Genomic DNA, 57,301 nt, shown 5'->3' with positions numbered 1-57,301 from the left:
TTTAACCCGGAAGGCGATCAAATGGCATCTGCAGGACAGGACGGATCGATACGTATCTGGGGCGAAAAAACTCCCGGTTTCTCATTTGCCCAGCTGGAGTTGGCGCTCGACTCATCACTGCCTGCGGCGGGCCGCGGCAACATAACAGCTATTGCCATAAGTCCCAATGGCGAGCTGATCGCTGCTGGTGATCAAAACGGCAACGTTTATCTCTGGCAGCGGCCGGCGATAAGCCCCCTGCCCGTATCTCTGCCACCGCTTTCGATTTGGCCTGCCCATACAGGAGCAGTCCACGGTCTGGCTTATGTCCAGGCCGGGAATCGGCCGATTCTCGTTTCGGGTGGCGACGATGGTGTGGTCAAGCGCTGGGATACAACTTATAACGCCATCGATATGAAAGACAATGCGGGCCCCATTCGCTCAATCGCAGTGTCACCCGATGGTAAAACGCTTGTAGCGGGCAGCAAGGATGGCACGGTACGCCTTTGGGATGCTGCGACTGGAGAACGTCAAGGAAAATTCGATGCGCCATCGGAGAACGAGCTGTATGCGGTCGGCTTCAGTAATGATGGAAAATATATTGCGGTTGGGGATTTTTCTATAGGTATACGCATACTGGATATTGAAACACCTGGTTCTGAATGGATATTGACGGGACACTCAGACTCGGTCATGTCTCTTTCCCGAAGCGAATCGCAATGGCTGCTTTCAGCCGGACGGGATGGAAGCGTACTTGAATGGGAGTCCTCAGCCCTGGCAAAGTCTCGAAGCTCCGCCCTGAAGAAGTGGGATGATTTTAATCTTCGCCTGGGGTTCATGAATTCCGTGAAACTGACTTCCATAGGCACCAGCAGGGATGGCAAGTTAATCCTCACGGGTGGAAGCGATGGACAAGTTCAATTATGGGATGGCGTCGAATACGTCAGGATTGGTGAACGCTTTTCTGGCCATGAAAACAGGAAAATTAGCGCGGTGGCGCTTGCACCCGACGGGAGCTTCTTCGTAACTGCCGATGCTCCGAACATAACTGCCGATGCTCCGAACATAACTGCCGATACTTCGAATATTCTGGTCTGGCCTGGGCCAGCCCGCTGGGCCGAAATCCTCTGTTCGAAAATTGTGCGGAACATGAGTGATAACCAATGGCGCGAGCGGATGCCACAGCAGATTGATTATGTGGAGCAATGCCCAAATTTGCCGAGCAAATCACAGTAAGTTTGCACTACTTGAGGAAGCGCTGAATAAATCTCTGCTGGCGCGGCGGCGGCTTTGCGGGATGGGATGCGCGAAAGGCGACGACGCGAATGGTGCGACCGCGCAGGGCGGAGCAGTGTCTTCCGAAAGGAAGATGCGACCCCGTAGCGGGATGCTGGCGCCCCATATGTACATTGGCGCACTCTAAGCCCGCTGCCCGATCCCCGCTTCGCGGGGGCCCCTCGGGCCACGCTCCGGGGAGCCATGGCGCAGCACTCGTTGGCATCGTAGTCCCGGCTACGACCTGCGTCGCGCGCCTTATGATCATCCCGATTTTACCAGCAACGCGCTCAGTGAGAATTTGTTCAGCGCTTCCTTAATATCCTCTTCTCCCACCTGGAAGCGTTGATGGATTTTCCTGTCCCGGAGATCGCCCGGATGCATTGGAACCTGCCATACCGGGCGGTCCCTTTTTACTTGGGGAAACTGCCCCGCCTGGCGCGCTAGCGGCGCCGCCCAATCCGGGCATACCGCTCGACATGCCGCCGCCTTCGTTACCACCGCGCGATCGCTCTCCCGTAGCTGCACCAGCGGCTACACCAGCTCCGGCAGCTCCACCACCAGCGATGGTTCCGCCAATAGCAGCCCCGCCGGAAGCAACACCAGCATCAGCAGCGCGAGGGGTTCCACCGGCACCGGTGGCTGCTTGCGAGTAAGCAAAAACAACCAATCCGCATATCAAACCTGCGAGTAATGTCATCCTGGGTATTCCATCCGAGATAGCCTGATCACTCATGGTTTCCTCCAATATATTTAATCTGATAAGCTCGCATCACCACAGCGCTTTCTCCTTGACATGGTATCGCTTCCTTAACGAAAAGCCCGGTGCGGCATACACCGAGCTAAAAGGCACTCTGTACGGTAAGGCACCTTGTATAGGGTTAAGTTGTATTAGCTCAGCAATTCTAATATCTGCTTTTGAATCTGTCACACAGGCGACATGTCACTGTGGCAGTATGATTGTGCCCTGTACCCTTGCAGGGCCAGGTATCCGATTTTAATCCCTTTCGGATACTGATGCTCCCGCTGATATTCATACCAACGGGAACTCCTCCTTCAACCCGCTTCGGCGGGTTTTCTTTCTTTCCCCTCTCCCTCATTCGAGGGTATTTTGATCCATAAAAAATGTAGTGTGGTGAGATAATAAAGATTCCGGGTTGCCGCTCGTGGTGACGGGTTGACCGGGCGTGAACCGCTATGACCAGCATAACAACGGGAAGCATTTATTGATGCCGGCTTGACGATTTTTTGTGAGTAACAAGAAAATACGTAAAAACGATGAACCTAATTAAGGGAGACGATGGGCATCTGGCCAATGATGATATAGATGAGTGGGCAAAAGAAAAGCATATGTACTTGTTGCGATACCTTGAAATCTCGCAAGCGGCCAGAAGGCAATTTATCGGAGAACACCAAGGTGGGGCGGCTTATTTCGACCTCTTCTGCGCAACAGGAAAATCACGAATAAAAACAACAGGAGAGTGGATAGATGGCAGTGCTATAGCAGCTTGGAAAGCTAGCGTGCAAAGCAAAGCGCCTTTCTCTGGCGTGTATATATCGGATGTTGATGAAGAAAGTCTCGCTGCCTGCACTGCCCGGCTGAAAAAACTCGGTGCGCCAGTTTTCCCCATTCACGCTTCCGCGACCGTAGCTGCGAAAAAGATGGCGTCAGCTGTAAATCCTTGTGGCCTTCATCTCGCATTTGTTGATCCATACAATCTCATATCGCTCGATTTTCGACTGATCAAAGCGCTATCCGCACTGCGTCACATTGACCTTTTAATTCATTGCAGCGCCATGGATTTTCAACGAAATCTCGATATGAATCTCATATCGGAAAATTCTGATTTTGATGCCTTAGCTCCTGGATGGCGAGAAAATGTCGACACAACGGGTTCACGCGGTAAAATCCGCGAAAACATATACGAATATTGGAAGCAAAAAGTAGCGGACTTGGGATTTTTTACTTCGACAGATCAGAAACTTGTTACCGGAATAAAGAACCAGCCGCTTTATCGCTTGCTGGTCGCCAGTCGGTATCCATTGGCAAATAAGTTTTGGTCAGTTGCGGTAAATCCTCAGGGGCAGGGTGAACTAGGATTCTAAGGAAGCGCTGAATAAATCTCCGCTGGCGCGGCGGTGGTTTTGCGGGATGGGATGCGCGAAAGGCGACGACGCGAATGGTTGATTCCCTTCGCCAGGAGCCTGACAAGGCAGACCGCTCGCAAAGCCCCGCCCCATAAGGGTTGCAGTAAAATCGGGTAACTGTCAGATGAAGTCGCGACTACTACAAATCATTGGATTGCGGGCTGCTTTGGTGCGCGCACATCAACCCGCTTCGCTATTTCCTGTTGTGTCTTTTTGTCTTTCTTTAAATACCTGGGACCACGCCGCATTCTCTTTCGACATTGCGGATTCGGCTGTCGCTACCAGCAGGTGAAATGCATTGTCTCCATCATAAGGGGCACTCTGGGTAAGATATAAATATTTTTCATGTTTCAAGGTTTCGGCTGTCGCCCGGTATTCAACCCAGTTTTCCTGAAATTTATACAGTGTGACCAGACCCGCAATTAGCGCTATGGCAACGGCCATTACTCCCGTGAGAAGCTTGAGCATGTCACTGTCCCCGGCGATATGGCTGACCAGAAACGGCAGGGTGACTGAAAAAAGAATCTCGAGAGCGCGTAGCCTTTTGTACCACATCTGATTCCATGAACTTTTGTCGTCATACCATTTGATCTGGTCATCGAGCCGTTCCTGAAGATATTCCTCTGAAGTCATCGCATATTGCTCCATTGTTTTTCTTGAATTTTCTGCTGTGCCACGCGGTATTTCATGAAACCTAAAGTATCGGAATATCCTCCGCCACGCCTTCGAGATTGACTACCTCATAGGCAAGCTCCGCTCCGGATGGATGGATTACCCGCCCCCTGCTTCGTATTTTTATCCCTATGGTTTGAAACGCCTGCCGCGCCTGGCCGCGGAGATGAACGGGTGGCAGGAGCAGCGCGAAATCGAGGCCGCCAGCATCGGCGTTGGGTTGTAGCACCACGGAAACAAGCAAACCGAGAATATTCTGTTCCTGGCCAATCTCTTCCCCGCGAAATACAAAATGCCCTTCCGGGCCCTGGTACTCGAGACGGGCATTCGCTGCTGCTTCCACCTCTTCTTCCCCCAGAGAATCGAACGTGCACGGATAATATTCGATCCGGGTAGCGCCGCCGTAATCGTCCAGGATAAAACGATTGGGCTGGCGGTCGGGCCTGTCCAGATCCAGCTGCGCCGTCTTCGCATTTTGGGACGCGCGAACACGCACACCCTTCACCCCTTCGGGCAGCTCTTCCCAGGTGTAGATGGCCTGAATGGAAGAGACGATCTGAGGTGCTGGACCCGTGGGAGGATCGGCAACGAAATCGAAATCGTGGATTCCGTCTGGCGGCGGCTGGATAAAGACATGAGGCTGGAGCTTCGGATCGGTCCAGCCCCCGGTCGAGACGGTTCCCACGGCGGTGATGCGCAATTTCGGTGGGAAGCTTTCCAGGAGTGCAAGATGGACTTCGGTTATTTCGCGAATTTTCTCCATGGCTTTCTCCCACTGTTATTGGCTGCTATTGGCTGTTATTTACCGCTTGCACCGTGCCGTTCCGTTCAAAATCCGGATTCCGCATTGCGGAGGAGATTTCTCTTCCTCCCGGAGCAAATATCAGGAAATGCGTACCAACGCTGCGCTTGACTCCGCTATCCTTGACCCGCATCCATCTGATTTATAGTTCAGCGAATCGAAAAAGCAAATGGAAGCGGAGAGATGATGCAGGCTTCCGGTTTCGCCGTTATCTGCCACATGGCATTGATGCATTACTAAAGAAGGCGATGGCGAAACAGCCAGGCCGCCAGCGGCAGGGTGATCGCCGAAATGATCAGCAGGGGAATCAGGTCGTGGATGACCGTAAGCAGCCCCACTCCCTCCAGATAGACGCGCTGCACCAGGTCGATGGCAAAGCGCAGCGGATTGATCAGGGTGGCGATCTGCAGGAATTCCGGCATGTTGCGAACCGGGGTGGCCAGTCCGGAAAGCAGGATCAGTGGCATGATCAGCATGAAAGTGTACAGCATGGCCTGCTGCATGTTTGCCGAAACCGCCGAGATCGACAGCCCCAGCCCCACGCTGGCCACGGTAAACAGGGTCAGCCCGGTATAGAGCGTGACGAGCGACCCTGCCATGGGTATCCTGAACCAGAATAGCGCGACCATCATGACGATGGTCGATTGCGTCAGGCCGATCATGATGGAGGGGATGGCTTTGCCTATCATCACTTCCATCGGGGAAAACGGCGTCACCAGCAGTTGATCGAAAGTGCCGTTTTCACGTTCGCGCGCGACCGACAAGGCAGACAGCATCAGCGTCTGAATCATGCTGAGCGAGGCGATCAACCCGGGCAGCAGGTTCCAGCGGGTTTCGAGGTTGGGATTGTACCAGGCGCGCGATTCGACGGTGATCTGCGGCAGGGGCGGCGCCGCGCCGCTCTGCAGCGTGGCGTTATACCCTTCGATGATGCCGCCGATATAGGCCGCGGCAGATCCCGCGGTATTGGAGTTGCGCGCATCCAGGATCAATTGTACCGGCGCCATCCCGCCTTCATTCAATTGCTGCTCGAATCGCTGCCCGATCTGGACCACGACCAGGGCCTTTCCCGCATCGATCACATCCGCAATCTCCTTCTGGGTCCGCAGGGTGGCGGCGCGATGGAACACCCCGCTTCCATCCAGGCGGGCTACGAGCTCGGCCGCATGGATTCCCCCGCTCTGGTCCAGCAGGGCATAGGGCACGTTCGTCAGGTCGTAAGTCGCGGCATAACCGAACAGGAAGCTTTCGACCAGGGAGGGAACGATGAGGATTACCCGATTGGCCGGATCCTTGAAGATGGCGAGCAGTTCTTTACGGCACAGGCTGGCAATGCGGCGCAGGAAATCGAGCACGGCGTCAATCCAGTCTCTTGCGCGTGACCAGGCGCGCCAGCGCAAGCAACGATATGGCGTACGTGGCAAGAATGGCGCAATTCTTGAAGATGAGCGGCCAGACGTTGCCTGCCAGATACAGTGTCCTGATCAATTCCATGAAATAAGTCGCGGGGAGCGCCTTGCCGATCCACTGGATGACCACCGGGACGTTGCGCAGATCGAACATGAATCCGGATAGCATCAGCGCAGGCATGAAGCTGGACAGCAGTGCGACCTGGCTTGCGAGGAACTGGTTGCGGGTCACTGACGAAATCAGCAAGCCTATTCCCAGCGCCACCAGCAGGTAAAGCATCGAACTGCCCAGCAGAATCAGAAGCGACCCGTACATCGGCACCTCAAACAGGAACTGCGCAGCCACCAGACACATCCCCAGACCGAGCATCCCCATCAGAAAGTACGGAATGATCTTCGCCAGCAGAATTTCATTGGGCCGCACCGGCGAAACGAACAAGGCTTCCAGCGTGCCGCGCTCCCACTCGCGCGCCATGACCATCGCTGTCAGGAAGGCGCCCACCAGCGTCATGATCAGCACGATCAGCCCCGGCACGAGGTACCAGGTGCTGGTGTTGGCCGCATTGAACCACATGCGCTCCACCGGCACTACCATCCCGGTGCGGGAAGCCGCCGCTGCGGCCGGCTCCGCCATTCGTCCCCTTTCGGCCTGGCGCTGCGTCCATTGGCTTAGCGCGAGGTTGAGATAACTGCGGATGATGAGCGCCCGGCTGGCCTCGGTTCCATGCACCAGCACCTGGAGGCGCGCATCGCCAGCAGCCAGGTCGCGGGAAAAATCGCTCGGCACACGCACGATGGCGTCCACTTTGCGTTCCAGCATCAGGCGCTCGGCATCGTGCATGGAAATCACCACCACTGGCGAGATATAAGGGGAAAGCTCAATACCCGCGATGACGTCCACTGCCATGGGCGAGGGATCTTCCAGCACAACCGCTACCGGCGCGTTCCTGACATCGAGGGAGAGGCCGAAGCCAAAAATAAGGATCAGCACGAGAGGCAGGCCGATGCCAATAGCAAGGCTGCCGGGATCGCGCAGCAACTGGCGGATCTCCTTGCGGGTGAGTGAAGCCAGGCGCGGCCAGAATCCCGACAATCCTCCCGGCCTTCCTGTCCCTCGCGATCCTCCCTCCCCTCCCTCCCGTTTCCGGCTCGCCGATTCCGGCGGGTTGCCGGGCGGCTTTGGCAAAGACAACGCTCCATTGGACTTGCCATAGGACTTGCTACCGGGCCTGCCATCGAGTTTGCTATCGGACTTGTTCACCGGGCCGCTTCCCTTCGGGGAGTTTCGGCAGGGGTGCGCCGTGCCCGCTCGACAATGCCGATAAAAGCTTCTTCCATGTCCAGATGGTTGCCTTCTCCTCCCGCCTGCACCCTGACTTCTCGCGGCGTACCCAGCGCCAGCAGCTTCCCCGCATCCTGGATGACGATGCGGTCGCAATACTCGGCTTCTTCCATGAAATGGGTCGTGATGACGATCGTCGTGCCCACTTCCGACAGCGCCGTGATGCGCCGCCAGAATTCCCGGCGCTTCATCGGGTCGGTGCCGCTGGTGGGCTCGTCGAGGAAAAGGATCTCGGGTTCGTGCAGCAGGCCCACAGCCATTGCCAGCCGCTGCTTAAAGCCGCCGGGCAACTGCCCGCTCGGGGATTTTTCTCTGCCCTGGAGATCGAATTGCTGCATCACGATGGCGATGCGTTCGCGCAGCCGCGAGCCATGCAACCCGTAGGCGCTGCCGAAGAACTCCAGATTTTCCATCACGGAGAGATCGCTGTAGAGGGAAAACCTTTGCGAAACATAACCTATCTTGCGCCGTGCTGCGGCCCGCGCGCGCAGCAGATTGACGCCGGCCACCTGGAGAAAGCCGCCGCTTGCCGGCAGCAAGCCGCAAAGCATGCGGAATGTGGTGGTCTTGCCCGCTCCGTTTGGCCCCAGCAGGCCGAAGATTTCCCCCCGCCGCACCGAGAAGGAGACGTGGTCGACCGCGGTAAAATTTCCGAACCTGCGCACCAGGTCACGCACTTCTATGACGACTTCATCCACTTTTTCCCTGCCCTCGGGTTCATCTTCCGCGGCCATCCGCTCCGGCCCTGCCACTACTTGCGTCCCTTCCACCCTTTCCATTTTTTCCATTCTTTCCCCGGTTCCGGATTCCGCGTGCGCACCAAGCCGGTCCATGTCCTGCTGCTTGCGCAGCAACACCATGAATCCATCTTCCAGCCGCGCTTCCACCTCCGTTACCGGCGTGCTTTCCAGCAAAGCATCCAGATGCCGCTGATCCGCCGCGGGCTGCCGCACAAAATGGACCACCCCTCCATGCGGCACCGCATCGATAATGCTTCTGGCATCATCGAACAGGCGCGATTGCAGGATGCGCGGCGGCTGGCCCGGCGGGGGCGCCGCATCGAAGCACAGGCCCCGTGCGCGCTGGCGAATTTCCTCCGGCGTGCCTTCCGCCAGCACCTTGCCCTCGTTCAGCACAAAGACGTGGGCGCAATGCTCTGCTTCTCCCAGGAAAGCAGTCGTAACCAGAACGGTCAAATGCTCCTCGTCGATCATTTGCTGGACGATATCCCACAACTCGCGGCGCGATAACGGATCGACCCCCACTGTGGGCTCATCCAGCAGCAACAGTTCCGGCGAGCGCACCAGGGTGCAGGCCAGCCCCAGCTTCTGCTTCATGCCGCCGGACAATTTGCCCGTGAGGCGGCCGGTAAAGGAGGCCAGGCCCGTCATCTGGAGCAACCGGGCGTAACGCGCAGCACGCGCGCTGGCAGGCACGCCATGCAGATCGGCATAAAGATCGAGGTTCTCCTGGACGCTGAGATCTTCATAGAGGCCGAAGCGTTGCGGCATGTATCCGATCCTGTCCTGGATGGTTTGCGGGTCGAGCGCGACATTGATGCCCAGGACCTCGAGCTGGCCTTCATCGACTTTCAGCAATCCGGCTATCATTCGCAGCAATGTCGTCTTTCCCGCGCCATCCGGGCCCACCAGGGCGGTTAGCGTGCCGGAAGACAAGCGCAGCGAGACATCCGTTACCGCATGGATGATTTTCCCGGTTTCCTTCGCCAAAAAACGCTTGTGAACAGCGCTGGCGACGAGCGCCGCCGCTTTGCTCATCGTTTCACCCATCGCCCGGAGGCTGCCGTGAACCGGCGTTATCCTTCAGGGAAATATACACGGTGGCGGGCATGCCCAGGCGAAGCCGGTTGGCCGCGTCCTCGACGAAGATGCGGACTTCATAAACCAGGCTGGTGCGCAGCTCCTCGGTCTGCACGGTTTTGGGGGTGAATTCGGCCATGGAGGAAATAAATCCCACCCACCCCGCTATGGATTCGCCTGGGTGGCTGTCAGTCGTGACGCGCGCGCTCATGCCCGGCTTGATGCGCCCCAGATCGACCTCGGACACGTAAGCGCGCACCCATTTTGGGTCCGTTATCGCCAGGGCGTAGACCGCCCGTTGCGGGGAAGCCATATCTCCGGGTTCGAGCAGGCGCGAGCGCACCACGGCATCGATCGGCGCCTGCAACTCGTAAAGGCTGAGCTGGTGCCTGAGGAGGGCAAGATCCGACTGGGACACCAGCAACTGCGCCTCGGCCTGGGCGATGTCCTCCTGGCGGGGGCCGATGAGCGCCAGTTGCAGCGCTTTTTTCTGGTTCTCCAGTTGCGCCAGGGCTGCCCGCTTCCGCGAGCGGGCGTTATCCAGATCCTGCCGGCTGACCGCCTCGCCCGATTCCTGCTCGATATTCTGCAGACGCTCGAACTGTTGCGAAGCAAAATCCGCATCCGCCTGCGCGGCAGCCACTTGAGCCCGTGCCTGGGCCACCTCTTCCGGCCGCGTACCGTTCTTCAGCCGCAGCAAGGCCTGCTCCTGCACCTCGATTTGCGCCACCGCCTGGGCAATCTGCAGTGTCAAAGTGCGGGTGTCCAGGGTTGCCAGCACCTGCCCGGCCTTTACCCGGTCGCCTTCCTGGACACGCATTTCCGCTACCCGCTCGCTGCCGTTGAAAGCCAGCGAAACCTGGCGGATATCGACATTGCCATACAGCACCAGCGTATCCGCGTCTTTCCGCTCCTGGGTGAAATACCACCCTGCCAGCAGGGCGGCCGCGATTGCGAATCCCGCAGCGGCCAGGATAAGCCGTTTATTCCGGAGCGGCTGAACCGTCGCGTCGGGTGAAGCGGTATCCTTGTCCGCCGGCATCATCGGGCAGCGTCGAAACGATTAGTCATCCATCAGTCATCCGAACCGGCGGAAGAGAAGATTGCCGCCACCGCATCCTCCAGCGATACCACCGCAACCGGAAGCGCGGCGACATTGCCGGACGTGATCGCCCCGGCGAAGAGAATCAGTGCGGATGCCAGATCCAGCGCCTGCTTGAAAACGGCGATACGTCCGATCGCCGTTTTTGCGTGTTTCACGCTGGATTGGAGGCGTGCCAGGGCAGGCTCGCTATCGGCCAGGACCACGCCTATCGCCGCGGTATACATGGCGGATGCGCTGTTCAGAAGCGCGATTTCCCGCTCATCCAGTTCATCCCATTCACGCCGTGTAAGGCTTCCCTGATGCCCTACGCGCCATTCTCCCAATGCCACCGCGGTATCGCGAAGCAGGTTGCCCAGCTCGAAAGCCTCATCCGCACTCAGAGGTTCCATGATACTTTTCCTCCTTTTCCTTTTTACCGGGAAACATCGAGCAGGGTTTTATAAGCAGTTCGAAGCGTATTTATGCGGGACTTGAACTGCAGTCCGGTTTCGCCGTGATCAATGGCGCCGATAGCCTTCCTGTGGTCGTACAGGTACTGGTGCCCAGCGGCAATGCCCGACAAGACATTATCATAAGCCCGGGCACTCCGGATACGGCCATCGGCACGGCTCAATGCTTCCGCCCGAACCTCCTTCGCCAACGCCATCGCAACCGGCTCCGGGGGATTGTCCGGGGCGAGCATTATGTTGTCATAATAACGCGCGATCAGGGCCGATTCCACCTGCAGGTCAGCCACGATGCCGTTTTCCACGATTCTGCGTGCTGCCCTGATCACATCCTGAAGCGGCTCATTGCTTCTGCCGATCAACTTCTTCATCTCGTGCTCCCGGTACCAGACGGTGGCGGAACGGGCAAACAGGGTGGAGAGCGCACCCACGGCCTGTTTTTCATTCGCGTCGAGCATCGACGCCTTGTTGAGGCTGGCGCTGACATCGACGAGCGATTTGTCGAAAACTCTCATGTCGCCTGAAGCCAGCGCATCGAGGCCATGCATGTAATCCGCCAGGGTTTGCTGAAGTAAATCCAGGCTGGCGTGCTGTGCCTCGCGGCGCGCCTTCATCGATTCCAGGTCGGGGTAAAATTTCGCAGGCTGGTATTGCTTGCGCCGCTCGGGCGCTTCGACATAATCTCTCGTGATTCCATCGAAGCCTGCGGCATTCCCCGAAAGCGAAGCGAATTTCCTCACCTCGGTGAAGCTGGCGCATCCCGATATTGCGGTAGCAAGGAGCAGATGCGCCAGAAAGCGCGCCCACCAGCGAAACCTTCTCGCATTATTTGTACTGTAACTCATCTGAAATAAACTGTTCATGCGATGAAGCCGGGCAGGAAGACGGGAGGTCCCCAAAGCCGCCAAAACACGTATAGTAACCCCCCCGGCTGAGCAATATTGCAGTATCAGGAATAAATAGACTCGCTCATAATTACCCTATGAAGACAATCACTGCCGCCGCCCTCGCCCTCGCCATTGCGGCTGCCGGCTTTCATGCTCCCGCTTCCGCTTCGGAACATATCGTCCTCAATTATATCGGCCAGCAAATCGTGCCGAACAAAACGCGCTTCAACGGCACGCTCATCGGCGGCTTGTCTTCGCTCGACTATAATCCGGCAACTGATCGTTACCTTGCAATCAGCGACGACCGGAACAATGCGCGCTTTTACGAATTGTCGCTTGATCTTGCCCTGTTCCAGCGTTCCGCCACGCCCGGGATGGATGGGGTGAAATTCCATTCGGTAACCCTGTTACGGGGACCGGACGGAAACAGCTTCGAAAAAAACGGACTTGACCCCGAAGCGCTGCGATTCGATCGCGCCAGCAACCGCATATACTGGAGCAGCGAAGGCCGGCGCGGCATTTTTGGCTTCGCCAACCCTGCCGTGCGCGTGATGAATCCGGACGGCAGCTACGTGAGCGATTTCCCTGTACCCTCCCGCTACTTCCCCGACGGATCCAATATGGGAATATTTCCGGGAGACAAAGGGATATACAACAACCTCGCCTTCGAAAGCCTGGCAATCTCGCTGGAGGGGCGCACGCTCTACACCGCGACGGAAAATGGCCTGGTACAGGATTCGCCGCCTTCGAGCGTCGTCACCGGTTCGCGCGCGCGCATTCTTTCCTTCGACATTGCCAGCAGCAGGCCTGCCGAGGAGTATATCTACCCTGTGGGGCCGGTGGTATTCGCACCCTCCTCCCTTGGCGGATTCGCCACCAACGGCCTGACCGATTTTATTGCCATCGGCGACCGGCAATTCATCACCATCGAGCGCTCATTCACGCTTGGCGCCCTCACACCAGGGAGTATCGCCACCGGATTTACCGTCCGGCTGTTTTATGCGGACGCACGCCACGCTACCGATGTATCAGGCATGGATTCCATCGCAGGGAGGAATATTCAGCTGGTCAGCAAGACGTTGCTTCTGGATCTTTCCAAGCTAAAAAATATCGATGGTTCGGCGCTCGCAGCGGGTAATATCGAAGGCATTACGTTTGGCCCGATATTCAATGGCAAGCGGACGATCATCCTGGTAGCCGACAACAATTTCGCGCCAGCCCAGCTTACCCAGTTCATCGCGCTGGAAATCAGTTCGGGCCTGCCGCCCAATCCCTGAACCGTAACCGCATCCGTATCATTCGGCGCAGCTTCGCGGCAAATGAACCAGGCGGGAATCGGTCAAAGAACAACCGTGCCGGAAAATGCTGTTGCTATTGATCCAGCCGGAAAATACCATGAACCTCGTTATTCCGGGCCTGACCCGGAATCCAGCGCCAAGCCAGCAACAAGGTCTGCAAACCTGTGGTTCGCGGAGTGCATGCAGCAAAAACAAGGAAGGAAGTGAATGCAACAAATGAGGATCTGGGAATGATAAGGCCGCCCGGTCAGCACGGCTTCGGTCCATGAAGAAGCTTTGTTCCGCCGCCAACCTGATGGAGGCGCATATCCTGCTCGACCTTCTCGCACATGCGAACATCGAAGCGCGGCTATTCAACGAGCACGCTCAGGGTGGCGTGGGCGACATCCCTTTCACGCATGCGTATCCGGAAGTCTGGATTGCTCGCGAGGATGATCTGCCGCGGGCGCAGGCCGTGGTACGTGCCTATGAAAAAGCGCCTGTAGAGACAGGCGTGGTATTTTGCCGCACATGCTCCGAGGAAAACCCGGCTAATTTTCAGCTATGCTGGCGGTGCGGAAGCGGACTCGAAAGCGCTTCCAGGTAAACGGATAAAAAGGTAAACGCTATCTTGGGGCGATCCCGGCACCGGCCTGCATCCTGCGGATCCAGAGAAAATCTTCTGCGGGTAAAGAAAACCATCTGCCTGCCCGGCTTATCTGCTGGTGTCGGGACGATTTCTGGATTTGCGAAAAATGGGTATGACCTTGCTTCTGCCATCGCTGTCCTTATAAACATCATCCATGAACAGCCGTTCTTTTTTATTGCGTTTGAAGATTTTTCTTGAGCTTCTCTCGGCCCAATCTTCAAACTGCGCGAAAGTCAAGCCAAACGCATCCTTATCCATTGATTTTTTCATTTCATCGCTCCAGAAATTCAACAGAACAACTGCTTTCGCAGGCTATGGAAAGGGGCTCGCCAAGGCTGATAGCCTTTGAAGACCGCGTGCCGGGTATACACTCTCGTAGATGCGCTATTCAGTATGCGGAAAAAACATGAAAGGCAATCCCGCGTGCAAGTGTCCGGTGTTGGTACGGCGCGATCTGTGCGGTAACACACCCGGAAAGCCCTCAACCTCAATTCGCTCTGCAGCGATTCACCATACAGGTGAACGGAACGCCGGGTACCGCGGAAAGTCTTCGTGGATCAAGACTCTAAGCTGGAATTGACCGGTCAGCTGCCGGATTCAGGTTCAGTAAGGCTACCCCAGCGCAACGGTGGTTTGCAGGATGGGAAAATGTGTTTACCAGCGACAGATATTTATGAGCAGCAATTGACAGCCTTATTTCTGCTTCGCGCCGGCATCGGCCGTACCGGGAGAATGGCTTTCCGGCGCCTCCGATTCAATGGAGGTGTCCACCTTTTCTCCTGCGCTCCGTTTATCCGGCTGAGGCAATGATTCCCCGGAAGAATCACTGGGGGTTTTCTTGTTCTTATCCCCGTTCCTGTCCTTATTGTCCCGAATAGGTTCTGGGGGAAAATCTTCGGCCGGCGTGTACCTTTGACCGTACGTTACATTGCCCTGGTCAGATGGAAACTCTCCCGCGGGCGCACCTCCTTGTCCCATGCCGCCAACCTGGCCGGGTCCGGGAATCTGCGCACCCGTGGAACTCATCAGCCCGCATGCCGTAAGAGCAAACAAACCCGATCGAAGAACGGAAAACACCGAGACAGGTTTCATCCCATATCCCCTATTTTTGATAATGGTCATGTGGCAGATAATTGCGCTGACCGCTATAGGAGTCTGTACGCTGGGACACCCATGAATCATTTCTGGATTACTTTTTCCGGTCAAACAGGGCGGCATTGCGTTCTGTTCCGCACATTCACAATTCCGCTGCTACAAGAGGGAATAGAAGGAGGGAATGAAAAGGGACTAAACACCGGCCATCCTGCTTCCTTAATCCACTCCCATTATGCCCAGTCCGGCAGCAAGCACAAGGATATATGTACCCCAGAAAACCAGTCCGCTGTTCATGTTTCATCTCCTTGTCGGTAATGTATCGATACTCCCATCGGTAGACGAATTACATTGCTGAACTCTCATGCTTCCTCATGTTTCCATTTAAGCATGAGGCCAGCCTGGACTAGTTTCCTCCATCATTGTTACACCCGTGCGTTTCTGGGTTCAAGAATTTACGGGACGGGTCAAGGCGAAAATGACAGCACTAATCAAGCCTTGGAGATCATTCACGTTTCCGTTTCCCTTCGTCAAATTGCCGGTTTGATCTTTCCATATTACCGCAGCATATACTGGCATATGCTTTGGAGGCATGGGATTGCTTCTCGAATGCAAAAAAAAACCCGCCAAAGTGGCGGGTTTGATGGCTCGCAGGGTGAGGATTTCTCACCGCTGAACCGCTATCCTTCTGCGTGGCTGTTTAATCCACTACGTTCAAGGAACCGGGCAAATGAATATTCTTGGGATGGAGCTGGCACCAGATGGTGAAGGCGCCGGCCTTGTCAGCCTTGAAACTGATGGTCTTGGTCTCTCCTTTCTTGACTACTTCCTTGATTCCATAAGCGTCGATGGAAAAACCCTCGCTGATGGGGGATTTGTTCTCAATGGTAATCTTCACGTCAGTCCCCTTCTTGACCGTCAGGGTTTCCGGCTCATTGAGCACATTGAAAGCACGGATGTTCTTGACTGTCACGCCTTCGACGTTGAGTTCGGGAATATTGGTGTCGTAAGCATTAATCACCACCGTGAATTTTTGTTCGCCTGCCTGGGCAGCCCCTACCAGCAGCAATCCTGATGCAAGACCCGCTAACAGTGTTTTGGTTATTTTCATCATTACTCTCCTCTCAAGTTATTGACAATTTAATTAAATGGCATTCAGGGACCATTACTCTAGATGGGATGATCGCAGATGTCAATCACACGTTTCCATCAAATTCCCGACTGAGCCAGAGCTCGGTGATTCGATGAAACCAGGCTTGATTATATCGGACATATCGGGCAATTCATCGGTCCGCATTCCCACGGATTCTTCTTTTTCATGTGCCGCGCACCGGAATGCGCGCGCCATCCACCTTCCTGATGTCATTGGTTATCGAGCGGGACTGGTTTTAAGAATCCGTGCAGGTAATGCGAAGACAGCAGAAATAGTACCAAGGTCCACTTTTCAATAATGCCAAAACCCGTACGATGAGCATGCGGGCAGATATGACAGAGACCTGCGAGCGGGAAGCGGAACCGCACAATCTAGCCGGATAGATGCGGCAACACCGGATCAATTCAAAGAAAGGCTCCGGAAAAAAGGAAAAGGGGAATAGATCGATGAACAAGGATAACGCTTCATTCGCTGCCGGGTTGCTTCTTGCCCTGGCACTGGAAATGGCTGCGGCCGGGCCGCCTATTCTGATCGACCGCCAGACCGGAAAATATCTCGGCAACCTGAGCAGCAACCCCCATGACCCGGACAGCACCAGCAACCCTTACGGGAGGTATGGCAGCAAATACTCGCCAGACAGCATCAACAACCCCTACGGCCGCTATGGCTCAAAATATTCCCCGGATAGCCCCAACAATCCTTATGCTGCCAATCCGCCTGCCATCGTGACCTCGCCTCCGTCAGGAGCCGAAATGCAACCGCCGCAGTGAATTTTGACTGCGATAGTGTCTCGCCCGCGCGTAACCTGAGGGGTCCGCGAAGCGGAATTGGAGGCCCGGCAATGGCGGCATCCGGCTATCCCGCCGTATACCGCGTACCGGAGCCAAGGCATTCATGCATCTCAATCGCCATCCCCACATCGGTTTGCGGGAAAAGGGATTCATGACATGGAAACATGACTGATACACTTCCAAGCTGCCTGACAAGAATCTACATAATTCCGAGAAGAGGTTAAAATGATCAATGCCAGGCGTAGATGGCTCTTGTCAGCAGCATCGGGCCTTGTGCTTGCCACGGCAGCGAGACAACTGCGCGCAACGGACGCAACAATCCCGGGAGATGCGATGGCCGATCATAAACGACTGCTGCACGAGGCGGTGCGCCTTGCTCAGGACAACCACAAGCAGGGCGGCCGCCCTTTCGGTGCGGTACTGGCTATCGGCGGCAAAGTGGTTGCCACTGGCGTCAATAACATCATACAGACTCACGACGTCAGCGCGCATGCCGAAATGGAGGCATTGCGAGCGGCTTGCCGTCAGTTGGGACGACCGGATTTAAAGGGCAGCGTGGTGTATGCCAGCGGCCATCCGTGTCCGATGTGCCTGGCCGCGATGATCATGGCAAAGGTGGATAAAGCTTATTACGCTTTCAGCAACGAGGAAGCAGCACCCTACGGTTTTTCCAATGCCCCCGTTTACGAAGCCCTGCATCTCCCGCTGCCAACATCCTTGCCGCTGACGCAACTGGATATCGGGATGGCGCCGGGACAGCTGTATGGTTCACAGATGTAAGCATTGGCAAGTGTTAGCACGACTTGATACCAGGTAAATAAATGTAATTTCTTCCCTTTTTATTATTACCCCATTACCGCCCCCGTTCTTGGCCCCGGCACCCATATCCCCTGCGCTTCGAGCCGGCTCTATGGGGATATCTGGCAGCAAACCAAAAAGAGCTTGCTCCTGATCGTGCCCAGCGTTGTTTGACAGCAACGGGAGTAAAGCCTTTCGCAATTGCCAGGAAGTTTCATAGTAAACTTCTTTAAGCTGATGCCAAGTATCTCTCTGATTCCCTCATTTGAGCTTCGAGAAAATCAAAAATAGCTATGCCATTACAATCCTCATAGATTTTCCAAATGCCAGATTCTTGTTTTAACCACGTTGCTGTCCTCATCCCCTGCTATAACGAAGAAACGACCATAGGAAAGGTGGTCGGGGATTTTTGTCATTCCCTTCCAGGCGCGAAAGTCTACGTATTCGATAATAATTCATCCGATAAAACCATGGAAGTAGCACGTAACGCTGGCGCCATTGTGCGCGAAGTGCAATTCCAAGGCAAAGGCAGCGTCATTCGAAGAATGTTTGCTGATATAGAAGCAGATATCTATGTACTTGTTGATGGAGATGATACTTATGATGCGGCGCAAGCGCCTGAACTAATCTCCAGCCTGACTGCGGCCGGTTTAGACATGGTAGTAGGGATGCGACAAACAGAAGAACAGGCGGCCTATCGTACTGGACATAGATTCGGCAACGTCCTTTTGACAAGATGTGTGGGCGTCATTTTTGGCCGATCATTAAAGGATATGCTATCGGGTTATAGAATATTTTCGCGCCGATATGTCAAATCTTTTCCAGCGCATTCAACGGGATTCGAAACCGAAACGGAATTAACGGTGCATGCCCTCGAACTATCCATGCCCATTCTAGAAGTTCGGAGTTCTTACGGATCCAGACCTGAAGGTTCCACTAGCAAACTCAGTACGTACCGCGATGGGATACGCATTCTCTGGACAATAATTTCTCTCTTCAAATCAGAAAGACCGTTACTTGCATTCTCTATCGGGTTTATCGCGTGTGCACTTACCTCTGTTGCGCTAGCGATTCCTTTGTTTGAAACATACTTCAGTACCGGATTGGTACCGCGCCTTCCCACCGCCCTTCTGTGTGTTGCATTGATGTTGCTCGGTGCAATACTGCTGGTTTGCGGCATCGTGCTTGATACTGTTACGCTTGGCCGAATCGAGGCAAAGCGCTTCGCTTATCTATCTATTCCGGGTCCCGCCAGAAGAACCCTGGATCGTTCATGTCAAGACGTCAGTTGACAAGCTTTGCAACGGCTGGGATCGTTGGTTTCCTTATAGACGCAGGGGTTCTTTACCTCCTCATTCAGTTCGGAATCGGGCTTTACCTTGGCCGATTAGTTTCATTTCTTTGCGCCATATTCGTTACATGGCAAATGAACCGGCGCTTTACATTTTTAAACGCACAGCCACGGTCTCCGTGGGTGGAATGGTGGCGTTATCTTTCGGCGATGACATTTGGCTGGCTAATCAATTTTATTACCTACGCAGCAATATTGCGCATCGGCCCTGATACCCAATGGAAACCACTCATAGGCGTGATGGTTGGCTCCTGCATTGCGATGTTCGTTAATTTTGCAGTTTCCAAATGGTGGGTTTTTAATCAAGCGTCATGAGTGCCATTTCCACAACTAGCAACAGACGATCTACCGCCGCAAACTTCCTTTTCCGCAGTTTTACCGTTGGACTCAACAGTGCTGCGGCCTATCGTAACGCGATCATATTGACGCCATTGGCTTTTGGTGTATGGTCAGTTTTGCTGGGCGCGGATGCCAACTGGGATCTTCTCAACTACCATCTATACAACCCTTTCGCTCTTTTTAACGACAAACTTGCCACAGACTTTGCACCGGGGGGGTTTCAAAACTACTTCAATCCACTTCTGGATGTGCCGTACTACTTCGGCACGATGCATCTGCCCCCTCCTCTGCTTGGTTTTCTGATGGGCACAGCGCATGGTTTAAATTTTGTGTTTCTGGTCGAGATATGCCGCAGAGTTTTGCCATCGCTACCCCAAACAGACAAGTATCGGATACTTTTGCTACTGGCCTTTTCAGGATGCCTGACGGCCAATTTTCTCTCAGAGCTTGGAAATACGATGGGAGACAATATGACTTCGGTCTTCTGTCTTTCATCCATTCTGATAATTCTGCATGCTTGGGAGAGATATAGAACGGAGCGCGTTCTCTCCATATTAACGTTGTTTGCAGCAGGCATACTGATGGGCATGGGTACGGGTCTAAAATTGACCAATGCGATCTATGCTATCGCGCTTTGCGCGGGCTTGTTTGCCTTCCCCCTATCACTTATAGCACGTGTCAAAATTGCCTTCGTTTTTGGTGTCGGCACTTTGGTCGGTTTCTCGTGTACCGCCGGATACTGGTTCTATATCATGTGGCAGACGTTCGGCAACCCGCTCTTTCCCCAGTTTGGGAGTATCTTCCCCAATGATCTGGCGGCACGAATAAGTGTTGCAGATACCTCCTGGCTCCCCAAAGGGATATGGCAGGAAATACTCTGGCCATTCATCATTTCTATTGATTCGCGGAAAGTGGGCCAAATTGACGTTCGGCAGATTATCTGGGCAATTGTCTACGCATTACTGATTGCCCTAATTATTGCGACGCTGCTACGCCGCCAGAGCAAATCACACGCGTTGCAAATGGACCCATCTGCGAGATATATCCTAGTCGTGATCGTGATCAGCTTTGTGCTATGGATGAAGCTTTTCAGTATCTACCGATATCTGGTCCCGATGGAATTACTCGCTCCGCTAGCGATCTTCATCCTATGTAATAAGCTATTGCCGTATGACAAAGCTCGGCGCGTGTCTTTCTGGGCGATCATGATTGCCACCCTTGTAGTTTTTGCAGGGGGCATTCCCACTTGGGGGCACACGCCATGGAGTGATAAACCTTTTTATGTCGACGTTCCCGAGCTATCGGAGCCCTCTCACACTACCGTTTTAATAACCGAAGGCGATCCGCCATGGTCGTGGCTTGCCTTGGCCTTCCCCTCAAAAGTTGCTTTTACACAAATCAGTGGAAATTTTCCGCAGGGAGAAGGCTTTTTGCCTCATATTAAACAGATGGCGAATCAACGTGGCGGACCGGTTTTCGCGCTATTTCAAGGTCATCGTGATTCAACTGCAGATCGAGCTAATAGGAAACGAAAAATGGCCGATAGCCTTGGTTTGACAAGCAGCCAATACAGTTGTGAGGCTGTGCGCTGGATAACGGAAAAATTTAACCTTCGCGTGGTCGTGAATCCTGCTGATGGAGTCACGGTAGGAGCTTCGTGCCGCTTGGATTTCATACCTAAAAGGAAAAAGGTCGTACCCGATATCGAATCTATGAATCGCATCGAAAGAGAAAAAGCACAGCAGATATTGACCGCATATGGTTTTAATCTCTTGCCGCAGCGCTGTTCATCGCATCGCGCGGGTATTGGCGATTCGGTGCAGATTTATCAGTGGTGTGAAGTTGAATAGCCGTCTTGGCGGAGTTGAGCGGGGGCAGAGAAACATTGTCCTGCTCGATATTTGCCAACTGGTTAATGCGCTGAATATTTCAGCTTCAGAATTAATGGATTTCCAAAACGAGCGGTGGTTTCCTCCCCGCAGCGTTGGAGTTATTAAGGAAACCCTTTAATACCCTTGATCTAGCTTCATAGAAATCAGTCACTTATAGCTAAATTGGCCGTCGCTATTTTTGGGCCGGATTAATGGTTCAGTTTCAGAGATGGTTATTCAGATACGCTGGGACAGGTATTTGCCGGCATATCGAGAATACCGGTTAACCGCTTATTGTTTACAGACTCTCTTCCGCGCATCGAGAGTGCGTTATTAACCCGGCCCTTAAATACCATGGGCTGCATAAGCAGCGGCAGGATGTCTGAAGTAAGCCATGACGTGGTTTGGCAAGCTTTCGATGCGCTTCATGAAAGACAGGGCCTTCTCCAGTAGTTCATCGGTGTTGCGGCTGATCGGGCCGGTGCGCAGCGCAGTCTTGAAATCGCGGTTGAGATATTCATCCGGGTTCGACTCCGGAGCGTAAGGCGGCAGAAAGACCAGTTCGATCTGCGCTTCCTTCCCGCAAAGCCATTCCCTGACTTTGCTGGCATGATGTACGCGCAAGTTGTCGACGACAAGGAAGATCTTGTGCTTGTTCGCGGCATCCTGAATCAACGCCTCCAGAAACTCAATGAAACGCTCGGTATTGATCGTGCCTTCCATGATTCTGAAGGCCATTTCGCCACGCGCCGAAATGGCCGAAATCATGGAGAGCTTCTGCCAGCGAGCCGGTGTCTTCAAAACAGGCGTCTGGCCTCGTGGCGCGTAACCACGAACCCAGTTGGCGTCTTCCTTCACCGCCGTCTCATCGCCCCAGAGGACGATCGCGCCTTGTGCCCTGGCACGCGCCAGGAGATTGGGATAGGTCTGTTTCAACCAGATATCGACCTTGGCCGGGTCTTGCTCCAGGGCACGTTTGACTGGGCGCTGCGGCGTGAATCCCCAGCGTTTCAGGTATTTCCCCACCAATCTGTCCTGCATCTGCACTCCAAATCTCTCCTGAATCAGCGTCTTGATCGCAGGTCGGGTCCACAGCGCAAAAGGCAATTGCATTTGCAGCGGCGTCTGCCCAATGATCTGCTCGCGTAACCAGACCTCATCGGCCATCTTCAGTTTGCGGCAGGCCCCAACAGGCCGCCCGCGCACCTTCTCCCCAAAACTGGCTTCGCCTTCTCGGCGTGCTCGCAAAAGCCAGTCTTCCACCGTCCGGTAATGAACGCCAGCTATCTCGGCCAATTCCTTCACAGGCATTCCAGACTGCTTGCGCAACCGGACAACCATCCTCCTCAATACTTCCCGACCAGATACTGTCAACTTCCGTGCATCGATCTTTTCCATCCCTTAATATTACCATAACCAGCTTATTTAAGGGCCGGATTAATAAACCAAATCCATATTGCCCGTCACCTGGAGATTAGCATCCTGCCGATATTGTTCGGTTTATGCGCCTTGAGCAGGAATACGGTTAACCTATCGCTGTACTCCCTAACGATACCGCATTCCATACCCTGATGGAATACCATTTTCTCGTTGCTCTCGAACGCGTGGCGAGCCGCCACCATTTCCCCCCTGCAGGGGTAACTATTAGGAAGTGGGCGCGTTCATCAAACAATTTGGCAGACTTTGGGCCAGGCTTGGCATTACGAATTACAGTGTCAATGAAGAGGCAGGGTAACTCTATTAACAATTTCGGGTTACCCCAAAAAGTTACCCCTATCTAAAGCTGGATGTTATTAGGGAAACGCTGATTTAATGCATTTTGACGAACGGAGGCAGTGGATGACATGCGAGAATTGGTGCATTGAAAACAGATAGGCACTTGGCGATGCAAGGGAGTTTTTCTGACCTGGAATACGCGGCGAAGAAGAAGGTGACGCGACGCGACCGATTTCTCGGCCAGATCAATGCTGTGACACCGTGGTTGGCACTGGTGGCCGAGATTGAGCCATTCTACCCCAAGGGCACAGGCCGTGGTCGTCCACCGATTGGCGTGGAACGCATGCTGCGCATGTACATCGCCCAGCAATGCTTTGGTCTTTCGGATGAAGGCATTGAAGATGCCATTTACGACAGTCAGGCTCTCCGGTCCTTTGTCGGGATTGACCTGTTGCGTGAGTCGGCACCGGATGCCACCACCCTGCTCAAGTTCCGTCGCCTGCTTGAAGACAACAAGCTGACCGAGCGCATCTTTGCCGCCATCAATACCTTGCTGGCCGTGAAGGGGTTGATTCTCAAGGAGGGCACCGTCGTCGATGCGACGATCATCGCAGCCCCGTCCTCGACCAAAAACCAGAGTGGCGGGCGTGATCCAGAGATGCACCAAGCCAGGAAAGGCAACCAGTGGCACTTTGGCATGAAGGCCCACATTGGCGTCGATGTCGAGTCTGGCATTACCCATACGCTGGTTACCACGCCAGCCAATACCCATGACGTTACCCAAGCCCATGCGCTGTTGCATGGGAATGAGAAGGTTGTCTTTGGCGACGCTGGCTATCAGGGTGTCGAGAAACGGGAAGAGAACCTGAATACCGAAGTTCAATGGGAAGTAGCGATGCGCCCCGGCAAGCGCAAGACGTTGCCGGATACTCCAATTGGCCGCCTGAAGGAGCAGATCGAGCAGATCAAGGCGAGTGTGCGGGCCAAGGTCGAGCATCCCTTCCACATCGTCAAGAACCTCTTCGGCATGAAGAAGGTGCGCTATCGCGGACTGGCCAAAAACACGGCACAGCTTTATACCCTCTTCGGATTGGCGAATCTGCTGATCGCCAAGCGGCGACGGTTTGCACTCGACGCCCAAGGTGCGTCCTGAAATAGGCGAAACGATGAAATTCGCGGGAAAACAGGGCAAATGCCGCCCAAAAACAGGAGCAGAGCAGGCATTTCTTGCCCGCGTCGATGTAAATGATGAATGAGTGCCGCCTGCTCGTGCCATCTTCGATCAAATGATGATTTGTTCAGCGCTTCCTTAGGTAATAGCACCTCTAGTTTGACGAAAAGTGCAATAAAAACCCGCACTTATGCGGATTTTAGGATCTTACTATATTTCACTAGAAGATTTTATGGAGGCGGGGGTCGGAATCGAACCGGCGTAGACGGCTTTGCAGGCCGCTGCATGACCACTCTGCCACCCCGCCATTCTTGCGCAACCCGAATGGTTCGCGCGTCGATGCGCCGAGCTATAGGCGCAAACTAAAAAGGGAAAACGGATTGGCGTGAGGCGATAATCGGGGTATGCCTCATGCGGAAAATCCATTTTCCCACGATACTGGAGCGGGAAACGAGGCTCGAACTCGCGACCCCAACCTTGGCAAGGTTGTGCTCTACCACTGAGCTATTCCCGCAAATACAATGGCGGCATTATAAGGACGGCGCCATGTTTGGTCAAGAAAGGCCAGATTCGGGTGGGTACTTTGGCATTTCCCGATCAGCCGTGCTTCAATGCCTGGGGGATGGCCACCTTCAGGTAATAACCCATCGACCACAGCGTCAATACCGCCGCAAGGTAGATCAGCCAGGTTCCGACGGCATGGGCATTGAAATCCTCGCCGATCTTGTCATGATAAAGCAGCAATGGAATGGCCACCATCTGCGATGTGGTTTTCAGCTTGCCGAGGAAAGACACGGCCATGCTCTTGCCTCTTCCGATCTGCGCCATCCACTCGCGCAGGGCCGATATGGTGATTTCCCTGCCAATGATGATGAATGCTATCAGCGCATCCAGCCGGCTCAGGTAAACCAGCACGATAAGCGCCGCCGCGACCATCAGCTTGTCCGCCACGGGGTCGAGAAATGCGCCGAAAGCGGAGGTCTGTTGAAGGACCCGCGCGAGGTAGCCATCCAGCCAGTCGGTAATTGCCGCCACGGTAAAAATGACGGTAGCAATCAGATTCTGGTCGGATTGGGACAGCCAGCTGGGCGGAAAGTAGAAAATTCCCACGAACAGCGGAATTGCCACGATGCGCATCCACGTCAGTACGTTAGGGAGATTGAAGGGCATGAGGTCGCCTGCGCCATTGGAATAGCAGTTCGGTAAATTCATTGTCGCAAATGAGTTTCACGTCAGGCTGCCCATCCTGCGCTCGGGATTGTTCCCGGGTTTCATGGCTTCCCGAAAATATCCGGGACGCGTGAATTCTTCGCAGCCAGGCCCGGCATCGGCCGAAATGATCCTGGAACATCCCAAACGGCACAGCCGGCCGCTGGGCATGGCCAATCCCGTTTTATGCGCTTCATGGGCTAAAGCCTCAGGCGAATTCAATGGCGAATTCAGTGCAGTTCCCTATAAATCTTCTCCGCCAGCGCACGGCTGATACCCTCGGTCTGCTGCAATTCTTCCACGCTCGCGGTGAGTACGCCTTTCAGCCCGCCGAACCGGGAAAGGAGGCTCTGACGGCGCCTGGCGCCGACACCTCCGATTTTTTCCAGGCTGGACCGGGTGCGCGCCTTGCCCAGCTTGGCACGATGTCCATAAATTGCAAAACGGTGCGCCTCGTCCCTGATCTGCTGTATCAGGTGCAATCCGGGGTGGTCCGTGGATAATTGTAACGGCTTTTCAACCTCCGGGAAAATCAATTGTTCCAGTCCGGGCTTGCGTTCTTCGCCTTTTGCCACGCCCAGCAGGCAGGCATCGTTCAGCCCAAGTTCGACCAATACCTCCTGCGCGGCGCTGACCTGGCCTCGGCCGCCGTCGATCAGGATGAGATCGGGAAGGCTGCCTTCGCCCTCGGCAATCTTATGATAGCGCCTTAAAAATACATTCCGCATGGCGGCATAGTCGTCTCCCGGCGTGATCCCGGCGATGTTGTAGCGGCGGTACTCGCTGTTGCGCATGGCGAAATTGTCGTACACCACGCAGGATGCGATGGTCGCTTCGCCTTGCGTGTGGCTGACGTCGAAACATTCGATCCGCCCGATTCCAGGCATGTTCAGGGCCTGTTGCAGGGCTTGCAGGCGCTCCTCCTGGCTGGCCTGGCGGCCCAGCATCTGCTCCAGTGCGAGCCGCGCGTTTTCCATTGCCATCCCCAGCCATACGCGCCGTTCCCCGATGGGATTGCAACTGATCAGAACCTTGCGCCCCGATTGCTCGCCGAGCAGGTTTTGCAGGGCTTCCCGCTGGATCTTTTCGCCCACGACAATGACATGCGGCACACTGCGATTGAGATAATGCTGCGCCAGAAAAGCCTCCACCGCGGCGGATGGCTCGTAGCCTTCCGCATTCTGTGGAAAAAAACTTTTATCGCCAAGGTGGCGCCCGCCCCTGACCATGGCAAGGTTGACGCAGAGCCGGCCCCTGCCGCCACTTTCGGCGACACAGGCTACTACGTCGGCATCCAGCGCCCTGCCGTTATCGACAAACTGTTTTTCCCGGATTTTCCTCAGCGCCTGGATCTGGTCGCGAAACAGCGCGGCCTGCTCATACTCCTGTAATTGCGCCGCCTCCTGCATCTTTCTGGAGAGGCTTTGCAGCACTTCGGTCTGCTTGCCTTCCAGGAAAAGCCTGGCGTCCCGCGCATCGTCCCGGTAAGCGTATTCCTCGACAAGATCGACGCAAGGCCCGCTGCAGCGCTTGATCTGGTAAAGCAGGCACGGCCTGGTACGGTTGCTGAATACGCTGTCTTCGCAGGTACGGATGCGAAACACCTTTTGCAGCAACTGCATGCTCTCCCGCACCATGCCCGCGTTGGGGAAAGGTCCGAAATAATGATTTTTTTTGTCCAGCGGGCCGCGATGGAAGCCCAGGCGGGGAAAACGGTGTGCGCTCAGCATTAGGTAGGGATAGGATTTATCATCCCTGAACAGGATGTTATAGCGAGGTCCCAGGCTCTTTATGAGATTGTTTTCGAGCAGCAGCGCCTCGGCCTCGGATCGGGTGACGGTCGTTTCGACCCCGGCGATTTGCGATACCATCAACTGCGTGCGAGGCCCCAGCCCGTTTTTCTGAAAATACGAAGAAACGCGCTTTTTCAGGTCGATCGCCTTGCCGACATAGATCACCTCCCCCGCGGCATTGAGCATGCGGTAGACCCCCGGCTGGGAAGGCAGGCTGGAGCAGAATTCCTTGCTGTCGAAAGCGGATGCTGCCGGCAATGAAGTTATTCCTCCTCGCCTAGCAGATTGCCGGCAATCGCCCAGTTTTCGTCCGGCAGTTCGTCGAAAGCAATGTAGGTATAGGATTTGGGCTTGTGGGCGACTCTCTCGAGAGTATCGGTAATCTCCGTGGCGATCTGCTTCTTCTGGTCGCGGCTGAGCGTGCCAGCAATACGAATGTTCACATAAGGCATGGTTGATCCTCCCTTTTTCTTTATGTTTCCATCGTTTCCATCTCGATCTTCAATCCCTGCCCCGCCTTTGCCTTCTTACCTCGCCTACCCTACCTCGCAGCCAGATCCGCGCAAATCTTCACGAACACCTGCTCGAACATTTCCGGCGTCAGGCGGCGGGTCTGGGTATTGTAGCGGCTGCAATGGTAGCTGTCATATAACCGCATTTCGCGCTCGGAATCGGGCGAGCCCGGGCTGCCGGCAACCGGACTCGAAGCCTCGCCAGCCACCTTGTACACCGCGCCGTGCTCGAAGAGATAATCCTTCAATTTGAGGTCGAGTGCGCGCAGTACCGCCTGATGGGCTATTGCCCCGAGAGCCAGGATCGCGGCACCACCCTCTTTCCGGAACCCGGTGATCTCGGCGGCGAGAAAAGAATTGCAACTGCGTATTTCCGAAGGCTCCGGTTTGTTTTGCGGAGGCAGGCACTTGACGGCGTTGGTGATGCGGCAATCCATGAGCCGCAGATTGTCGTCAGGGGAATCGGAACCCGCATGGCTCGCAAATCCAAACTTGTGCAGGGTCCGGTATAGCAATATGCCGGCGAAATCTCCGGTGAAGGGCCTGCCGGTCCGGTTCGCTCCATGCATGCCCGGCGCCAGCCCGACGATGAGAAGCCGGGCGGCGGCATCGCCAAAGGGGGCGACCGGGCGGGCATGATAAGACGGGTAGCGCGCCTTTACTTCGTCCAGGTGGCCCGCAAGGCGCGGGCATTGGCGGCAGTCCGCCGAGAATGAGGATTGCATGAGATGGCAGCCGGCCTTTTAGTGTAGAATGCGCGCTTTTTGACCCACTGGAACTGGAAAAACAATGGCTAAAGTGCTCGCAACAGAAATCCGCGTCGGCAACTTGATCGAGTGGGACAAGCGCATCTGGCGCGTGCTCAAATGTTACCACGTTCACGTGGGCGGTCGGGGTGGCGCCTTTATGCAGGTGGAAATGAAGGACATCGAGGCGGGCACCAAGACCAACCAGCGCATACGCACCGAAGACAAGGTGGAGCGCGCGTTCGTCGAACCACGGGACATGACCTTCCTCTACCAGGACGGCAGCAACTTCGTTTTCATGGATAAGGAAAACTACGAGCAGCTCAACCTGTCGCAGGAATTTCTCGAAGGGCAATACGAATACCTGCTGCCCAACACCGATATCCAGGTCAACTTCCATAACGACCGTGCGATCGGGGTGCAGCTTCCCGCGAGTGTGGTATTGACCATTACCGATACCGAGCCCAACCTCAAGGGCGCCACCGCCACCAGCTCCTACAAGCCGGCCACGCTGGAGACAGGGCTGGTCGTCATGGTTCCGCCATTCGTGCTGCAAGGCGAGAAGATCAAGATCAATACCGATAGCGGCGAATACATCGAGCGCATGTAGGAGGCGGATAACACGCTATCCCGATGCTCCGCCGGTCCCGGCCGGTCTTAAAAACTTAACTGCGTGCGGAAGGAGATCACGGAAGGCGTGTCGGTACGGTTTGGCGTGCCCGGCCCGGCATTTCCGATAGCGTTTTCGGTAAGGTAATAGTTGAGCATGAGCCGCACACCTTCCCGCACATACCAGTTGAGGCCCAGTGTCAGTACCTGGGTCCGGCATTTGGACGTGCCGGTGCCGCAAGGGTCCGCGACCAGGCTTTGATCCTTGTTTTCGACCGCATCGTAGCGCGCGGCCAATTCGACTGCTCCCCATTTCCTTGAGGGCTTGGGCTTTCCGAAAGCGCCACGCTCCTTCCGGTAAATGGCTCTTTCCCCGGTTACAAACCAACTGGCCTGCACGTAATAGGCCTGCACGTGGGAATCCTTCTGCGCACCCGCCAGCAGGTGAGTGTTGTCAAGCTTCACCACCGCATATTCCCCCTGAAATGTGACCGGCCCCAGCGAATAGGCGGCTTCAAACGCGAGGGTGGATTGGGTGCGGTCGTGGGATGGCCCCATGGCTGCGCCGGCGGACCCGAAGGATTGGGTATATCCCCGGCGTCCGCCATAGATATCGACCACCTTGGCGGCGAGTGACTCGCTGGAAGACGTATCCATACTGTAGGCGAAGCCAAAATGAAGCGTATCGCCCTCCCGCGAGCGCGGCAGCCAGACCAACCGCCCCCCATAGCTCGATCCCCTGATAGGCATGCCGGCGTGGGCGAGGCTCATGGCGTGCACGCCGTAACCCAGATAGTCCGTGATCATGCCCTTGTAACCCACTCCCATCAGCCATTGCCGTCCGCCGTAAATGCCTGTGGACGAGGTCGAGGGGCGCTCCATCATGGTAATCTCATTCGAACTGGTCAACTCTTCCATGCCGCGATAAGCCTTGAACTGGCCGATTGTCAGCTGGCCCGGCCCGATCTTCGCGCCCACCCAGGCTTCACGCAAACTGCCGGGAAAAGTTCCTGCCGCAAAATCGTTCTGGAATTTGAAGCTCAGGTCATGGAATCTGGCTGTTACATCAGTATACCCCCGCCGGAAGTTGAAGCCGCTATGCGGGTTGCCATCGGGCCGTTGGCTTCCAAAAGCCGGATAGGCAGGATTTGCGTTATCGTTATCGAAGGAATGCACGTCGAGATGGGCGCGGGCACCAAAAACCATTTCGAAATTGCCATCATCACTCCTGATTTTTGGGCTGCCCTTGGTTTCAAAGGTGAATGCGTGCAGCGGACCGATACTCGCACTCATGAACAGGATCAAAAGAACAGTTTCGAGATATCCACATGCCCGCCCGAGCGGCAAATTGATAACGTTGCCAGGTCTCATTCTATTTTGTTGAGTTCCCCGCCGGCCTGAATGAAGCGCCGCGCCATCGAGGCGGACCGGAAAACGATCCCCATCTCATCCGTGTGCTAGCGCACTGAACAGCCGGAAAGAGCGAAGTATTATCGTTGCCACAGCGGATGTCGCTGGGCGGATAAAAAGGGGTAATCGTGAAATTTTCTCCAATAGTATCAGTAAAATCATTAATGTTAGCCAGCGTGCTTACTTTCGGCGTCGCGGGAATGGCGCATGCGCAGGGTTACGGCCAGGGAGACTCCATGCAGCAGCCCAGCGGTTCCACGTCATCGGGCACTTCAGGAGGGGGGTCCGATTATGGTTATGGCACAAGGAGCTCGGCTGGTTCGGGCCAGTCCAGCCGGTATGACGGCAGCCGGACGAGCGGAAGCGGATACGGAGATTCGTCCAAGAGCTCGGGCACCTATCAGGATATGCAGTTGTACGGCGACGACGGCAGCGGCGGAACCGGTCCAAAGCTCAAGGGCCGGTACTAAACCTTGTGTTCGGGGGTTCCAGGCGCGCACCTGGGACCCCCTTACCTCCTCTCTCCTCCTTCGCCTTTTTTTCCACACCTTCCTTTCCATTTCCTGATCAGGCCAGGTCTTCCTCTGGTTACTTTCAAACGCCGAGCTCGGATTACAGCATCTCCTCTTCTGCCGCTCCATATAAACCGGGTGTCCCCTGCGCCCGGCTCCCGTTTTTAAGTGTCATATCGCCAAACACCGGATTGGTGTGATACCGCACTGAAGAGGTAGCTGCGGCTGCGTATTCTTTTGATCCAGCAATATTGCTGGATCAAAAAAGGAACAGTCATGAAATTCTCATCTGCTTCAACCGTACGCTCATCGGCATCTGCGCTGATCCTTGCCGGTACCGTTCTCCTGGGGATTTCCGGCATTGCGAATGCTCAATACGGCGGTGCCTCCGGGCAGACCAAGGAAAATCCCGCCGGCTACAGCGGCAGCGACAAGGGCAAGGAAACCGGTTCCAAAAAAGGAGGCCAGAAAGAAAAATATTATGGCATGCAAAAAGACAAGGAGGAGATGGATACCGGATATGTAGATCAGAAGAAGCGGGTTGACCGGAGCAAGGATGCCGTGTCGCCACCGGATTTTCCCCGGGATAAAGAGGGGAAACCCATAAAGGATCTGAAGGACGAGCAAGGCGGTTCCATCGGCCCAAACTGATCCCTCAGTACCGGAGCCAGAGGAATTTGCTGCAGAGATTCGGAAAGCAATCTGAAAGCAACCTTCCGGATCTCCATCGCGTTCAGGTCAGCCCGGAATAATTTGGGGTGGATCCTGTTTTGAATGAGAGCAGCCTCAAAAAATGAGATTGTTGTTTTATCGTGCTTATGGTGCTATTGATGGCCTACTTTCCGTGCTGCCCTTGACTCACACTTTCCCGGCGAGATGCCTGAGCCGGATTTTGCTGCTTGGCGGGTTATTTTTCGCCAGCATACCTGTTCCAGCCCAGGACCAGGGCTACGCCCAGGCAGCAGGGCAGGCCGTGAATATCGCCATTGGCAGCCACAGCGGCACGCCGGACAAAAGCTTGCTGCGTTCGGTGCGGAAGCTGATAGGTGACGCTATCAGCAGCAATGCCATCGATACGTTCTATACCTATATTCCCAGGGCGGGGAGTCCTGCCTCGATGGAATTCGGCTTGTCAGCCTGCGCGGAAGCCGGATTCATGGCGGCCGAAGGGAAGTTTGACGACCTGGTCATGCAGCTTCGGCTCCTTCAGGCAAGGCCGGGCACTTCCATCCGGGTGGAATTGTCCGACCGGTGTGTGCCGCCCGAACCGGTCGAACCGGTGGAGTGCGGCGGAATACTGGGTATCCTATGCCCAGGCGGGCAGTATTGCGAAAAGAACACAGGCCAGTGCAAGGCACCCGATGCGAAAGGAGCTTGCAAGCCTATACCGGCTGCCTGCGAAAAGAAACTCGCACCCGTTTGCGGTTGTGACGGCCAAACCTATGACAATCCATGCGAGGCAAGGCGCGCAGGCATCTCGCTCGACCACTATGGCAAATGCAAACCCCCGGAAGAGCTGGCGAGATGATCATGCCGTTGCCCGTTTTATCTTTCGGGTACGCGGTTTATGAGTAGCCAGTAAAAACCTGCATTTGAAGCCACTTCCAGAAATTGCTCGAATTCGACCGGTTTGACGAGATAACTGTTCACCCTCAGCTTGTAGCTTTCAACGATATCCTGGTCCTCATTAGATGAAGTCATCACCACCACGGGGACGGATTTCAGGTTATCATCTTCTTTGACGCGGCGCAGCACCTCCATGCCGTCCACTTTCGGCATCTTAAGATCGAGCAGGATCAGCTTGGGTTGAGCCTGGGGCCGATTCGCATGCGGGCCCGTGCAAAATAGAAATTCAAGCGCCTCTGCCCCATCTTTCAACCAGATCAGGTGGTTGGCCAGGTTGTTTTTCTTCAGCGCCCGGATCGTCAGTTCGGCATCGCTGGGATTGTCTTCCACCAGGACAATCTCCACTAATTCATTTTGATTCATCGTTTAACCCTGTTGTTTATCGGTTTATTCGCACGCTCACTCACTCTCGCCCGTCGCCGCGCGGGAGCTCAAAAAAGAAAGTTGCTCCCTGATCCACCATGCCTTCAGCCCACACCCGCCCATTGTGCCGTATGACGATGCGTTGGACGGTGGCAAGACCCACGCCGGTTCCTGGAAACTCGTCATCGCGGTGCAGCCGGTGAAAAATGCCGAACAGTTTGTCGTAGTAGCCCATGTCGAAGCCGGCGCCGTTGTCCTTGACATAGTAAACATGGTTAGCGCTGCCCTGCTGCTCCGCATTGCCGATAGCGCCTACTTCGATGCAGGCGGAGGCGGCATGCCCCGTAAACTTTATCGCGTTGGCAAGCAGGTTGATCCATACCTGCCGTATAAGGACCGGATCTCCCAGTGCTGGCGGCAATGGGTGGATGATGATCTGCATGGATCGATCCTTCGATTCGTTTTGCAGATCCTCCTTGACGGCCTCGGCCAAGGCAGTCATATCGATCCTTGCCGCGGCGACAGGTTTGCGGCCCAATCGGGAAAATGCGAGCAGATCGTCGATAAGCGAGCCCATCCTGTTGCTGTTATCCCTTATCACCTTGAGCAGGCGGCGGCCTTCATCATCCAGCTTATCCGCATAATCTTCATTGAGGATGCGCGAAAACCCGTTTATTGCCCGCAGGGGCGCACGCAAATCATGCGATACGGTATAGCTGAAGCTCTCCAGTTCCTTGTTTGCGGCCTGTTCCGCCTCGGCAACCAGCCGGAAATGACGCTCGCTCTCGGCAAGGGCCTCCTGGGCGGCTCTGCGCTGTCTCACCTCCTTATTTAAAAAATAGAAGACCAAGGTTAGCATGACAAAACTGGCAAAGCTGCCAGCAATGAGAGTCCTGGCAAGCCGATCCGTGCTGTTCTTGAATTTCTGCGAGCGCTCGGCAAGCAGTTTTTTCTCGGCATCCTGAACTACTTCTGTAATGTACTTGAATTTTTCCCAATTCAGGCCGGGAGCAAAAGGCACGGCCGGATCGACATATTGCCCGCTCTTTTTTTGCGCCATGTAGCCTCTTATCAAGGAGATATCCTGCTTCAACAGAAGCGATACGGCCTTGATCCTTTCGTTTTGCTGCATGTTGTCCTTGGTCAATGATTCCAGGGAGGCAATTTTGGACGGTATCGCCTTTATTGATTCCTCATAAATACGCAAATCGATTTCATTTCCCGCCGTCAGATAATTTCGCCACGCCGTACGCGTGCTCAAATACAACGTGGTCAGTTCTTCAATTTCAAGATTGACCTGCTGCGCATGTTCCACCCAGAGCCAGTTATCGTACGCCCGCGTATGTGCCTTGTAGGAAATGAAAGTAAGAAAGGACAGGAAGCCGATCGCGATCCAGAAAATGGCCGAAACGCCATGTTTTTTCAGTCTGCTGATGATTGTCATGAGGTTGCAAGGCAGGGCCGGTGGGATGTCATCCTAAATCCGGCAGCTGGACGGGATGGAGTGTGTGATTTTTGGCGTGCAGGGCAACGCGCAACGATGCGGAATGGCTATTCCATTCCAAGGAGTTGCAACGCAGCCGTGTGCCGCAAAAATCGCGCAATCCGTCCTGTAGCGAACTCACCATGGCGATGAACATCAAGTACCGCGAATAGTTTTTATGGATCATGGCTCTAAACTGGAAATGAGCGGTCAACTGCCGGATTTAGGATCATGATTATAAGGGCAAATCAAAAAGTGATTAGACATGATGGACAATTCCGCGGAAAGCTGTCGAAAGTTACAGGTGGGCATTCCCGGATAAATCCAACTGGAACCTTTCCCGGGCAATGCGATGGCGGCTCCGCCCCGGTCGCCGTTTATCCGGTGAAATCATTTTCGACCTCGTGGATGACACGCGGTTCGCGCAGACGCGCGGCGGTAATTCCTGCCAGCACAATCAGACTCATGCCAAATAGTGCCAGTGCCGTAACGGGGTCATCGAGCAGCAGCACGCCATACAGGAATGCCCAGACGATGCCGAGATACTGCAAGCTGGCGTTGACAAGCATGTTGCCGGTGCGATAAGCCCGGGTCAACAGGAATTGCGCCAGGGTCGCGAGTATGCCGACAGCAAGCAGCACTCCCACTCCATGCAGCGTATGGGTATGCCATCCGCCTGACAGTGTAGCTGCCAGTCCCCCGCCTGCGATACTGCCCATGGAAAAATAAAATACCACGCGGCCATCAGGCTCCCCTGCCCGGCCAAGTGCGGAGACCTGCAAATAAGCCATGGCGGCGAACAACCCCGATATCAACCCCATCAGGCCTCCCCATAGCTGATCCCCGGCCATGACCGGCTGGAGCACGCATACCACCCCGGCAAAGCCGACCAGCACGGTTACCAGCAGCCAGCCGTTGACGCGGCTCGTGCCCAGCAGGAAAGCGCCGCCGAGAAGCAGCAGCGCCATCCAGATCGGCGACATGTAGTTCAGCGTCACCGCCGTGGCGAGCGGCAATTCCGCTATGGCGTAAAACCAGAGGCCGAGCGAACTGACCCCGGTCAAACTGCGCCAGAAATGCAATGCCGGCACATTCGTATGAAGGGTTCCGCCTTTCTTGTGCGCCAGGAATGCCATCATCAGTGCGCCCACGACACCTCGGTAAAACACCATTTCACCAGTGCTGTATTGGATGGAGGCCAGCTTGACGCAAAGAGTCATGGTCGCGAAAAGCAGGGTCGCGCCAACCATCGATGTGGTGGCGCTCATATTTGTTTCATGCTGTTTTATGCTCTTTCATGTTCTTCCGTGCCTGTTCATGCCGGACTGGAATCCTATCCACTCTTTACGACAAACAAATCGCTTTATATTCCTTTTCAAATAGTTTCCCGTGCCGGCAACTGAAATCAACCGAGTGCGCCACCTGAACCTGGAGCCGCTGTCTATGGAGGTTACTTGTCTGCCGGAGGAGATAAGCAAACGCCTGCGCAATATCCATCTCCCCAAGCGCGACATTTCCTGGTGCCGGAAAATGACTATGGTATTACCCTCGAACATGCGAATCTGCAGATCGACGCTCTGCTGGCCGGCCACAATCTGGCGGACCTGCTGAAGATGGGAGAAGGTATGGATTGGATGCCGAAGCCGCCGAAATTTCCGTCAGCCGATCAGGGGATGGAACAAGGCTACGGTCAGGTGGTTGCGAGCGTCAGATGCCCGATCGGCTCGGACGCCGGCCGCACCGTAATTTCGATGTCATAGCCGAGGCGATTCAGGCAATCCATCAACTTGCGCTCGGACAGGTTGGTGAAGTCGCCGCGCATCATGCCCGACACCTTCGGTTGTGGAATGCCCATGCGCTTGGCCGCTGCTTGTTGAGTGAGCCCGAGAGCACGCATCGCCTTCCTGATTTCGACCACCAGACCGGTCTTGATCTTGAGCTTCTCGGCATCTGGCAGCCCAAGATCGGCGAAGACGTTGCTTGAACTGCGTTGAACCTCAGCGCTTTCAATGATTCGTTTTTGCATTTCGTAACTCCTGTGCCAATACCTCGGCCACCTTCAATCTTGCTCTTCTTCTGAAAGCAATGCAGGACAAACACTGCTTCCGAGCGGTTTTTTTGTCAGCCATGGCGACAGTTTATACCTGTTCAGGTAATTACACAAGTGCGGCACGGGCCCCTTTACCGAGAGTTTGTTCACCATTCGGCGGCTGGATGATGAGATATGGATGCCCGCCATGTTCAGCAAGAATCGTGAGCAGCTGATCAAGCATAATGCAGTGATCGAATTCTTCAATGAAGTGCTGTCCATTGCGCAGAAGAAGGGTTGGGCCGCTGGCGATATCGTGAAAACATCCAGCCGGGACCTGCTCATCCTACAATACAAGATCGCCTTCTGAAACTGCGATTCCACTCTCTCCATAAAGTGGTTTCGGCTGCAAGACCATCCGTATAGAATTGCCGCCATGGATACGGCCGCACCCCATATCAATTTTCATGCCCCTTCATTCGAAGTGGCGCAGTCGCTGATAGGAACAACCTTGCTGATGAATGGGGTCGGCGGACGTATCGTCGAAGTCGAGGCATACGACCATGAAGACCCGGCTTCGCACAGCTTTGGAGGCCCGACCCGACGGAACCAGGTGATGTTCGGCCCGCCGTGCCACGCCTATGTCTACCGCTCCTACGGGATTCACTGGTGCCTCAACTTCGTGTGCCGCCCGCATGGACACGGCGCGGGCGTCCTCATCCGGGCGATTGAGCCGCTGGCGGGGCTGGAAATCATGCGGACCAGGCGTGGCCTTGCCAACGAGCGCCTGCTCTGTTCCGGCCCCGGGCGAGTCTGCCAAGCCCTCGGCATCACGGGGGAGCACAATGGCTTGCCGATCGACTCACTCCCATTTCAACTCCTGCCTCGCCCAGCCAGCCAGCAACTCCAGGTGGTGACGGGCCCGCGCATCGGCATTTCAAAGGCCAAGGATGTGCCGTGGCGTTTCGGCCTGGAGCGTTCTCCTTATTTGAGCCGTCCTTTCCGTTAGAGTCCGGATGAATCCCAGGGCCTATTGGTTATGGGTACTGAGGGTTATGGGTACTGACAGACCCCGGATGGAGCGCCATCCGGATGAGTCACTCCCACTGCAGGCTTGAGCGATACAACGACTCAAGCAATGTTGCAGAAATGGAAAGGCAATTTTCCGTTTTTTGAAAACATGGCATGGCAATAGTTTATTTATAATCTCCTGCTTGCCATTGCCTGGGTATTTGCGCCGGCTCTCGGTCGAGCCGGATAAGGCGCATATCCGAGGTACTCAGAGACCTTATCTATCGCGGCAGCAGGATTCAGCTTCGGGAGAAAACCATGAATCGATTTATCGGCAGGCTGGTCTGGGTGGGGTTGGCCGTGCTGGGTGCCTTTGCCTTTGGGGTGATTGCGTTGCAGCATGGCGAATCCATCGGCGCCATCTGGATCGTGGTGGCGACGGTATGCATCTATGCCATCGCTTACCGCTTCTACAGCCTGTTCATCGCTAGCCGGGTGCTGCGGCTGGATGCGACGCGCATGACCCCGGCCTACAAGTTCAACGACGGCCTGGACTACGTGCCCACCAACAAGCATGTGCTGTTTGGCCATCATTTTGCCGCGATAGCCGGAGCCGGGCCGCTGGTCGGCCCGATCCTCGCGGCACAGATGGGCTACATGCCCGGCATGCTGTGGCTGCTTGCCGGCGTGGTGTTCGCCGGCGCAGTTCAGGACTTTACCGTGCTGTTCATCTCCACGCGGCGCGATGGCCGCTCCCTGGGAGATCTGATCAAATCCGAGCTGGGACAGGTACCCGGCACTATCGCCCTGTTCGGCACCTTCTTCATCATGCTGATCCTGCTCGCCGTGCTGGCGCTGATCGTGGTCAAGGCATTGGCGGAATCGCCCTGGGGCACGTTCACTGTGGCCGCCACCATACCTATTGCCCTGTTCATGGGCGTATACGCGCGCCATATCCGCCCGGGCGCCATCGGCGAAGTATCCCTGATCGGCTTCATCCTGCTGATGCTGTCCATCGTTATGGGGCAATACGTGCAGGAAATGCCCGCCCTGGCCGGCTGGTTCACCCTGACCGGCGAGCAACTGACCTGGCTGCTGATCGGCTACGGCTTCATTGCTTCCGTGCTGCCGGTATGGCTGCTGCTGGCTCCGCGCGATTATCTATCCACGTTCCTGAAGATCGGCACTATCGCAGGGCTCGCCATCGGTGTCATCTTCGTTTCGCCGGAACTCAAGATGCCGGCGTTCACCCAGTTTACCGATGGCTCCGGTCCGGTCTGGTCGGGCAATCTTTTCCCCTTCCTGTTCATCACCATCGCCTGCGGCGCCGTGTCCGGCTTCCACTCGCTCATTTCCTCCGGCACCACGCCGAAAATGATCCGCAACGAAACCGATGCGCGCTTCATCGGCTATGGTGCGATGCTGATGGAGTCGTTCGTGGCCATCATGGCGCTGGTGGCGGCATCCACGATCGAGCCGGGGGTCTATTTCGCCATGAACAGCCCGGGGGCGATCATCGGCACCACGGCCGAGTCTGCCGCCCAGGCCATCTCGCAATGGGGTTTCCATGTCACGCCGGAGATGATCACGCAGACCGCGAAGGACGTGGGCGAGCACACCGTCATTTCCCGCACCGGAGGGGCGCCCACGCTCGCGGTGGGCATGGCGCAGATCCTGTCCGACGCCATTGGCGGCAAGGCGATGATGGCGTTCTGGTATCACTTCGCCATTCTGTTCGAGGCGCTTTTCATCCTGACCGCGGTCGATGCCGGAACCCGCGCCGGCCGCTTCATGCTGCAGGATCTGCTCGGCGCCTTCGTTCCGGCGATGAAGCGTACCGATTCCCTCGCGGCAAGCCTGGTCGCCACCGCCATTTGCGTGGCCGGCTGGGGCTATTTTCTTTACCAGGGCGTGGTGGATCCACTGGGAGGCATCAACACGCTGTGGCCGCTGTTCGGCATATCGAACCAGATGCTCGCCGGCATCGCGCTGATTCTCTGCACGGCCGTTCTTTTCAAGATGAAGCGCGACCGCTTCGCCTGGGTCACCATCGTGCCCGCCGTGTGGGTGATGGTCTGCACCCTCACCGCTGCCTGGCAGAAGATATTCGATGCCAATCCGCGCATCGGTTTCCTGGCGCATGCAGACAAATACCGCAATGCCATCGCGGAGGGCAAGGTGCTGGCCCCGGCCAAATCCATCGGGCAGATGCAGCAGGTGATCTTCAACGACTATGTCAATGCATCGCTTGCCGCCCTGTTCATGCTGGTACTGATCAGCATGCTGGTATTCGGCGCCAGGACGGTGATGCAGGCGCGCGCCACGCGCGAGCCCAGCGCCAGGGAAACGCCATTCGAGCTATTGCCTGTGGAAGCGTCGCCGCGCCCATGAAGGAAAATAGCTTCGGCCATGAAGAAAAATGCAAAGGAGATAAGCCATGTCGGTTAAAACTGGAACAGGCAGGACTGTGGGAATCGTTGGCCTCACGAACATTGCAATCGGGGCAAGAAGAGTATGCCAGAGCCTGCGCCTGATGGTGGGAGTGCCTGAGTACGGCACTTACGTTGCGCATATGCGGGACAAACATCCGCATCTGCCGGTCATGTCCTACCAGCAGTTCTTCTGCGAACGGCAGGAGGCGCGTTATGGAGGCAAAGTCAGCCGGTGCTGCTAAAGAAGGCTGGAGCTGCGGGCATGATGGTGCGGCATGGAAGAATAAGCAGAATCATCTAAGATAGTATTTCACCATCGCCCTCGCGGCAAAAGGCGACGTGCGCTGGAACAGCTATGGCAAAACGAATGGATGAGGCAGCGGAAGCGAGATGCATACAAGCGGCAAGCTTAATTTTTTACCGTCACGCTGTCGTCACGCAATTGTAACAATATCATGTCAACGTTCGAATTTGCGCCAGTGTTTATCCTGACTGGCGATGACCCGTGGACACTCACTCATGACCCTATCGCGCAAAGAAGTGCAGGATTCCCCTTCCGAGCGAGAAAAACCCAGTCCATACGCGGATTTGCTCCAGGAACTGACAAGCTTGCGTGAAGAGCTCATTGCTCTGGAAAAAGCTTCCGACGTCCTGTTGAAGGAGGTGCCGGTCCGGCACCGTGCCAGCGCCGCCAATCTCATCCATTATCTCGGCTTGCGCCGCCGCGACGCGCGTCCCCTGCAGAAGAAGCTGGCGGCAGCCGGCCTGTCTTCAATGGGTCGCGCAGAGTCGCACGTGTTGAGTAATCTGGATGCCATTATTACTCTGCTGCAGCGTTCACAGGGAAAAAAGGCCTCGCAAGCGATCCCTTCCATCGAAACCGCGGTTGCCGGATACGCTTTGCTGGAAACCAATACCAACGACCTGCTTGGCAAGTCTCCTGCCCAAAGACGCGTTCGTATCCTGGTCACCTTGCCGGGAGCCGCTGCGGATGATTATGCGCTTATCCGGGATATGCTTCTGCAGGGCATGGATTGCGCGCGGATAAATTGCGCGCATGACGACCCCGCGGTTTGGGATCGTCTCGCCCGGCAGATCAAGCGTGCGCGCCGGGAAACAGGGCGCTCCTGTCGCATCCTGATGGATTTGGGCGGCCCCAAGCTTCGCACCGGGGGAATTGCTCTCGCGCCGTCGGTAATCAAATGGCAGCCCAGGCGCAATGCTTACGGCAACGTGACAGAACCTGCGCGCATATGGCTCCACCCGGAAGGAGATACCACCGGCCGGCCGGCGCATGCCTGGCCCGCTGTGCCCGTGAAGGATGACTGGCTGGCGCAGGCCGCGGTGCATGACAGGATCGAATTCAACGATGCGAGGGGAGCATTGCGCCGCCTGGAGCTGATCGAACGGCTGGGATCGGGATTCTGTGCGGAATCCATGCAAACGGCTTATGTCAAGCCCGGCTTGAAGCTTTACCTCTTGCGTTCCACCTCCAGTTCACCAAGGCCGATAGGATATGCGGGGGAGATAGGCACACTGCTGCAAGTGGCGGATACCATCCGGTTATATCGCGGAGACAGTCTCGTCGTTACCCGGGATCCGGTTCCGGGACAACCCGCCCGTTTCGACAGCGAGGGGCATCTCCAGCATCCCGCGCATATCGCCTGCTCATTGCCGGAAATTTTTCCCAGCGTCCGCTCCGGCGAACGGATTCTCTTCGATGACGGCCGCATCGGCGGAGTAATCCGCGACGTCGGAACGGATGAAATTCGGGTCGAGATCACCGAAGCGCGCGACGGGGGAGAAAAACTGCTGGCAGACAAAGGCATCAATCTGCCTGATAGCCAGCTCAACCTCGACGGTTTGACATCCCTCGATGTGGAGCATCTTGAATTCGTTGTCCGCAATGCAGACATGGTGGGGCTTTCATTCGTACGCAGGCCCGACGATATCCTGTTGCTGCAAGAACACTTGAAGCGCCTTGGCGCCCGCAAGCTGGGCATCGTGATAAAAATCGAGACCCGCACCGCTTTCGAGCAACTGCCCGAACTGATATTCGCCCTGCTGCATTCGCCGGTAGCCGGGATCATGATCGCGCGTGGCGACCTGGCGGTGGAATGCGGCTACGAAAGACTGGCGGAACTGCAGGAAGAGATTTTATGGCTGGCCGAAGCGGCGCACCTGCCGGTCATCTGGGCAACCCAGGTGCTCGAAGGCATGGCCAAGACCGGTAAACCAAGCCGTGCCGAAGTCACGGATGCCGCGGCGGGCGTACGGGCCGAATGCGTGATGCTCAACAAGGGTCCGCATATCATCGAGACGATCCGGATGCTGGACAACATTTTGCATCGCATGCAGGCGCATCAGTGGAAAAAACGTTCGTTATTGCGCCAGCTTCACTGGTAACCAGATGAAGCGGCAGTCCTCATCGGTACCTGTAAGATCTTACAGCTATCCAGGCGGTAACCATTTGGTGTTTCATAGCATCAGGGCTCAAGCTGATCCTGGCAGGCCGGGAGAACCTCTGACCAGATCCCTGCCGTCCACCACAGTGGCGAACGGTACGGCTGTTCACCTTGTGATCCTGATTTTCCTGCCATGTGTTCCTCGGAGGCTCCTCGGAGGATGGAAGGCCTCGAGAGCCATTCACCTGACAATGACCGCCTCGGCAGCCCGGTCATTATTTCTTCGCAAAAGGGTAATAAGGGCGTCATTTCTTTTCCCTATGCTAGCGTTAAGTTCGGCCCACGGCGTGCCATTTTGGATCTGGCTGACCGAAACGGACAGTCTACCGGAGCAATCCACATTTTCTCTTATCGATATGAACAATAAATGGATGCAGGTTCCGTTCTTCCGACTAACCTTATAGCCAACAATCCAGTTTGAACAATCACACAAAATCATTCCATGGCTTTCTTCACCTCACTTTCGATAGATCAATTACAGCGGTATTCAAGGATAATACAGGAAGGGATAGCGGTACGGCGGCACTGCGATCTGCTGGGCTGGATGCAAGGCGAGATCCAGCACTATCTTCCGCATGAGATCATGCTGGTTGCCTGGGGGGATTTCGCATCCGGGGCCATACGCCACGACATCATTTCGGCGCTGCCCGGAGTAAGGACGGCGCACCTGGAGCCAGAAGGGCTTTCACCGCTTTTGCGGCGGCTTTATAATTACTGGGTTGAACTGGGCAGGATGCCCTGCTCCTCCGGGACGGACGAGCCCGGGCTGCTGCAGGAAGACATGGGATTGCACTGCGCCTTCGGCAAAGCCCTGCAAGGCATGCGCTCCACCCTGCTGCACGGCATCAGCGACAAGCGCGGACGCCACGACTGCCTGTACATCCTGTTCAGTTCCGAAGACCGGTTCAATGCCTCCACCCTGAACGCCATGGAAATCCTCCTGCCCTACATCGATACCGCCTTGCGCCGGGTGGCTCCCCTGTCCCCGCCCTCCGTGGCCGTGCCCTTCCTGTCGCAGGAAGAGCCGGGCATGGGCGAAGCCGAGGCTGGCGAAGACTACGGGCTGAGCAAGCGCGAAGCCGAAATCATGGACTGGGTCAGGATGGGCAAGACCAACGCCGAGATCGGCAGCATTCTTTCCATCAGCTCCTTCACCGTCAAGAACCACCTGCAGCACATCTTCAAGAAGCTGGACGTCTACAACCGCATGCAGGCCGTATCCAAGATCGAGCGCCACCCCAGCCATGGCTGAAGCCAATCCCACCTTCTCGGCCTCCACCCTCTCCACCCCCAGCAAGGGGCCGCTGGGCAACAACATGCTCAGCGCCCTGGAGGCCATCCTCGACCCGGCCATGCTCACCCTCTCCCTGTGGTACGTGAGCGCGAGCATCGAAGGCGAATTGCTTCCGCCCTACCTCATCCTGGCCGTCATTGTCTTCTCCGTCACCTTTCCCGGCACCTCGCGCCTGCAGTATTCCATCAAGCGGCTCATCTTCGACGTCCTCTACAGCTGGTTCTGGGTGGCCCTGCTGCTGTTCTTTCTCGGCCTTGCCACCGGCTACATCGCCGAATTCTCCAGCCACGCCCTGCTCACCTGGCTATGGATCGCCCCCTTGAGCCAGATAGGCGCCCATCTCCTGCTGCGCTCGGCCGCCCCCTTCCTGCTGGCGCTGCAAGGCCCGCCGCAGCGCGCCATCATCGTGGGCATGAACGAACAGGGAACTTCCCTGGCCGCGCGCATCGCAGAGGCGCGCTACTCCCGCATCGAGCTGTGCGGCTTTTTCGACGACCGCGACCAGGAGCGCCTGCACCAGGCCGCCAGGAACCAGCTCCTGGGCAGGCTGCGCGAGCTGCCCGACTTCGTCAAGGAAAACCGCATCCAGTTCATCTACCTCTCCCTGCCCATGGCCTCGCAGCCGCGCATCCTGCATGTGCTCGACGAGCTCAAGGACACCACCGCCTCCATCTACTTCGTGCCCGACATGTTCATCACCGACCTGATCCAGGGGCGAAGCGGCAATGTGTGCGGCACCCCCGTCATCTCGGTATGCGAATCGCCCTTCACCGGATCAGCCGGCCTCATCAAGCGGGCAAGCGACATCTTCCTGTCCCTCATCATTCTCGCCCTCATCTCCCCGCTGCTGCTGCTCATCGCCCTTGCCATCAAGCTGGACTCGCCCGGGCCGGTGATATTCAAGCAGCGCCGCTACGGCCTCGACGGCGAGGAGATCCTGGTGTACAAGTTCCGCTCCATGCGCGTGTGCGAAGACGGCGAGCAGATCCGCCAGGCGCAAAAGGGCGATGCCCGCATCACCCGCATCGGCGCCTTCCTGCGCCAGAACTCGCTCGATGAGCTGCCCCAGTTCGTCAATGTGCTGCAGGGGCGCATGAGCATCGTCGGCCCCCGCCCCCATGCAGTGGCCCACAACGAGATCTATCGCAACCTGATCAAGGGCTACATGATCCGCCACAAGGTCAAGCCCGGCATCACCGGCTGGGCCCAGGTCAACGGCTACCGCGGGGAAACCCGCACCCTCGACAAAATGCAAGCCCGCATCGACCACGACCTCGACTACCTGCGCAACTGGTCCCTGCGACTGGACCTGCATATCATCCTCAAAACTATCATGGTCGTGTCCAAAGACCGTAGCGTGTACTGAGGAAGCACTGAATAAATCTCCGCTGGCGCGGCGGTGGCTTTGCGGGATGGGATGCGCGAAAGGCGACGACGCGAATGGTTGATCCCCTTCGCTAGGAGCCTGACAAGGCAGACTGCTCGCAAAGCCCCGCCCCATAAGGGTTGCAGTAAAATCGGGTGCTCATGGCGTTGCGCTCCTTGGCATCGTAGTCCCGGCTACGACCTTCGTCGCGCGCCTTATGATCATCCCGATTTTACCAGCAACGCGCTCAGTGAGGATTTGTTCAGCGCTTCCTAAGGAACCTCTGAACAAGTCCTCGCAGATTCAGAGGTTCCTTAAGCCCGGCTGTTTTCGCCGGCGTATCACAAGCGCATCAAGCGTACCGCTGTTTCCGCCCATCCTATCCCTTTCCGGCTTTCAATTTCCCGGCTCTGCGTCTATATTGCAGATTATCCCCATAGCGGCATGAAAAGCCGCTGATTGCTGCCATCGTTCCAATATCACCCACTCAAGGAGAGTTTCATGTGCCTGGCTTCTTCACTGGCGCTCATGAGGCGTCAAATCATTGCTTTCACGTTCATCATGCTGACACCCCTGGCTGTTTTTGCACAGGCGCCCGAAAACACGGAAGCCACCATGAAAAGCATGATCTCGGCTATCCAGGCCAATTCCCTGCCGGATTTCATCGCACAGGGCGACCAGGCATTCCAGGAGGGAATGACAAAGGAGATGCTTGCCAGCATCAATCAATCCCTTGCCTCCCGCCTCAAGCAGGGCTATGTCACGACATTCCTCACCAGACTGAACCAGCAGGGCTTTACAGTCTACACATGGAAGATGGAATTCAAGGATGGCAATGACGACGTCCTGATATTTCTCGCCCTCAAGGATGGGAAGATCGGCGGATTCTGGCTGCGGTAAGTCATCGCCATATCTGGCCAGACAGATCGGGCGGATGGGGGAGGCAAGTATGAAAAAGACCGGATCGATGGTTGTTGCGTTCATTCTTCTTGGAGTGCTTTACGCTGCTTCAGCATGGGCGCGCGGCGGACACGGCGGTGGTTTTGGCGGCGGCGGACATATTGGCGGAGGTGGCTGGGGACACGGCGGAGGAATGCACTATGGCGGCGGGGAGCATTTTGGCGGTGGGGTGGGCTATTACCGGGGAGGTGGAGTAGGCTACTATCGAGGTGGCGGTCATGGCTACTATCGCAGCCCCAGGGGCTTCTACCGCGGCTACGGCTACGGCCTGGGTTTCGGTTTTGGAGGATACGGGCTTGGATTGGGATTAGGATATGGGCTGGGCTATGGCGGATATGGATTCTGGCCTTATTATTCCTATCCCCCGGCATATTCCTATCCCCCGGCAGTCGCACCCTCGGCGCCACCGGTATACGTGGAGCGGCAGGACGTGCCACAGCAGCCTCAGGCTTCGCCGCCCCCCGGCTATTGGTATTACTGCCGGGCGGCAAACGGGTATTATCCTTATGTCAAGGACTGCCCGGATGGCTGGCTGCAGGTTTCTCCCCAGCCCTCTTCCGGGAATTAGGGCATGCTGAGGAAGCAATGGCGATTCGTTAAAGAGGAGGTGAAATGACAAGATCATGGAAAATGCAATTTGCCTGCCTGGTGGTGGTTCTGTGCTTGTCGCCCGCCAGCGTGCTGGCGGACAGCGAATTGCTTACGGCGGCGCGGAGAGGAGATCTTTTCCGGGTAAAGGCGCTGCTCGCCGCCAAAGCCGACGTGAATGAAGCGAGGCAGGATGGCGCCACCGCGTTGATGGCCGCTTCCACCACAGGCCATCAGGCAATTGTGCGAAAGCTGCTTGATGCCCGGGCTAATGTGAATGCACGCATGAGCAATGGCGCTACGGCATTGATGGCAGCAGCGGCGGTTGGCAACCGGCAAATAGTGACGGCCTTGCTTGACGCCGGAGCCGATGTGAATGCCAGGGCAAATGATGGCCTGACCGCTTTGATCATTGCATCTGAAAAAGGCTATCCGCAGATAGTCCACGCGCTGCTTGCGGCCAGAGCGGATGTCAATGCCGTGGCGGGCAATGGCGTCAACGCCCTGATGGCGGCGGCGCAGGAAGGATATCGCATGGTGGCGCAGGGGCTGCTGGCAGCCGGCGCCAATCCAAATGCCAGGACAAGTGATGGCGTGACCGCATTGATATTGGCATCGGAGAAGGGGCATCAGCCGGTAGTGCAGCAATTGCTCGCCGCTGGCGCGGAAGTAAAGGCTCGCATGAATAATGGCATCACGGCCCTGTTCGTGGCATCGCAGAACGGACATCAGCTAGTCGTGCAGAATCTGCTGGCAGCCGGTGCCGAGGTCAATGCCGCAAGGGAGCACGGCGCGACAGCATTGCTGATGGCATCGGAAATGGGCCATCCTGAAGTGGCGCGCATGCTGCTTTCCGCCGGGGCGGATGTGAATGCCAGGATAGACAACGGCGTCACGCCGTTGATGGTGGCATCCCAGGCCGGCCACTTGATGGTGGTGCATGAGCTGCTGGCAGACAAGGCGGATGTAAACGCCCGAACCAGCGACAATTTGACTGCGTTGTTGATAGCGTCGGAAAAAGGCCATCAAAAAATAGTGCAGGCGCTGCTGGTGGCGGGTGCGGATGCGAACGCCAGGACAAGTGAGGGCATTACCGCGCTGATGGCGGCGGCGAAGGAAGGTCATCAACTGGTAGTTCATGAGCTGATTGAAGCCAAAGCCGATGTGAATGCCAAGTCAGGCAATGGCATGACTGCATTGATGGCCGCATCCCAGGATGGACGGCAGGAGGTGGTTTATGTGCTGCTCGCCGCCAGGGCGGACGTAAACGCCACGTCAAGCGACGGCATTACCGCCCTGATGCTGGCATCGCAGGATGGCAGGCAGGAGGTGGCCGAAATATTGCTCGCGGCCGGCGCCAAGGCGGGCGTGAAAGCCAAGGATGGCAGCACGGCGATGACAATGGCATCCCAGAATGGCCATTCGGAAACAGTGCGTATCCTTGAAGAAGCCGGCAGGAAAAAATGATCGTATCCATGGATCAGCTTGTTTTCTGCCCATAGTGATCTATAGTACAGAAAAGCCGGTATCCCGCATGTGCGGACTCTACAAGATTCGGCCTGGATGAATATTATTTCCAAGGAGGGGGCATCATGGAAGGTTTTACCCAAGCAAACCTGTTCGAGCTTAGCCGTGGCACTATCCATGTCACCTATTCCACGACGAGCATTCTTGGCGGCCCCATTTTCAGCTATCGCGACGACAGGATCAGCCGTTCGTTCCGGGGAGACGAGGTTCGCATCCAGGATACGGAGGTTGGCCAGTTGATTACCGTCACGCTGGAATCCATACCCGATCTGCAAACCATCACGTTTTCACTGCTTCTGCCTATCGTCACGGTATTACCCCAGTCCGCTGGAGCGCACATCAGGGTTCCGGGAATCACCGCTACCGCCCCCACCACCATCGCGGGACCGCCGCCAGGACCGCAGCGCCTTTACAGCGTAGTCAACCTGCAAGGCACTGCCCAGTTCATTGTATCCTAAGGCCTGTCAACACTTGTTACGCACTATTCCTGGTTGATAGAACCGGAAGTTATGTAGTGCTCGCTGCGTATTGCCAGATGATATACGATGATCTTTCCGAAGATCCTTCGTGTATCCGACACCATCCGGATAAGGCATCAATTGGGCCAGGGTAGTATGAATGAAGGTAGATGATAAAACACGGGCGCGGGAATGCCCTCACCGACCCATCGATATTGCTGGCTGTCCTGGCAATCAACGATTCGTCGAAAGGATTATTGATAAAGCAAATCAAAGGATATTCCGGCAACCTGAAAGCCGTTGCATCCATGCACAGCGGCGTGATATGGAAACATTTTTGTACCGGATTGCGATAGGTTGCCACGTTTCTCGAAGCTACCTCGTGAAGTTCCTGACTATACTCCAAACCGATGATCTGCCGGAACGGGTATTCGGCAGCAACAAATAATGCCCGCCCCTTACCCGAACCAAAATCGATAAAACTATAGGAAACGAGATCGGTATCGGGCAACATTTCCAGCAGTGCGCGCATCATTTGTTCCGTCACCGGTTCATATCCGCGGGCATGAGACTTGAGATCATGCTCGGCAGTTAAAAACCCGGGCTCTTCCGTGCCGGCGGTCTCCACGTTGAATCGCCGGTCAAATGCCGGATCAAAAGCATGATTTGCCTGTTCGTATTTGCCGCTCGCTACCAAGCCTACGTTATACGCCAATAGGCGTCCAAAATCGCGGAGCGAGCGCCGACGCCAGGCTCGAAGCAGCCTGGGAAATAGTGCAATGTCATGTTTTGTTGGCCGTGGTCCCGGTTTCTGATTGCCCATTACTTCGAACGCCACATTATTCAAGAAGTATCCCGGCAAGAATAGAACCAGCAATAGTTGTGCATACAACCATTGCCGAGCAAAAATGCGAGCCAAACACATTGAAGCAATTATCATGCCATATATAGAAAGATGGTTATTCGAAGTTTTTTTTGTACGTCTTGGTGAAATGTAAAGCTGTTCGACATCCTTACCGGATGCTAGGGGTTCCAACTAGACAAGTCAGCTTAAGGCACAACTTAATTAAGGCACACCTTAAGACAGCTTCAGGCAGCTTAAGGCAGCCGAAATGGAAAACAGGAAAATGATAGCCTGGAAACAGCCGCCCAGCCGCAAGGCTGGGCGAGTTTCTCCCGGCGTAGGAGAGGGGGTACCGATGAGGATATTACGCGTTTCAGATGATATCGATAACGACCCGGTAGCGCGCCTTACCCGTCGCCAGATGCTCGATCGCGTCATTCACGTGGCTTAACGGGAAATGCTCGACCTGCGGCGCGACGCCATGCCGCGCGGCAAAATCCAGCATGGCGGAAATTGCCGCAGGCGCTCCCGTAGGGGATCCGGAAACGCTTTTCTGCTTCATGATGAGGTCGAAGGCGGCGATCGGCATCGGTTCGAGCACGGCCCCCACCACATGCATGCGGCCGTTCGGTTTCAATGTTCCCAGCAATGCGCTCCAGTCAAGCGGCACGTTGACGGTGATCAGGAGAAAATCGAGCGAGCCTGCCGCCTTCGCAATCCCCGCCCTATCACGGCTCGATATCACCTGATGGGCCCCCAATTTCCTGGCTTCTTCGAATTTGGATTCGCTGGAAGTAAAAGCCGTCACTTCGCATCCCCATGCGTTTGCAAACCGCAGGGCCATGTGGCCGAGGCCGCCGATTCCCACCACGCCCACACGATCCGTCGGCTTGATATTGAAATGCATCAGCGGGGCCGCGACCGTGATGCCCCCGCACAGCAGCGGCCCCGCGGAAGAAATATCGAGCGCATCGGGCAGGGGAATTGCCCAGGCCCAGTGCGAGCGCAGCCGATCGGCAAACCCTCCGTGACGCCCGATGATGGTCGCGCCCACCTCCGGGCACAAATTGTGATTTCCGGTCATGCATTCATGGCAGTGCATGCAGCTCGATGCGCTCCAGCCAATGCCCACATACTGTCCGACTTTTAAGCCCTTGGCCGAATCCCCCAGCGCGACGATGCGCCCCACCGCCTCATGCCCCAGAATCACCGGATACCGGGACAAGCCCCAATCATTGTTCAGGATGGAAAGGTCGGAATGGCATAAGCCGCAATACTCCACGGCAATTTCCACCTCTTCCGCACCCAGGGGGCCGGCATCGTAGGTAAATGGCTCAAGCTCCCGTTTCGCGCCGGAAGCAGCCCATCCGTGTATGGTCGTCATCGTTCCTCCCGATAGGTTAATAAGTGATAGAGTCGACAAGCATTTTTCCCTGAAATATTTCCTGTAGTTATAGATCAGTCCGGCAGATCAGTCCAGCGATTTGCAGACTCGACAGCGCGGCCCTCCTGGCGGCATGCGGCAAGCAGCAAGCGCCAGCCTGCCGCTATGGACGGATGCAATGGGCGAAACCCCATTCTCGATATGCGCGCACATATGGTCCAGCTTGACAATCGGAAGCCATGATATATGTTGAAATTCGGGGCATCCGCATAATCCAGGGTCATAGCCCGACCCATATAAGATGAGCCGGTCAGCTTTGCCGCTGATGGACCACGGACGGCCGGAAGAGAGGTAAGGGCTGACGGTAAAAGAGGGACACATGGAAGGGCCAAATGACACTGGTGCGCAGTTCTCTTTAACTTTTGTGGAGCAAGCCATGCAACGAACTCGATTCCTTTTACCATCACTGGCTGCCGGGGCGGGATTATCCCTGGTGGCAATCCTTTTCAATCCTGCCTGGGCGGTGCCCTTCAGCGTTACCAACCTGGTTACCGATAACCAGGCTGCCAATCCCGCGCAGATAACCGATCCGGGTCTCAAGAATGGATGGGGCATGTCTTTTGGTCCCACCAGTCCCTTCTGGGTATCTTCGAACGGGGCCGGCACGGCAGTACTGTACAACGTGAACCCGGCAACCCAGGCCACCGCCAAGGCGGGGCTCACGGTGACCATCCCCGGCACCGGCAATCCGACAGGCCAGGTATTCAACGGAAACGGATCGTCATTCAATGGCAATCGTTTCCTGTTCGTGAGCGAGGATGGCACGGTCTCCGGCTGGCGGCCTTCCCTGGGCACCTCGGCCGAGACCATCGCGAGCGCGTCTGCGGCAAATGTATACAAGGGAGCGGCGATCGGCAGCGTGGCGGGAAATGACTATCTGTACGCTGCGAATTTCAAGGCCGGCGCCATAGATGTTTATAAAGGCACCACGGCGCAGCCGTCGCTGTCCGGTTCGTTCACCGATCCCAACCTGCCTACCGGCTATGCGCCTTTCAATGTGCAGAATCTCGATGGCACGCTGTATGTTACCTATGCCCAGCGGGATAATGCAACCAACGATGAAATCAAGGGTGCCGGCCTGGGGCTGGTCGACAAGTTTACGCTGGATGGCAACTTCCTGGGCAGAGTGGCTTCGGGCGGCACGCTGAATGCGCCATGGGGGCTGACGATCGCCCCTTCCTCGTTTGGCGCCATGGCGGGAGATCTACTCGTGGGCAATTTCGGCGATGGCCACATCAACATCTATGATCCGGCCACCCTCATGCCCCTGGGACAGGTAATGGACGCCAGCAACCATCCCGTCGTGATTGATGGGCTGTGGGCCATATCTCCGGGCAATGGTGCAATGGGGGGCAGCAGCCAGTTGCTCTACTTCGCAGCTGGCCCTAATGACGAAGCCCATGGGTTATTCGGCGTGCTGGCGCCGGTTCCGGAACCTTCGGCATATGCGATGATGCTAGCGGGACTGGGGATGTTATTGCTGCTGGCGAGGCGCCGCATACCGGGCTGAGAGACAAACACCGCCACCCGGCAGATGGAACGCTGACGGAATTGACGCGAGCCGGGGCGGTAAGAAAATTCGACTTTCTCCTTGGCTTTGCAGAGCGCAGGTATACTATCATGCCATTCGAGGGCGGACCTCCGAGGATTCCGAGAGCCCCCCTTACAGCCTTCTTTGCAGATGAAAGCAATAAACCCGGAGCCGCCGTAGCGTATTAGCGTATTCGGGTTTTTTATCCTGAATTCAACAATTCCCGGGTGCGCCAATGGGGGATTCACCTTGCCCTGCTCCTGCCCTCTTTTCCAGCTCGGGATTATCCTGAATCCGGCAGTTGCCGCTTCCCTTCAGTGCGAATCTGATCATTGTGGCACAAGGACCACAGGCCACGGTTAGGCTGTTACGATCGGGATGAGCGAGAATGGGCCGCGGGGCGACGCAAAACAGAAGTCATCGAACGCAGCCTGCGCAGCAGGGGAAGTGGCGCTCATTCGTTTTCGCGCTATTCCCCGGGTTCGCGGCGCTGCCGCAGTACGGCTCCCGCTATTTCCACGATAATGCCCAGGCCAAAAAGAACCGCGCCAACCCATATGTTCTCCGGCGCGAGAAACATCAGCAACCCCCCCAGGATAATCAGTGGAAGGGATAATTTTCGTTTGCTGCGGGGATTTCCAGTCATGGGGCGCTCTCCGCGAATACTCTTAATATGCTTCGTAGGGGCTTCGTAAGGGCTTCCCTAAAGATAGCTGCTGGAAATCCCGTGTCAAGGACCATCCCCTTTCTTCCTGATTTCGCCACTGGCTTGCCGAGTGTTCTGCCCATCCCGGCTTTGCCAGTCCGGCAGTCGTGAACCGGCTTTGGCGTACGTTAAAATAAGGCTTCAGCAAGCCCTATGTCCCATCTCATGTCCCGATGAAAAAACCGGTGGCCGCTTCCGCCATTTCCTCTGCTGCAAACGCTCGCCCTGCCGCTGACGCGGCGAGAATCGCAATGCGCCGGGTGAATGCGCCCAGGCCGGTTTATCCCGAAGAGCTCCCCGTAGCGGTCCGGCGCGACGCCATCCTTGCGGCTATACGGGATAACCAGGTTGTAATCGTCTGCGGCGAAACCGGGTCGGGCAAGACGACCCAGCTTCCCAAGCTTTGCCTGGAACTGGATCGCGGGATTACCGGCATGATCGGGCATACGCAACCGCGCCGCATTGCGGCACGCACGGTCGCTGCAAGAGTGGCATCCGAACTTCGCAGTCCTCTAGGACACGCGGTAGGCTACAAGGTGCGCTTTTCCGATAAAGTGGGTCCGGATACGTACATCAAGCTCATGACCGACGGCATCCTGCTGGCAGAAACCCAGGGCGATCCGCAGTTGCTGGCATACGATACGATCATTGTCGATGAAGCGCACGAGCGCAGCCTCAATATCGATTTCCTGCTCGGCTATCTCAAGCAGCTGCTGCCCCGGCGCGAAGATCTCAAGCTCATCATCACCTCCGCCACGATCAATGCGCAACGTTTCTCCACACATTTTGGCGATGCTCCCATAATCGAGGTATCGGGCCGATTGTATCCGGTTGAAGTACGCTACCGCCCGCCCGGCAGGATTGGCGGCACGGATTATGCGGAAACGGAAACCGAAGACGAGGACAAGGCGGAAGGCGATGCCGAGCAGGCGATCCTCGACGCGGTCGATGAAGCGATGCGCTGCGGCGCGGGCGACATGCTGATCTTCCTTCCTGGCGAGCGCGAGATCCGGCAGACCGCCGAATCGTTGCGCAAGCACGCCTTTCCCGGCGCGAGCCATGCCATGGTGCATATACTCCCCCTGTTCGCACGTTTATCCTACGCGGAGCAGGAGCGCGTATTCAAGCCGGACGGGAACGCAAGACGCATCATTCTCGCTACCAACGTAGCGGAAACCTCGCTTACGGTTCCGGGAATACGCTACGTGATCGATACCGGCCTGGCACGAATCAACCGCTACAGCTTCCGCAACAAAGTGGAGCAACTGCAGATCGAGAAAATATCGCGCGCTTCCGCCAACCAGCGGGCCGGGCGCTGCGGACGGGTCATGAGCGGCGTATGCATCCGCCTGTATCCGGAAGAGGATTATCTGGGCCGCCCGGAGTTCACTGACCCGGAGATTCTGCGTTCATCCCTGGCCGCCGTGATCCTGCGCATGAAGTCGCTCAGGATTGGCGAGGTCGAGGATTTTCCGTTCATGGAGCCTCCCTTGCCCCGGATGATTGCGGATGGCTACCAGTTGCTGTCGGAACTGGGAGCGGTGCAGGATACCCCGGGCAAGGAGCGGGCCCTCACCCCCATCGGCTGGCGGCTGGTCAAATTTCCCATCGACCCGAAGGTGGCGCGCATGATATTGGCCGCCAGGGAGGAGAACTGCCTGAGCGAAGTGCTTGTCATCGCTTCGGCGCTGGGCGTACAGGACCCGCGAGACCGGCCATTCGAGCGCAGGGATGCGGCTGACCGCGCCCATCAGCGCTTCCAGGATGAGCGCTCCGACTTTCTTGGCTACCTGAAGCTGTGGGATTTTTTCAATGAGCAGCTCAAACATAAAAAATCCGGCCGCAAGCTGGCGGCCCTGTGCCAGGAAAATTTTCTGTCGCATCGCAGGATGCGTGAATGGCGCGAGATCCATGGCCAGCTTCATACGCTGGTGATGGAATCGGGAATGAGGCCCAATGAAATTCCCGCGAGCTACGAGGAGATCCATCGTGCGCTCCTGTCCGGGCTACTGGGCAACATCGGGTTCAAGGCCGATGAGGATGACGAGTATCTGGGGGCGCGCGGCATCAAATTTTCCATTTTCCCCGGCTCGGCACTGAAAAAATCCAGGCCCAGATGGATCGTGGCCGCCGATCTGACAGAAACAACCAGGCTGTATGCGCGGTGCGTGGCGCGAATAGATCCCCTGTGGGTAGAACAAGTGGGCAGCAGGCTTTGCAGGAAACATTATTTCGATCCCCACTGGGAAAAGAAAACGGCACAGGTATCGGTCTTCGAGCGGGTCACGCTCTATGGCCTGACGGCAGTGCCGAAGCGGCGGGTATATTACGGCGCGATCAATCCCAGGGAAGCACGGGAGATTTTCATACGCTCCGCGCTGGTCTCCGGCGACTATATTACCCATGCCTCGTTTTTCGAGCACAACCGCAAGCTGATCGCTGAAGTCGCGGCGCTGGAGCACAAGGCGCGGCGGCCGGACGTGCTGGTGAACGAGCAGGAAATCTTCGCCTTTTACGATGGGATCATTCCGGAGGGAATCAGCAACGGGGCCGCATTCGAAAAATGGCGCAGGCAGGCGGAGCAGAAAGACCCGCATTGTCTTTATCTTACCCGCGAATACCTGATGCGCCATGAGGCGGCCGACGTTACCGAGGCGAGGTTTCCCGATACCATCATCATGGATGCCATGGATGGTTTCGGGCTGCCGCTCGCCTACCGCTTCGAACCAGGCCATCCACTGGACGGCGTGACTGTCACTGTGCCCCTGCCCCTGCTCAACAAGCTCGAACCGGCGCGATTCGATTGGCTGGTTCCCGGATTGATCCGGGAAAAGATCGCCTGGCATTTGAAGGCGCTTCCCAAGCAGATACGGCGGCAGGTCGTGCCGGTGCCGGAATTCGTGACGCGCTTCCTTGAATACCAGGATGACCGGGAGAAAGAGGAAGAAAATGCGGCGCCACGGCAAGGACAGGCCACCCGGGCGAGAATCCCCCTGACAGCCACTCTGGCAGGTTTCATTCAGAGAAGCGCAGGCGCCACTGTTTCACCCGCCATATGGGCCAATGAAGAGCCGCCCCGGCACCTGCTGATGAATTACCGGATAGTGGACGAAGCAGGGGAAGAGCTGGCCATGAGCCGTGATCTGGCGCAGCTCAGGGCGCGGCTCGGCGAGGCAGCGCAGTTGACATTCTCCGGGGCGGACTCGAGAGAGTGCCTTCCCGTCGATCGCGACGAGGTAAAACGCTGGGATTTTGGCGATCTCCCGGAAGAAATTCCGTTCATGCGCGGTGGCAGGAAGCTGGTCGGCTATCCGGCGCTGGCGCTGCGCGAGGGCAAGGTGTCCATCCACCTGTTCGATACGCCGGATGCGGCGCAGGCAAGCATGCGGGCTGGCGTGCGCCAGTTGCTGCGCTACGAGCTCAGGGAACAGATGAAGCAACTGGAAAAACACCTGTGGGGACAAGGCGGGATGGTGAACCAGGCAGTCTTGCAGCTGCATGGCCTCGTCGATCCCGATGTGCTGAGGGACGACATCCTGAACACTCTTTCCGACCGCGCTTTCATTGGGGATGATGTGCTGCCCCGGCGCGAGCAGGAATTCGCGGCACAGCGGCAGCGGGCCAGGGTGCGGCTGCCCGCTGTCACGGAGGCCACACTGCGGACGTTGCAGAGCATCGCCAGCGAATCCCAGGCATTGACCTCGCGGATGTCTGCGGGAAGCCCCGGTATCGGAAAACTGAAAAATGAGCTGGAGCAGCAATTGCATCACCTTGTCTATCCGGGATTCCTGAGCGCCACGCCATGGGAGCAGTTGCAACACCTGCCGCGCTACATCAAGGGCATGTCGCTGCGGCTGGATAAATATGGCGGAAACCCGGAGCGCGACATGCGCCATGGCGCGGTAATCACAGGATTCTGGAACCGGTACGCACAGCGCCTGCAGCAACATAAAAAGACCGGAACCAGCGATCCGGCCCTGGCCGGCTTCCGCTGGCAGATCGAAGAACTGCGCATCTCGCTGTTTGCGCAGGAACTGAAGACGCCTTATCCTGTTTCCGCAAAGCGGTTGCAGAAACTATGGGAAGAGATCGAGCGATCGGGTGGCGAATGAAATGGGGGGGCAGCAGCCGAACCCCGCCGGCCTCTTGCTTTTTTACCGGCGGGATCTAGGGAAGCGCTGAATAAATCTCCGCTGGCGCGGCGGTGGCTTTGCGGGATGGAGTGCGCGAAAGGCGACAACGCGAATGGTGCGACCGCGCAGGGCGGAGCAGTGTCTTCCGAAGGAAGAT

52 protein-coding genes, 2 tRNA genes and 1 pseudogene (1 of these 55 running past the window's edge) are annotated in these 57,301 nt (G+C 56.3%); 27 read left to right on the top strand and 28 right to left on the bottom strand.

Features of this window, described 5'->3' with window-relative positions; all coding sequences use genetic code 11:
* Window positions 1-1,215 carry the 3' portion of a WD40 repeat domain-containing protein gene (locus ACZ5CE_RS06900; protein ID WP_464577210.1) on the top strand. It extends 2,676 nt beyond the left edge of the window, so 1,215 of the gene's 3,891 nt are visible here — the last part of the coding sequence; the start codon falls outside the window, past its left edge; it ends in the stop codon at window positions 1,213-1,215.
* Window positions 1,216-1,518: 303 nt separating this feature from the next.
* Here the strand turns inward: ACZ5CE_RS06900 and ACZ5CE_RS06895 are convergent, their stop codons facing one another.
* Window positions 1,519-1,782 (bottom strand): hypothetical protein, encoded by a 264-nt coding sequence (locus ACZ5CE_RS06895; RefSeq protein ID WP_464577208.1) that lies wholly within the window; start codon window positions 1,780-1,782, stop codon window positions 1,519-1,521.
* 6 nt (window positions 1,783-1,788) lie between these two features.
* On the bottom strand, window positions 1,789-1,920 hold the full coding sequence (locus ACZ5CE_RS06890) for a hypothetical protein (RefSeq protein WP_464577206.1): 132 nt from the start codon (window positions 1,918-1,920) through the stop codon (window positions 1,789-1,791).
* A 612-nt stretch (window positions 1,921-2,532) separates the two neighbouring features.
* Between ACZ5CE_RS06890 and tcmP the strand changes: the two genes are divergently transcribed.
* Window positions 2,533-3,360 carry a three-Cys-motif partner protein TcmP gene (gene tcmP / locus ACZ5CE_RS06885; RefSeq protein ID WP_464577205.1) on the top strand — a complete coding sequence of 276 codons (828 nt, stop codon included), beginning with the start codon at window positions 2,533-2,535 and terminating at the stop codon, window positions 3,358-3,360.
* 222 nt (window positions 3,361-3,582) lie between these two features.
* Here the strand turns inward: tcmP and ACZ5CE_RS06880 are convergent, their stop codons facing one another.
* From ACZ5CE_RS06880 to ACZ5CE_RS06845, 8 genes are all read right to left on the bottom strand, one after another.
* Entirely contained in the window at window positions 3,583-4,050 is a 468-nt protein-coding gene (locus ACZ5CE_RS06880; RefSeq protein ID WP_464577203.1) for a DUF4231 domain-containing protein, read from the bottom strand.
* A gap of 46 nt (window positions 4,051-4,096) precedes the next feature.
* Window positions 4,097-4,837, bottom strand: coding sequence for a hypothetical protein (locus tag ACZ5CE_RS06875; RefSeq protein ID WP_464577202.1), 741 nt, complete (start codon window positions 4,835-4,837; stop codon window positions 4,097-4,099).
* Between the two features lie 275 nt (window positions 4,838-5,112).
* Window positions 5,113-6,231, bottom strand: a complete 1,119-nt coding sequence (locus tag ACZ5CE_RS06870; protein WP_464577201.1) for an ABC transporter permease — start codon at window positions 6,229-6,231, stop codon at window positions 5,113-5,115.
* A 4-nt stretch (window positions 6,232-6,235) separates the two neighbouring features.
* Window positions 6,236-7,546, bottom strand: coding sequence for an ABC transporter permease (locus ACZ5CE_RS06865; protein WP_464577199.1), 1,311 nt, complete (start codon window positions 7,544-7,546; stop codon window positions 6,236-6,238).
* Window positions 7,543-9,405, bottom strand: a complete 1,863-nt coding sequence (locus tag ACZ5CE_RS06860; RefSeq protein WP_464577197.1) for an ATP-binding cassette domain-containing protein — start codon at window positions 9,403-9,405, stop codon at window positions 7,543-7,545. Before ACZ5CE_RS06860 ends, ACZ5CE_RS06865 begins: the two co-directional genes overlap by 4 nt.
* A 4-nt stretch (window positions 9,406-9,409) precedes the next feature.
* Window positions 9,410-10,492: an HlyD family secretion protein gene (locus tag ACZ5CE_RS06855; RefSeq protein ID WP_464577195.1), complete on the bottom strand. Its 1,083-nt coding sequence runs from the start codon at window positions 10,490-10,492 to the stop codon at window positions 9,410-9,412.
* A 29-nt stretch (window positions 10,493-10,521) separates the two neighbouring features.
* Window positions 10,522-10,941, bottom strand: coding sequence for a hypothetical protein (locus ACZ5CE_RS06850; protein WP_464577194.1), 420 nt, complete (start codon window positions 10,939-10,941; stop codon window positions 10,522-10,524).
* Window positions 10,942-10,964: 23 nt separating this feature from the next.
* On the bottom strand, window positions 10,965-11,843 hold the full coding sequence (locus ACZ5CE_RS06845; RefSeq protein WP_464577192.1) for a hypothetical protein: 879 nt from the start codon (window positions 11,841-11,843) through the stop codon (window positions 10,965-10,967).
* A gap of 137 nt (window positions 11,844-11,980) precedes the next feature.
* On the opposite strand from ACZ5CE_RS06845, the gene ACZ5CE_RS06840 reads away from it, so the two are divergent.
* Together ACZ5CE_RS06840 and ACZ5CE_RS06835 are read left to right on the top strand one after the other, a co-directional pair.
* Window positions 11,981-13,162: an esterase-like activity of phytase family protein gene (locus tag ACZ5CE_RS06840; protein ID WP_464577190.1), complete on the top strand. Its 1,182-nt coding sequence runs from the start codon at window positions 11,981-11,983 to the stop codon at window positions 13,160-13,162.
* A 286-nt stretch (window positions 13,163-13,448) separates the two neighbouring features.
* The gene (locus ACZ5CE_RS06835; RefSeq protein ID WP_464577188.1) at window positions 13,449-13,769 is read left to right on the top strand and encodes a putative signal transducing protein; all 321 of its coding nucleotides are present in this window, start codon (window positions 13,449-13,451) and stop codon (window positions 13,767-13,769) included.
* A 108-nt stretch (window positions 13,770-13,877) separates the two neighbouring features.
* Here ACZ5CE_RS06835 and ACZ5CE_RS06830 read toward each other — a convergent pair whose 3' ends face one another.
* The 3 genes from ACZ5CE_RS06830 to ACZ5CE_RS06820 form a co-directional block, all read right to left on the bottom strand.
* Window positions 13,878-14,081: a hypothetical protein gene (locus ACZ5CE_RS06830; protein ID WP_464577187.1), complete on the bottom strand. Its 204-nt coding sequence runs from the start codon at window positions 14,079-14,081 to the stop codon at window positions 13,878-13,880.
* Between the two features lie 423 nt (window positions 14,082-14,504).
* Window positions 14,505-14,903, bottom strand: coding sequence for a hypothetical protein (locus tag ACZ5CE_RS06825; RefSeq protein WP_464577185.1), 399 nt, complete (start codon window positions 14,901-14,903; stop codon window positions 14,505-14,507).
* Between the two features lie 700 nt (window positions 14,904-15,603).
* A complete protein-coding gene (locus ACZ5CE_RS06820) occupies window positions 15,604-16,017 on the bottom strand; it encodes a nitrosocyanin (RefSeq protein ID WP_464577183.1) in 414 nt (137 codons plus the stop codon).
* Window positions 16,018-16,502: 485 nt separating this feature from the next.
* Between ACZ5CE_RS06820 and ACZ5CE_RS06815 the strand changes: the two genes are divergently transcribed.
* From ACZ5CE_RS06815 to ACZ5CE_RS06795, 5 genes are all read left to right on the top strand, one after another.
* Window positions 16,503-16,826, top strand: a complete 324-nt coding sequence (locus tag ACZ5CE_RS06815; protein ID WP_464577181.1) for a hypothetical protein — start codon at window positions 16,503-16,505, stop codon at window positions 16,824-16,826.
* A 354-nt stretch (window positions 16,827-17,180) separates the two neighbouring features.
* The gene (locus ACZ5CE_RS06810) at window positions 17,181-17,627 is read left to right on the top strand and encodes a nucleoside deaminase (protein ID WP_464577179.1); all 447 of its coding nucleotides are present in this window, start codon (window positions 17,181-17,183) and stop codon (window positions 17,625-17,627) included.
* A 341-nt stretch (window positions 17,628-17,968) separates the two neighbouring features.
* A complete protein-coding gene (locus ACZ5CE_RS06805; protein ID WP_464577178.1) occupies window positions 17,969-18,937 on the top strand; it encodes a glycosyltransferase family 2 protein in 969 nt (322 codons plus the stop codon).
* Window positions 18,919-19,311: a GtrA family protein gene (locus tag ACZ5CE_RS06800; protein WP_464577176.1), complete on the top strand. Its 393-nt coding sequence runs from the start codon at window positions 18,919-18,921 to the stop codon at window positions 19,309-19,311. The genes ACZ5CE_RS06805 and ACZ5CE_RS06800 overlap by 19 nt, the downstream gene beginning before the upstream one ends.
* Window positions 19,308-21,185, top strand: a complete 1,878-nt coding sequence (locus tag ACZ5CE_RS06795) for a hypothetical protein (protein ID WP_464577174.1) — start codon at window positions 19,308-19,310, stop codon at window positions 21,183-21,185. Before ACZ5CE_RS06800 ends, ACZ5CE_RS06795 begins: the two co-directional genes overlap by 4 nt.
* A 366-nt stretch (window positions 21,186-21,551) precedes the next feature.
* Here ACZ5CE_RS06795 and ACZ5CE_RS06790 read toward each other — a convergent pair whose 3' ends face one another.
* Complete coding sequence (locus ACZ5CE_RS06790) at window positions 21,552-22,604, bottom strand: IS630 family transposase (RefSeq protein WP_464576386.1); 1,053 nt, start codon at window positions 22,602-22,604, stop codon at window positions 21,552-21,554.
* Between the two features lie 487 nt (window positions 22,605-23,091).
* On the opposite strand from ACZ5CE_RS06790, the gene ACZ5CE_RS06785 reads away from it, so the two are divergent.
* On the top strand, window positions 23,092-24,075 hold the full coding sequence (locus tag ACZ5CE_RS06785) for an IS5 family transposase (RefSeq protein ID WP_464574943.1): 984 nt from the start codon (window positions 23,092-23,094) through the stop codon (window positions 24,073-24,075).
* Window positions 24,076-24,326: 251 nt separating this feature from the next.
* Here the strand turns inward: ACZ5CE_RS06785 and ACZ5CE_RS06780 are convergent.
* The 6 genes from ACZ5CE_RS06780 to ACZ5CE_RS06755 form a co-directional block, all read right to left on the bottom strand.
* Window positions 24,327-24,400 (bottom strand) — tRNA-Cys (locus tag ACZ5CE_RS06780).
* Between the two features lie 132 nt (window positions 24,401-24,532).
* Window positions 24,533-24,607: transfer RNA gene (locus tag ACZ5CE_RS06775), tRNA-Gly, on the bottom strand.
* 83 nt (window positions 24,608-24,690) lie between these two features.
* On the bottom strand, window positions 24,691-25,263 hold the full coding sequence (gene pgsA / locus ACZ5CE_RS06770; protein ID WP_464577172.1) for a CDP-diacylglycerol--glycerol-3-phosphate 3-phosphatidyltransferase: 573 nt from the start codon (window positions 25,261-25,263) through the stop codon (window positions 24,691-24,693).
* 269 nt (window positions 25,264-25,532) lie between these two features.
* Window positions 25,533-27,353, bottom strand: coding sequence for an excinuclease ABC subunit UvrC (gene uvrC, locus ACZ5CE_RS06765; RefSeq protein WP_464577170.1), 1,821 nt, complete (start codon window positions 27,351-27,353; stop codon window positions 25,533-25,535).
* 5 nt (window positions 27,354-27,358) lie between these two features.
* A complete protein-coding gene (locus ACZ5CE_RS06760) occupies window positions 27,359-27,547 on the bottom strand; it encodes a tautomerase family protein (RefSeq protein ID WP_464577168.1) in 189 nt (62 codons plus the stop codon).
* An 89-nt stretch (window positions 27,548-27,636) separates the two neighbouring features.
* Complete coding sequence (locus ACZ5CE_RS06755) at window positions 27,637-28,332, bottom strand: uracil-DNA glycosylase (protein WP_464577167.1); 696 nt, start codon at window positions 28,330-28,332, stop codon at window positions 27,637-27,639.
* A gap of 64 nt (window positions 28,333-28,396) precedes the next feature.
* Between ACZ5CE_RS06755 and efp the strand changes: the two genes are divergently transcribed.
* Window positions 28,397-28,963, top strand: a complete 567-nt coding sequence (gene efp, locus ACZ5CE_RS06750) for an elongation factor P (RefSeq protein WP_464577165.1) — start codon at window positions 28,397-28,399, stop codon at window positions 28,961-28,963.
* 47 nt (window positions 28,964-29,010) lie between these two features.
* On the opposite strand, the gene ACZ5CE_RS06745 is transcribed toward efp, so the two are convergent.
* Complete coding sequence (locus ACZ5CE_RS06745) at window positions 29,011-30,255, bottom strand: OprO/OprP family phosphate-selective porin (RefSeq protein ID WP_464577164.1); 1,245 nt, start codon at window positions 30,253-30,255, stop codon at window positions 29,011-29,013.
* A gap of 281 nt (window positions 30,256-30,536) precedes the next feature.
* On the opposite strand from ACZ5CE_RS06745, the gene ACZ5CE_RS06740 reads away from it, so the two are divergent.
* The 3 genes from ACZ5CE_RS06740 (at window position 30,537) to ACZ5CE_RS06730 (ending at window position 32,412) form a co-directional block, all read left to right on the top strand.
* Window positions 30,537-30,842 (top strand): hypothetical protein, encoded by a 306-nt coding sequence (locus tag ACZ5CE_RS06740; RefSeq protein WP_464577162.1) that lies wholly within the window; start codon window positions 30,537-30,539, stop codon window positions 30,840-30,842.
* Window positions 30,843-31,160: 318 nt separating this feature from the next.
* On the top strand, window positions 31,161-31,535 hold the full coding sequence (locus ACZ5CE_RS06735; protein WP_464577161.1) for a hypothetical protein: 375 nt from the start codon (window positions 31,161-31,163) through the stop codon (window positions 31,533-31,535).
* Window positions 31,536-31,677: 142 nt separating this feature from the next.
* The gene (locus ACZ5CE_RS06730; RefSeq protein WP_464577159.1) at window positions 31,678-32,412 is read left to right on the top strand and encodes a Kazal-type serine protease inhibitor family protein; all 735 of its coding nucleotides are present in this window, start codon (window positions 31,678-31,680) and stop codon (window positions 32,410-32,412) included.
* A gap of 17 nt (window positions 32,413-32,429) precedes the next feature.
* Here the strand turns inward: ACZ5CE_RS06730 and ACZ5CE_RS06725 are convergent, their stop codons facing one another.
* From ACZ5CE_RS06725 to ACZ5CE_RS06710, 4 genes are all read right to left on the bottom strand, one after another.
* A complete protein-coding gene (locus tag ACZ5CE_RS06725) occupies window positions 32,430-32,873 on the bottom strand; it encodes a response regulator (protein ID WP_464577157.1) in 444 nt (147 codons plus the stop codon).
* Between the two features lie 40 nt (window positions 32,874-32,913).
* Window positions 32,914-34,317, bottom strand: a complete 1,404-nt coding sequence (locus ACZ5CE_RS06720; RefSeq protein WP_464577156.1) for a sensor histidine kinase — start codon at window positions 34,315-34,317, stop codon at window positions 32,914-32,916.
* A gap of 416 nt (window positions 34,318-34,733) precedes the next feature.
* Window positions 34,734-35,624 (bottom strand): DMT family transporter, encoded by an 891-nt coding sequence (locus ACZ5CE_RS06715; RefSeq protein WP_464577154.1) that lies wholly within the window; start codon window positions 35,622-35,624, stop codon window positions 34,734-34,736.
* A gap of 422 nt (window positions 35,625-36,046) precedes the next feature.
* A complete protein-coding gene (locus tag ACZ5CE_RS06710) occupies window positions 36,047-36,382 on the bottom strand; it encodes a helix-turn-helix domain-containing protein (protein WP_464577152.1) in 336 nt (111 codons plus the stop codon).
* A 184-nt stretch (window positions 36,383-36,566) separates the two neighbouring features.
* On the opposite strand from ACZ5CE_RS06710, the pseudogene ACZ5CE_RS06705 reads away from it, so the two are divergent.
* The 11 genes and pseudogenes from ACZ5CE_RS06705 to ACZ5CE_RS06655 form a co-directional block, all read left to right on the top strand.
* Window positions 36,567-36,698 (top strand): annotated as a pseudogene (locus tag ACZ5CE_RS06705) (IS5/IS1182 family transposase); the annotation flags it as partial.
* Window positions 36,699-36,821: 123 nt separating this feature from the next.
* Window positions 36,822-37,394, top strand: coding sequence for a DNA-3-methyladenine glycosylase (locus tag ACZ5CE_RS06700; protein ID WP_464577151.1), 573 nt, complete (start codon window positions 36,822-36,824; stop codon window positions 37,392-37,394).
* A 320-nt stretch (window positions 37,395-37,714) separates the two neighbouring features.
* Window positions 37,715-39,787, top strand: coding sequence for a carbon starvation CstA family protein (locus ACZ5CE_RS06695; RefSeq protein WP_464577149.1), 2,073 nt, complete (start codon window positions 37,715-37,717; stop codon window positions 39,785-39,787).
* Window positions 39,788-39,833: 46 nt separating this feature from the next.
* Window positions 39,834-40,070 (top strand): YbdD/YjiX family protein, encoded by a 237-nt coding sequence (locus tag ACZ5CE_RS06690; protein WP_464577147.1) that lies wholly within the window; start codon window positions 39,834-39,836, stop codon window positions 40,068-40,070.
* Window positions 40,071-40,347: 277 nt separating this feature from the next.
* Window positions 40,348-42,234 (top strand): pyruvate kinase, encoded by a 1,887-nt coding sequence (locus ACZ5CE_RS06685; protein ID WP_464577146.1) that lies wholly within the window; start codon window positions 40,348-40,350, stop codon window positions 42,232-42,234.
* Between the two features lie 501 nt (window positions 42,235-42,735).
* Entirely contained in the window at window positions 42,736-43,545 is an 810-nt protein-coding gene (gene epsA / locus ACZ5CE_RS06680; protein ID WP_464575950.1) for an XrtB/PEP-CTERM-associated transcriptional regulator EpsA, read from the top strand.
* Window positions 43,538-44,953 (top strand): undecaprenyl-phosphate glucose phosphotransferase, encoded by a 1,416-nt coding sequence (locus ACZ5CE_RS06675; protein ID WP_464575952.1) that lies wholly within the window; start codon window positions 43,538-43,540, stop codon window positions 44,951-44,953. Before epsA ends, ACZ5CE_RS06675 begins: the two co-directional genes overlap by 8 nt.
* Before the next feature lie 501 nt (window positions 44,954-45,454).
* Entirely contained in the window at window positions 45,455-45,853 is a 399-nt protein-coding gene (locus tag ACZ5CE_RS06670; protein WP_464577144.1) for a hypothetical protein, read from the top strand.
* A gap of 49 nt (window positions 45,854-45,902) precedes the next feature.
* Window positions 45,903-46,481, top strand: coding sequence for a hypothetical protein (locus tag ACZ5CE_RS06665; RefSeq protein WP_464577143.1), 579 nt, complete (start codon window positions 45,903-45,905; stop codon window positions 46,479-46,481).
* 44 nt (window positions 46,482-46,525) lie between these two features.
* Window positions 46,526-47,968, top strand: a complete 1,443-nt coding sequence (locus tag ACZ5CE_RS06660; RefSeq protein WP_464577141.1) for an ankyrin repeat domain-containing protein — start codon at window positions 46,526-46,528, stop codon at window positions 47,966-47,968.
* Window positions 47,969-48,093: 125 nt separating this feature from the next.
* Entirely contained in the window at window positions 48,094-48,486 is a 393-nt protein-coding gene (locus ACZ5CE_RS06655; protein WP_464577139.1) for a hypothetical protein, read from the top strand.
* 49 nt (window positions 48,487-48,535) lie between these two features.
* Here the strand turns inward: ACZ5CE_RS06655 and ACZ5CE_RS06650 are convergent, their stop codons facing one another.
* The gene (locus ACZ5CE_RS06650; protein WP_464577138.1) at window positions 48,536-49,522 is read right to left on the bottom strand and encodes a class I SAM-dependent methyltransferase; all 987 of its coding nucleotides are present in this window, start codon (window positions 49,520-49,522) and stop codon (window positions 48,536-48,538) included.
* 181 nt (window positions 49,523-49,703) lie between these two features.
* Window positions 49,704-50,714 carry an NADPH-dependent aldehyde reductase Ahr gene (gene ahr / locus ACZ5CE_RS06645; RefSeq protein ID WP_464577136.1) on the bottom strand — a complete coding sequence of 337 codons (1,011 nt, stop codon included), beginning with the start codon at window positions 50,712-50,714 and terminating at the stop codon, window positions 49,704-49,706.
* Window positions 50,715-51,150: 436 nt separating this feature from the next.
* Between ahr and ACZ5CE_RS06640 the strand changes: the two genes are divergently transcribed.
* Complete coding sequence (locus ACZ5CE_RS06640; protein ID WP_464577134.1) at window positions 51,151-52,284, top strand: TIGR03118 family protein; 1,134 nt, start codon at window positions 51,151-51,153, stop codon at window positions 52,282-52,284.
* 490 nt (window positions 52,285-52,774) lie between these two features.
* Here the strand turns inward: ACZ5CE_RS06640 and ACZ5CE_RS06635 are convergent, their stop codons facing one another.
* Window positions 52,775-52,951, bottom strand: a complete 177-nt coding sequence (locus ACZ5CE_RS06635; RefSeq protein WP_464577132.1) for a hypothetical protein — start codon at window positions 52,949-52,951, stop codon at window positions 52,775-52,777.
* A gap of 233 nt (window positions 52,952-53,184) precedes the next feature.
* On the opposite strand from ACZ5CE_RS06635, the gene hrpA reads away from it, so the two are divergent.
* Window positions 53,185-57,123, top strand: coding sequence for an ATP-dependent RNA helicase HrpA (gene hrpA, locus ACZ5CE_RS06630; protein WP_464577130.1), 3,939 nt, complete (start codon window positions 53,185-53,187; stop codon window positions 57,121-57,123).
* The last annotated feature ends 178 nt before the right edge of the window (window positions 57,124-57,301 follow it).

It is taken from the genome of Nitrosospira sp. TNL200 (assembly GCF_055386305.1).
The sequence above is the reverse complement of the archived record's forward strand: the minus strand, read 5'-3'. Positions and strand labels throughout refer to the sequence as shown.

What these genes read in the sequence shown, in the direction of transcription:
- ACZ5CE_RS06735 (WP_464577161.1), top strand. Translation starts at nt 31,161, where the DNA reads ATGAAATTCTCATCTGCTTCAACCGTACGCTCATCGGCATCTGCGCTG.
- ahr (WP_464577136.1), bottom strand. Translation starts at nt 50,714, where the DNA reads ATGACGACCATACACGGATGGGCTGCTTCCGGCGCGAAACGGGAGCTT.
- ACZ5CE_RS06700 (WP_464577151.1), top strand. Translation starts at nt 36,822, where the DNA reads ATGGATACGGCCGCACCCCATATCAATTTTCATGCCCCTTCATTCGAA.
- ACZ5CE_RS06740 (WP_464577162.1), top strand. Translation starts at nt 30,537, where the DNA reads ATGTTAGCCAGCGTGCTTACTTTCGGCGTCGCGGGAATGGCGCATGCG.
- hrpA (WP_464577130.1), top strand. Translation starts at nt 53,185, where the DNA reads ATGAAAAAACCGGTGGCCGCTTCCGCCATTTCCTCTGCTGCAAACGCT.
- ACZ5CE_RS06665 (WP_464577143.1), top strand. Translation starts at nt 45,903, where the DNA reads ATGAAAAAGACCGGATCGATGGTTGTTGCGTTCATTCTTCTTGGAGTG.
- ACZ5CE_RS06685 (WP_464577146.1), top strand. Translation starts at nt 40,348, where the DNA reads ATGACCCTATCGCGCAAAGAAGTGCAGGATTCCCCTTCCGAGCGAGAA.
- epsA (WP_464575950.1), top strand. Translation starts at nt 42,736, where the DNA reads ATGGCTTTCTTCACCTCACTTTCGATAGATCAATTACAGCGGTATTCA.
- ACZ5CE_RS06820 (WP_464577183.1), bottom strand. Translation starts at nt 16,017, where the DNA reads ATGATGAAAATAACCAAAACACTGTTAGCGGGTCTTGCATCAGGATTG.
- ACZ5CE_RS06655 (WP_464577139.1), top strand. Translation starts at nt 48,094, where the DNA reads ATGGAAGGTTTTACCCAAGCAAACCTGTTCGAGCTTAGCCGTGGCACT.
- tcmP (WP_464577205.1), top strand. Translation starts at nt 2,533, where the DNA reads ATGAACCTAATTAAGGGAGACGATGGGCATCTGGCCAATGATGATATA.
- ACZ5CE_RS06835 (WP_464577188.1), top strand. Translation starts at nt 13,449, where the DNA reads ATGAAGAAGCTTTGTTCCGCCGCCAACCTGATGGAGGCGCATATCCTG.
- ACZ5CE_RS06815 (WP_464577181.1), top strand. Translation starts at nt 16,503, where the DNA reads ATGAACAAGGATAACGCTTCATTCGCTGCCGGGTTGCTTCTTGCCCTG.
- ACZ5CE_RS06635 (WP_464577132.1), bottom strand. Translation starts at nt 52,951, where the DNA reads ATGACTGGAAATCCCCGCAGCAAACGAAAATTATCCCTTCCACTGATT.
- ACZ5CE_RS06730 (WP_464577159.1), top strand. Translation starts at nt 31,678, where the DNA reads ATGAGATTGTTGTTTTATCGTGCTTATGGTGCTATTGATGGCCTACTT.
- ACZ5CE_RS06840 (WP_464577190.1), top strand. Translation starts at nt 11,981, where the DNA reads ATGAAGACAATCACTGCCGCCGCCCTCGCCCTCGCCATTGCGGCTGCC.
- efp (WP_464577165.1), top strand. Translation starts at nt 28,397, where the DNA reads ATGGCTAAAGTGCTCGCAACAGAAATCCGCGTCGGCAACTTGATCGAG.
- ACZ5CE_RS06810 (WP_464577179.1), top strand. Translation starts at nt 17,181, where the DNA reads ATGGCCGATCATAAACGACTGCTGCACGAGGCGGTGCGCCTTGCTCAG.
- ACZ5CE_RS06695 (WP_464577149.1), top strand. Translation starts at nt 37,715, where the DNA reads ATGAATCGATTTATCGGCAGGCTGGTCTGGGTGGGGTTGGCCGTGCTG.
- ACZ5CE_RS06805 (WP_464577178.1), top strand. Translation starts at nt 17,969, where the DNA reads ATGCCAGATTCTTGTTTTAACCACGTTGCTGTCCTCATCCCCTGCTAT.
- ACZ5CE_RS06675 (WP_464575952.1), top strand. Translation starts at nt 43,538, where the DNA reads ATGGCTGAAGCCAATCCCACCTTCTCGGCCTCCACCCTCTCCACCCCC.
- ACZ5CE_RS06880 (WP_464577203.1), bottom strand. Translation starts at nt 4,050, where the DNA reads ATGGAGCAATATGCGATGACTTCAGAGGAATATCTTCAGGAACGGCTC.
- ACZ5CE_RS06800 (WP_464577176.1), top strand. Translation starts at nt 18,919, where the DNA reads ATGTCAAGACGTCAGTTGACAAGCTTTGCAACGGCTGGGATCGTTGGT.
- ACZ5CE_RS06745 (WP_464577164.1), bottom strand. Translation starts at nt 30,255, where the DNA reads ATGAGTGCGAGTATCGGTCCGCTGCACGCATTCACCTTTGAAACCAAG.
- ACZ5CE_RS06690 (WP_464577147.1), top strand. Translation starts at nt 39,834, where the DNA reads ATGTCGGTTAAAACTGGAACAGGCAGGACTGTGGGAATCGTTGGCCTC.
- ACZ5CE_RS06725 (WP_464577157.1), bottom strand. Translation starts at nt 32,873, where the DNA reads ATGAATCAAAATGAATTAGTGGAGATTGTCCTGGTGGAAGACAATCCC.
- ACZ5CE_RS06860 (WP_464577197.1), bottom strand. Translation starts at nt 9,405, where the DNA reads ATGAGCAAAGCGGCGGCGCTCGTCGCCAGCGCTGTTCACAAGCGTTTT.
- ACZ5CE_RS06660 (WP_464577141.1), top strand. Translation starts at nt 46,526, where the DNA reads ATGACAAGATCATGGAAAATGCAATTTGCCTGCCTGGTGGTGGTTCTG.
- ACZ5CE_RS06825 (WP_464577185.1), bottom strand. Translation starts at nt 14,903, where the DNA reads ATGAAACCTGTCTCGGTGTTTTCCGTTCTTCGATCGGGTTTGTTTGCT.
- pgsA (WP_464577172.1), bottom strand. Translation starts at nt 25,263, where the DNA reads ATGCCCTTCAATCTCCCTAACGTACTGACGTGGATGCGCATCGTGGCA.
- ACZ5CE_RS06720 (WP_464577156.1), bottom strand. Translation starts at nt 34,317, where the DNA reads ATGACAATCATCAGCAGACTGAAAAAACATGGCGTTTCGGCCATTTTC.
- ACZ5CE_RS06875 (WP_464577202.1), bottom strand. Translation starts at nt 4,837, where the DNA reads ATGGAGAAAATTCGCGAAATAACCGAAGTCCATCTTGCACTCCTGGAA.
- ACZ5CE_RS06710 (WP_464577152.1), bottom strand. Translation starts at nt 36,382, where the DNA reads ATGCAAAAACGAATCATTGAAAGCGCTGAGGTTCAACGCAGTTCAAGC.
- ACZ5CE_RS06785 (WP_464574943.1), top strand. Translation starts at nt 23,092, where the DNA reads ATGCAAGGGAGTTTTTCTGACCTGGAATACGCGGCGAAGAAGAAGGTG.
- ACZ5CE_RS06715 (WP_464577154.1), bottom strand. Translation starts at nt 35,624, where the DNA reads ATGAGCGCCACCACATCGATGGTTGGCGCGACCCTGCTTTTCGCGACC.
- ACZ5CE_RS06830 (WP_464577187.1), bottom strand. Translation starts at nt 14,081, where the DNA reads ATGAAAAAATCAATGGATAAGGATGCGTTTGGCTTGACTTTCGCGCAG.
- ACZ5CE_RS06850 (WP_464577194.1), bottom strand. Translation starts at nt 10,941, where the DNA reads ATGGAACCTCTGAGTGCGGATGAGGCTTTCGAGCTGGGCAACCTGCTT.
- ACZ5CE_RS06760 (WP_464577168.1), bottom strand. Translation starts at nt 27,547, where the DNA reads ATGCCTTATGTGAACATTCGTATTGCTGGCACGCTCAGCCGCGACCAG.
- ACZ5CE_RS06640 (WP_464577134.1), top strand. Translation starts at nt 51,151, where the DNA reads ATGCAACGAACTCGATTCCTTTTACCATCACTGGCTGCCGGGGCGGGA.
- ACZ5CE_RS06790 (WP_464576386.1), bottom strand. Translation starts at nt 22,604, where the DNA reads ATGGAAAAGATCGATGCACGGAAGTTGACAGTATCTGGTCGGGAAGTA.
- ACZ5CE_RS06755 (WP_464577167.1), bottom strand. Translation starts at nt 28,332, where the DNA reads ATGCAATCCTCATTCTCGGCGGACTGCCGCCAATGCCCGCGCCTTGCG.
- ACZ5CE_RS06855 (WP_464577195.1), bottom strand. Translation starts at nt 10,492, where the DNA reads ATGATGCCGGCGGACAAGGATACCGCTTCACCCGACGCGACGGTTCAG.
- ACZ5CE_RS06845 (WP_464577192.1), bottom strand. Translation starts at nt 11,843, where the DNA reads ATGAGTTACAGTACAAATAATGCGAGAAGGTTTCGCTGGTGGGCGCGC.
- ACZ5CE_RS06795 (WP_464577174.1), top strand. Translation starts at nt 19,308, where the DNA reads ATGAGTGCCATTTCCACAACTAGCAACAGACGATCTACCGCCGCAAAC.
- ACZ5CE_RS06670 (WP_464577144.1), top strand. Translation starts at nt 45,455, where the DNA reads ATGTGCCTGGCTTCTTCACTGGCGCTCATGAGGCGTCAAATCATTGCT.